Source organism: Leisingera sp. SA215 (genome assembly GCF_055902035.1).
Genome location: NZ_JBVVXU010000006.1, coordinates 113,505 through 170,534 on the forward strand (window position 1 = coordinate 113,505; position 57,030 = coordinate 170,534).

45 protein-coding genes, 7 pseudogenes and 1 other annotated feature (2 of these 53 running past the window's edge) are annotated in these 57,030 nt (G+C 62.3%); of the genes and pseudogenes, 29 read left to right on the plus strand and 23 right to left on the minus strand.

The genetic code is table 11. The annotated features are described in order from the left end of the window. A pseudogene (locus AC0KW6_RS08810) lies at nt 1–303 on the minus strand (integrase core domain-containing protein); its annotated part reaches 380 nt to the left of the window's first position; the annotation flags it as partial. A gap of 209 nt (nt 304–512) precedes the next feature. Beyond that, a pseudogene (locus tag AC0KW6_RS08815) lies at nt 513–1,121 on the minus strand (IS1634 family transposase); the annotation flags it as partial. Between the two features lie 56 nt (nt 1,122–1,177). Between AC0KW6_RS08815 and AC0KW6_RS08820 the strand changes: the two are divergent. Beyond that, a pseudogene (locus AC0KW6_RS08820) lies at nt 1,178–1,267 on the plus strand (ATPase); the annotation flags it as partial. A 240-nt stretch (nt 1,268–1,507) separates the two neighbouring features. On the opposite strand, the gene AC0KW6_RS08825 reads toward AC0KW6_RS08820, so the two are convergent. The 4 genes from AC0KW6_RS08825 to AC0KW6_RS08840 all read right to left on the minus strand — a co-directional run bounded on the left by AC0KW6_RS08825 (nt 1,508) and on the right by AC0KW6_RS08840 (nt 7,464). Further along, nucleotides 1,508–3,013, minus strand: coding sequence for an ABC transporter permease (locus tag AC0KW6_RS08825; RefSeq protein WP_474034705.1), 1,506 nt, complete (start codon nt 3,011–3,013; stop codon nt 1,508–1,510). Nucleotides 3,014–3,021: 8 nt separating this feature from the next. Beyond that, nucleotides 3,022–4,071, minus strand: a complete 1,050-nt coding sequence (locus AC0KW6_RS08830; RefSeq protein WP_323776090.1) for a quaternary amine ABC transporter ATP-binding protein — start codon at nt 4,069–4,071, stop codon at nt 3,022–3,024. A gap of 68 nt (nt 4,072–4,139) precedes the next feature. Further along, a complete protein-coding gene (locus tag AC0KW6_RS08835; protein ID WP_323776091.1) occupies nt 4,140–5,105 on the minus strand; it encodes an ABC transporter substrate-binding protein in 966 nt (321 codons plus the stop codon). Between the two features lie 34 nt (nt 5,106–5,139). Continuing rightward, nucleotides 5,140–7,464 (minus strand): DUF1989 domain-containing protein, encoded by a 2,325-nt coding sequence (locus AC0KW6_RS08840; protein WP_474034706.1) that lies wholly within the window; start codon nt 7,462–7,464, stop codon nt 5,140–5,142. A gap of 143 nt (nt 7,465–7,607) precedes the next feature. Between AC0KW6_RS08840 and AC0KW6_RS08845 the strand changes: the two genes are divergently transcribed. Together AC0KW6_RS08845 and AC0KW6_RS08850 are read left to right on the plus strand one after the other, a co-directional pair. After that, complete coding sequence (locus AC0KW6_RS08845; protein ID WP_474034707.1) at nt 7,608–8,597, plus strand: LacI family DNA-binding transcriptional regulator; 990 nt, start codon at nt 7,608–7,610, stop codon at nt 8,595–8,597. A 217-nt stretch (nt 8,598–8,814) separates the two neighbouring features. After that, nucleotides 8,815–9,339: a hypothetical protein gene (locus AC0KW6_RS08850; protein ID WP_323784332.1), complete on the plus strand. Its 525-nt coding sequence runs from the start codon at nt 8,815–8,817 to the stop codon at nt 9,337–9,339. A 339-nt stretch (nt 9,340–9,678) separates the two neighbouring features. On the opposite strand, the pseudogene AC0KW6_RS08855 reads toward AC0KW6_RS08850, so the two are convergent. After that, nucleotides 9,679–10,562, minus strand: a pseudogene (locus tag AC0KW6_RS08855) (IS110 family RNA-guided transposase); the annotation flags it as partial. A gap of 293 nt (nt 10,563–10,855) precedes the next feature. Here AC0KW6_RS08855 and AC0KW6_RS08860 point away from each other — a divergent pair. Next, nucleotides 10,856–11,059, plus strand: a complete 204-nt coding sequence (locus AC0KW6_RS08860) for a hypothetical protein (protein ID WP_474034708.1) — start codon at nt 10,856–10,858, stop codon at nt 11,057–11,059. 274 nt (nt 11,060–11,333) lie between these two features. Here the strand turns inward: AC0KW6_RS08860 and AC0KW6_RS08865 are convergent. Next, a pseudogene (locus AC0KW6_RS08865) lies at nt 11,334–12,504 on the minus strand (IS5 family transposase). Nucleotides 12,505–12,961: 457 nt separating this feature from the next. On the opposite strand from AC0KW6_RS08865, the gene AC0KW6_RS08870 reads away from it, so the two are divergent. Next, nucleotides 12,962–13,777: an IclR family transcriptional regulator gene (locus AC0KW6_RS08870; protein WP_323778893.1), complete on the plus strand. Its 816-nt coding sequence runs from the start codon at nt 12,962–12,964 to the stop codon at nt 13,775–13,777. A gap of 70 nt (nt 13,778–13,847) precedes the next feature. Here the strand turns inward: AC0KW6_RS08870 and AC0KW6_RS08875 are convergent, their stop codons facing one another. After that, nucleotides 13,848–14,789: a cupin domain-containing protein gene (locus AC0KW6_RS08875; protein ID WP_474034709.1), complete on the minus strand. Its 942-nt coding sequence runs from the start codon at nt 14,787–14,789 to the stop codon at nt 13,848–13,850. A 105-nt stretch (nt 14,790–14,894) separates the two neighbouring features. On the opposite strand from AC0KW6_RS08875, the gene AC0KW6_RS08880 reads away from it, so the two are divergent. Further along, on the plus strand, nt 14,895–15,683 hold the full coding sequence (locus AC0KW6_RS08880; protein ID WP_323778894.1) for an IclR family transcriptional regulator: 789 nt from the start codon (nt 14,895–14,897) through the stop codon (nt 15,681–15,683). Nucleotides 15,684–15,728: 45 nt separating this feature from the next. Here the strand turns inward: AC0KW6_RS08880 and AC0KW6_RS08885 are convergent, their stop codons facing one another. Then, nucleotides 15,729–16,865 carry an FAD-dependent monooxygenase gene (locus AC0KW6_RS08885; protein WP_474034710.1) on the minus strand — a complete coding sequence of 379 codons (1,137 nt, stop codon included), beginning with the start codon at nt 16,863–16,865 and terminating at the stop codon, nt 15,729–15,731. A gap of 276 nt (nt 16,866–17,141) precedes the next feature. On the opposite strand from AC0KW6_RS08885, the gene AC0KW6_RS08890 reads away from it, so the two are divergent. The 16 genes and pseudogenes from AC0KW6_RS08890 to AC0KW6_RS08965 form a co-directional block, all read left to right on the plus strand. After that, nucleotides 17,142–17,909, plus strand: a complete 768-nt coding sequence (locus tag AC0KW6_RS08890; protein ID WP_323778898.1) for an ABC transporter ATP-binding protein — start codon at nt 17,142–17,144, stop codon at nt 17,907–17,909. A 25-nt stretch (nt 17,910–17,934) separates the two neighbouring features. After that, on the plus strand, nt 17,935–18,909 hold the full coding sequence (locus AC0KW6_RS08895) for an ABC transporter substrate-binding protein (RefSeq protein WP_323778899.1): 975 nt from the start codon (nt 17,935–17,937) through the stop codon (nt 18,907–18,909). A gap of 68 nt (nt 18,910–18,977) precedes the next feature. Then, complete coding sequence (locus AC0KW6_RS08900) at nt 18,978–19,745, plus strand: ABC transporter permease (protein WP_323778901.1); 768 nt, start codon at nt 18,978–18,980, stop codon at nt 19,743–19,745. Beyond that, nucleotides 19,745–20,482 carry an SDR family oxidoreductase gene (locus tag AC0KW6_RS08905; protein WP_323778903.1) on the plus strand — a complete coding sequence of 246 codons (738 nt, stop codon included), beginning with the start codon at nt 19,745–19,747 and terminating at the stop codon, nt 20,480–20,482. The genes AC0KW6_RS08900 and AC0KW6_RS08905 overlap by 1 nt, the downstream gene beginning before the upstream one ends. Next, nucleotides 20,482–21,321: an alpha/beta fold hydrolase gene (locus AC0KW6_RS08910; protein WP_474034711.1), complete on the plus strand. Its 840-nt coding sequence runs from the start codon at nt 20,482–20,484 to the stop codon at nt 21,319–21,321. Before AC0KW6_RS08905 ends, AC0KW6_RS08910 begins: the two co-directional genes overlap by 1 nt. Further along, entirely contained in the window at nt 21,318–22,244 is a 927-nt protein-coding gene (locus AC0KW6_RS08915) for a VOC family protein (protein ID WP_323778907.1), read from the plus strand. The genes AC0KW6_RS08910 and AC0KW6_RS08915 overlap by 4 nt, the downstream gene beginning before the upstream one ends. Next, nucleotides 22,244–23,032: an SDR family oxidoreductase gene (locus AC0KW6_RS08920; RefSeq protein WP_474034712.1), complete on the plus strand. Its 789-nt coding sequence runs from the start codon at nt 22,244–22,246 to the stop codon at nt 23,030–23,032. Before AC0KW6_RS08915 ends, AC0KW6_RS08920 begins: the two co-directional genes overlap by 1 nt. A 10-nt stretch (nt 23,033–23,042) precedes the next feature. Beyond that, entirely contained in the window at nt 23,043–24,716 is a 1,674-nt protein-coding gene (locus tag AC0KW6_RS08925) for a thiamine pyrophosphate-binding protein (RefSeq protein ID WP_474034713.1), read from the plus strand. Nucleotides 24,717–24,720: 4 nt separating this feature from the next. After that, nucleotides 24,721–25,545: an aspartate dehydrogenase gene (locus tag AC0KW6_RS08930; RefSeq protein WP_474034714.1), complete on the plus strand. Its 825-nt coding sequence runs from the start codon at nt 24,721–24,723 to the stop codon at nt 25,543–25,545. Nucleotides 25,546–25,556: 11 nt separating this feature from the next. Then, nucleotides 25,557–27,065 (plus strand): aldehyde dehydrogenase, encoded by a 1,509-nt coding sequence (locus tag AC0KW6_RS08935; protein ID WP_474034715.1) that lies wholly within the window; start codon nt 25,557–25,559, stop codon nt 27,063–27,065. After that, nucleotides 27,062–28,300, plus strand: a complete 1,239-nt coding sequence (locus AC0KW6_RS08940) for an FAD-dependent oxidoreductase (RefSeq protein ID WP_474034716.1) — start codon at nt 27,062–27,064, stop codon at nt 28,298–28,300. Before AC0KW6_RS08935 ends, AC0KW6_RS08940 begins: the two co-directional genes overlap by 4 nt. After that, on the plus strand, nt 28,300–28,767 hold the full coding sequence (locus tag AC0KW6_RS08945; protein WP_323778918.1) for a flavodoxin domain-containing protein: 468 nt from the start codon (nt 28,300–28,302) through the stop codon (nt 28,765–28,767). The genes AC0KW6_RS08940 and AC0KW6_RS08945 overlap by 1 nt, the downstream gene beginning before the upstream one ends. Before the next feature lie 41 nt (nt 28,768–28,808). Continuing rightward, nucleotides 28,809–29,072 (plus strand): recombinase-like helix-turn-helix domain-containing protein, encoded by a 264-nt coding sequence (locus AC0KW6_RS08950; RefSeq protein ID WP_024091324.1) that lies wholly within the window; start codon nt 28,809–28,811, stop codon nt 29,070–29,072. A 13-nt stretch (nt 29,073–29,085) separates the two neighbouring features. Then, nucleotides 29,086–30,138: a Rieske 2Fe-2S domain-containing protein gene (locus tag AC0KW6_RS08955; RefSeq protein WP_474034717.1), complete on the plus strand. Its 1,053-nt coding sequence runs from the start codon at nt 29,086–29,088 to the stop codon at nt 30,136–30,138. Then, nucleotides 30,135–30,758 carry a pentapeptide repeat-containing protein gene (locus tag AC0KW6_RS08960; protein WP_474034718.1) on the plus strand — a complete coding sequence of 208 codons (624 nt, stop codon included), beginning with the start codon at nt 30,135–30,137 and terminating at the stop codon, nt 30,756–30,758. The genes AC0KW6_RS08955 and AC0KW6_RS08960 overlap by 4 nt, the downstream gene beginning before the upstream one ends. Before the next feature lie 82 nt (nt 30,759–30,840). Beyond that, nucleotides 30,841–31,850: pseudogene (locus AC0KW6_RS08965) on the plus strand (IS3 family transposase); the annotation flags it as partial. Then, nucleotides 31,131–31,247: a sequence feature (AL1L pseudoknot), on the plus strand. It overlaps the preceding pseudogene by 117 nt. 33 nt (nt 31,851–31,883) lie before the next feature. Here the strand turns inward: AC0KW6_RS08965 and AC0KW6_RS08970 are convergent. The 3 genes and pseudogenes from AC0KW6_RS08970 to AC0KW6_RS08980 form a co-directional block, all read right to left on the minus strand. Further along, nucleotides 31,884–32,592, minus strand: a pseudogene (locus tag AC0KW6_RS08970) (transposase); the annotation flags it as partial. Between the two features lie 669 nt (nt 32,593–33,261). Continuing rightward, nucleotides 33,262–33,429, minus strand: coding sequence for a hypothetical protein (locus AC0KW6_RS08975; protein WP_474034719.1), 168 nt, complete (start codon nt 33,427–33,429; stop codon nt 33,262–33,264). A gap of 60 nt (nt 33,430–33,489) precedes the next feature. Next, on the minus strand, nt 33,490–34,998 hold the full coding sequence (locus AC0KW6_RS08980; protein ID WP_474034720.1) for a Fic family protein: 1,509 nt from the start codon (nt 34,996–34,998) through the stop codon (nt 33,490–33,492). Between the two features lie 266 nt (nt 34,999–35,264). Here AC0KW6_RS08980 and AC0KW6_RS08985 point away from each other — a divergent pair, with 266 nt between their 5' ends. The 5 genes from AC0KW6_RS08985 (at nt 35,265) to AC0KW6_RS09005 (ending at nt 40,814) form a co-directional block, all read left to right on the plus strand. Next, nucleotides 35,265–35,774, plus strand: coding sequence for a hypothetical protein (locus AC0KW6_RS08985; RefSeq protein ID WP_474034721.1), 510 nt, complete (start codon nt 35,265–35,267; stop codon nt 35,772–35,774). 827 nt (nt 35,775–36,601) lie between these two features. Beyond that, nucleotides 36,602–37,561 (plus strand): dihydrodipicolinate synthase family protein, encoded by a 960-nt coding sequence (locus AC0KW6_RS08990; RefSeq protein ID WP_474034722.1) that lies wholly within the window; start codon nt 36,602–36,604, stop codon nt 37,559–37,561. After that, entirely contained in the window at nt 37,552–38,478 is a 927-nt protein-coding gene (locus AC0KW6_RS08995) for a 4-hydroxyproline epimerase (protein WP_474034723.1), read from the plus strand. The genes AC0KW6_RS08990 and AC0KW6_RS08995 overlap by 10 nt, the downstream gene beginning before the upstream one ends. Before the next feature lie 58 nt (nt 38,479–38,536). Continuing rightward, complete coding sequence (locus AC0KW6_RS09000; RefSeq protein ID WP_323778876.1) at nt 38,537–39,775, plus strand: NAD(P)/FAD-dependent oxidoreductase; 1,239 nt, start codon at nt 38,537–38,539, stop codon at nt 39,773–39,775. 13 nt (nt 39,776–39,788) lie between these two features. Then, a complete protein-coding gene (locus tag AC0KW6_RS09005) occupies nt 39,789–40,814 on the plus strand; it encodes a trans-3-hydroxy-L-proline dehydratase (RefSeq protein WP_474034724.1) in 1,026 nt (341 codons plus the stop codon). A 45-nt stretch (nt 40,815–40,859) separates the two neighbouring features. On the opposite strand, the gene AC0KW6_RS09010 is transcribed toward AC0KW6_RS09005, so the two are convergent. Then, the gene (locus AC0KW6_RS09010; RefSeq protein WP_474034725.1) at nt 40,860–41,900 is read right to left on the minus strand and encodes an Ldh family oxidoreductase; all 1,041 of its coding nucleotides are present in this window, start codon (nt 41,898–41,900) and stop codon (nt 40,860–40,862) included. A 127-nt stretch (nt 41,901–42,027) separates the two neighbouring features. Here AC0KW6_RS09010 and AC0KW6_RS09015 point away from each other — a divergent pair, with 127 nt between their 5' ends. Together AC0KW6_RS09015 and AC0KW6_RS09020 are read left to right on the plus strand one after the other, a co-directional pair. Beyond that, a complete protein-coding gene (locus AC0KW6_RS09015; protein ID WP_323778882.1) occupies nt 42,028–42,708 on the plus strand; it encodes a GntR family transcriptional regulator in 681 nt (226 codons plus the stop codon). A 102-nt stretch (nt 42,709–42,810) separates the two neighbouring features. Next, nucleotides 42,811–44,322: an aldehyde dehydrogenase (NADP(+)) gene (locus AC0KW6_RS09020; RefSeq protein WP_474034726.1), complete on the plus strand. Its 1,512-nt coding sequence runs from the start codon at nt 42,811–42,813 to the stop codon at nt 44,320–44,322. 788 nt (nt 44,323–45,110) lie between these two features. Here AC0KW6_RS09020 and AC0KW6_RS09025 read toward each other — a convergent pair. From AC0KW6_RS09025 to eutH, 9 genes are all read right to left on the minus strand, one after another. Continuing rightward, a complete protein-coding gene (locus tag AC0KW6_RS09025) occupies nt 45,111–47,756 on the minus strand; it encodes a molybdopterin-dependent oxidoreductase (RefSeq protein WP_474034727.1) in 2,646 nt (881 codons plus the stop codon). After that, the gene (gene nirD, locus AC0KW6_RS09030; protein ID WP_323778890.1) at nt 47,756–48,088 is read right to left on the minus strand and encodes a nitrite reductase small subunit NirD; all 333 of its coding nucleotides are present in this window, start codon (nt 48,086–48,088) and stop codon (nt 47,756–47,758) included. Before nirD ends, AC0KW6_RS09025 begins: the two co-directional genes overlap by 1 nt. Further along, nucleotides 48,085–50,526 (minus strand): nitrite reductase large subunit NirB, encoded by a 2,442-nt coding sequence (nirB, locus tag AC0KW6_RS09035; protein ID WP_474034728.1) that lies wholly within the window; start codon nt 50,524–50,526, stop codon nt 48,085–48,087. The genes nirD and nirB overlap by 4 nt, the downstream gene beginning before the upstream one ends. Nucleotides 50,527–50,530: 4 nt before the next feature. After that, nucleotides 50,531–52,213, minus strand: coding sequence for an ABC transporter ATP-binding protein (locus AC0KW6_RS09040; protein ID WP_474034729.1), 1,683 nt, complete (start codon nt 52,211–52,213; stop codon nt 50,531–50,533). Nucleotides 52,214–52,219: 6 nt separating this feature from the next. Next, nucleotides 52,220–53,293 carry an ABC transporter permease gene (locus AC0KW6_RS09045; RefSeq protein ID WP_474034730.1) on the minus strand — a complete coding sequence of 358 codons (1,074 nt, stop codon included), beginning with the start codon at nt 53,291–53,293 and terminating at the stop codon, nt 52,220–52,222. 81 nt (nt 53,294–53,374) lie between these two features. Beyond that, nucleotides 53,375–54,742: a CmpA/NrtA family ABC transporter substrate-binding protein gene (locus tag AC0KW6_RS09050; protein ID WP_474034731.1), complete on the minus strand. Its 1,368-nt coding sequence runs from the start codon at nt 54,740–54,742 to the stop codon at nt 53,375–53,377. 265 nt (nt 54,743–55,007) lie between these two features. Then, nucleotides 55,008–56,186 carry a CmpA/NrtA family ABC transporter substrate-binding protein gene (locus AC0KW6_RS09055; protein ID WP_474034732.1) on the minus strand — a complete coding sequence of 393 codons (1,179 nt, stop codon included), beginning with the start codon at nt 56,184–56,186 and terminating at the stop codon, nt 55,008–55,010. Further along, nucleotides 56,183–56,767 carry an ANTAR domain-containing response regulator gene (locus AC0KW6_RS09060; RefSeq protein ID WP_323783963.1) on the minus strand — a complete coding sequence of 195 codons (585 nt, stop codon included), beginning with the start codon at nt 56,765–56,767 and terminating at the stop codon, nt 56,183–56,185. The genes AC0KW6_RS09055 and AC0KW6_RS09060 overlap by 4 nt, the downstream gene beginning before the upstream one ends. 59 nt (nt 56,768–56,826) lie before the next feature. Next, on the minus strand, nt 56,827–57,030 hold the 3' portion of the coding sequence (gene eutH / locus AC0KW6_RS09065; protein WP_474034753.1) for an ethanolamine utilization protein EutH. 6 nt of this gene lie beyond the right edge of the window; only the last 204 of its 210 coding nucleotides appear in the window; the start codon falls outside the window, past its right edge — the gene reads right to left on this strand; its stop codon occupies nt 56,827–56,829.

Below are 57,030 nucleotides of genomic sequence, written 5' to 3' on the forward strand. Positions count from 1 at the left end.
CGCCTCAATGGCTCGATCGCTGACTATACATCCGGGTTTACCGTAGATCCGCACCAGCGCATCCAGCTCACGCGCAACACGTGCGCCGGAGATGCTGGTGTCAGCAATCAGGCACAGGTTTTCGCGGCTGCAATCGTCTGTCACCGCCAGAATGCGGAATTTCCGGGATGCCCCGAAGCTGTCAGCCAGGAAGTCCAGAGACCAGCGCGCATTGGGATACGCCGCCTCCGGCATCGGGGAGCGCGTTCCACGGGCCCGCTTGCGGCCGCGCCGCCGCTTCACTGACAGCCCTTCTTCCCGGTATGGCGCATTGCGGCGCCGGGGGGGGCAGGAGCTATCCACCCCATCGGGAACGGCGGGCCGCGCCGCAGCATATCGGGGCCGGGGAACCGGATTATCAACAGCCCAGCTGATACTTAGCAAATGTCGCTTCCTCCCAAGTTCATCAGTTAAACGCGCAAGCAATTGATATTGTTACGACCGAATGGACAAAAATGTGACAACAGCGCCCATCAGGCGGGCTTGGGAAGGTCCATGGCTTCGAAGAGGCCGAGTTGCTCCGGTGTTGTTCTGCTGATGCCCTGCAGGGTGCGGTTTCCGGCATGGGCGGTGTGCTTCTGGATGCGCGCGAGCAAGTCAAGCGCGGTGCGCGGGCTTGCGGAATGGCCCTTCGCCTTCAGCCGCATCCGCAGGACGCGGTAGAGGACCAGTGCCAGGAAGCAGATCAGCGCATGGGCGCGGATGCGGTCCGGCAGGCGGTGATGGACCGGGGCGATCTCGATGTCGGATTTCAGCACTCTGAACCCGCGCTCGATATCGGCAAGCGACTTTTAGCGGGCGACGGCCTCGGCAGGGCCAAGGTCGGCAGCGTTGGTCAGCAGCGCCAGCTTGCCGTCGAAGAACTCGGCGCGGGCGATGGCCTCCTCATCGAGCGTCCAGCTGAACAGGCCGGCCTGCAGGTCGGGCTTGATGAAGCGGGTCAGCTCGGCCTCGGCGACGGCACGGGTGAATCGGCTGTAGGCCCCGCGATCGGAAGCGCGGCGCCCGCGGGCCGTCTGTCCGGAATTCTGCCCGTCGAGCTTGCCGACCAGCCGTTCGGTCATCTCCTCGAGTTCGCGGATGACCTGCGAGCCAGCCGCCGACTGCACCCGCTATGACACCTTGAGGAGACCGCAGAATGGAAAGATCGCAGGTGCTGGACGCGATGGGCCAGCTCAAACTGTACGGGATGAAAGCCGCCTATGACGAGATCATCGCAGCAGCGGTGATCCAAGAAAACCTGCTGGCCCGAACCGCCTGCGCTATTTGAGCGCTACGGCGCCTCGGGCCAGCAGCCCGCGCGTCAGGCGGGTCCCTTTTGAATGCCTATGCCCGGTCCCGATATCATGCCGAGTGACATGGATGCGATCACAATAGGCCGCAGAGGTGGGGGTTACAGACAAATTGAGCCGGGACGACAGGTCGCGCGACATCGAGGCCCAAGGCTGCCGCCGGGCCTAAGTTGACGCTATTGTCGCTTGCCAGCGACAATTCGGTCGAGGATCAGGGCGCAGAAAAGAATTGCGAGCCCTGCGAGGATACCCTGCCCTGCGGCAGCGTATTGCAGAGCTTCCAGAACGTCTTCGCCAAGGCCCTTTGCCCCGATCAGAGACGCGACCACCACCATCGCCAGCGACATCAGGATGGTCTGATTGACACCCGCCATGATCGTGCGCGCCGCCAGCGGCAGGTCCACGCGCCACAGCAGGTATCGCGGCGTTGCCCCGAAGGCGAGCGCGGCTTCCCGGACCGTCTCGGGGACCTGCTGCAAGCCCAGCACCGTGAAGCGGATGACCGGCGGGCTGCCAAAGATCATCGTGGCGACCACACCGGCGGGTTTGCCCGCGCCGATGAAGGCAACCACAGGGATCAGGTAGACAAAGCTTGGCATGGATTGCATGAAGTCCAGGATCGGACGCACCACGGCAAAGGCCCGGGGCCTGCGGGCGCAATAGATGCCGAGCGGAATGCCGAGCGTGATCGAGATCAGCGCCGCGGCCCCCAGCAAGGCGATGGTGGTCATAGCCTTTTCCCAGAAATCCAGTAGCCCGAGATAGGCTAGCGCCGCACCGGTAAAGATCGCGACCCGCGCACCGGCGCTGAGATAGGCGAGCAGGACAATCACCAGGCCGACGACCGGCCAGGGCGTCTGCACGAGAACAATCTCGATCCCGTCGAGCAAGGTGCGCATCCCCAGCGTCAGCCCCTCGAAGAAGCCCCGCCCGTTCACCTTGGTCCAGTCAAACGCCGCCTGCACCCCGTCGCCGACGTTCAGGCGCCAGTTGCGGTTGGTCGGAAACGCCTTGAGCACTGCAAACGCGTCGGGTTGCGCGAACTTGACCATGGTCATCACCGCGACACCGCCGAACAGGACGGATGCGACAACAGTCCGCGCGGCGGACCAGCCGTGCGCCACACTCGAGTCCGACCGCCAGCGGGTGAACTGCCCCTCGAGCGTCCAGTTGGCCATGGCTGCCTGGGTGAATTTCAAAAGGACGAGCACGACAAGGCCGAACAGAACATACCAGAACCCCGCGGCATCTGCCTGCGACGCGGCGGCCTGGGCATTTGCCAAGGCCCCTTCGAGCGACTCCGCCGCCCGTTTCAGAGCCTTCAGAGAAGACGCCCCGGATTGTTCGGCCGCCTCGATCTGCTGACGTCGCAGGTCCAGCGTTTCGCCGATTTGCTCCGCACGCTGACGCTGTTCGCGCCCGAGATCGCCCAGCAGCCCCTTGCCGATCTGAACATAGGCAAAGGTCTCGAGGATCAGGAACCCCAGGAACCAGGACCATAGGCCCCTTGCGCCAAACCAGATCGGGCCGAGGAGCGCCGCGGCAAGGTTCAGCGTAAAGCGATAGCCGGGCGCCTCCATCATGTAGGCGAAGGTCTTGCGGTAATAATCCTTGCTGCTGCCGACGAAGTCTTCGACCAGAGTACCGAGGCGCTCGGCCGTTTCAGGTTTAATTGCGGACATGTTCTTTCCTACGCCTGATTTTCCTGGATGGCCCGGATCAAACCGGTGCGGTCGATCACGCCGACTGTGGTCCCGTCATCCACCACGGCCACGACCCCGTGCCCTTCCGCGCAAAGGCCCAGCAAGGCGTCCAGATCCATCTCGGGGTGGGCTTGCAGAGCATCGACCGGCACGGGACCGTGCCGGGCTTCGTGTTCTTCCACCGGCGTCATGACCGAATGGGCGAAGATCATGTGCAGCTTGGAAATGCCGGCCACGAAATTCGAGACATACTCGTCCGCCGGGTTCAGGATGATGTCTTCCGGAGTGCCTATTTGCACGATACGCCCGTCCTTCATGATCGCGATGCGGTGGCCAAGACGGATGGCCTCGTCCAGGTCATGGGTGATGAACATCGTGGTCTTCTTCAGATCGCGGCTGAGTGCCATGAACTGGTCCTGCAACTGCTTGCGGATCAGCGGGTCCAGCGCCGAGAACGGCTCGTCCATCAGCAGGATTTCCGGGTCCGAGGCAATCGCCCGGGCCAGTCCCACCCGTTGCTGCATGCCGCCCGACAGCTCATGTGCGTACTTGTCCTCCCAGCCGGTCAGTTCAACCAGTTCGAGCACGCGGTCGGCCTCTTCCCAGCGGCGGGCCTTGCCCGTGCCGCGGATCTCCAGCGGCATGGCGACATTGTCGCGCACCGTCCGGTGCGGCATCAGTCCGAAATTCTGGAACACCATCGCGACCCGGCGGTTGCGCAGGTCGCGCAGGCCGTCTGCGTCGAGGTCCATCACGTTGTCGCCGCCGATCAGAATTTCTCCGGCGGTCGGCTCCAGAAGCCGGTTCACATGGCGTACGAGTGTCGATTTGCCCGAGCCGGACAGCCCCATGACGCAGAACAACTCGCCCCGTTCGATCTGGAAATTGGCATCCGCAACGCCGACGACGCAATTGAAGCGTTCCAGCACCTGCGTCTTGCTGAGCCCTTCCCTATGGACCGCGGCCAAGGCTTCCTCAGGACGTGTTCCGAAGACCTTCCAGACGCCGCGGGCGTCGATTGCAATTTCCTTGGCCATCCCGTCCCCACGACTTTTTGGTTGCCCGGCGCCGGAAGGGCGCCAGACCTGATCCCGATCAACGTGCTTCACTTGAGCCCCAACCAGCCATCGACCATCTCGCCGTTTTCGGCGACCCATTTTTCGGCGACCGCAGAGATTTCGCCGCCTTCAACCACGACCGCATATGTCAGCTTTGAAAGTTCCTCTGCATCCATGTCGATGTTAGCCAGGAAGGAGGCCACCGCGGGGCTGCGCTCGTTGAGGCTGTTGGAATAGGCTACGGTGACAGACTTGACGATCTCGCCACTGTCGACATTGGATTTCGCGTACCAGTCGGCGTCCTCGTTCGGTTGCACCATGACATAGGTGTCGGGGTTGTGCTCGGGCTCTTCGAGCATCGTCGTGTCATAAAGCGCATGCACGTAGTGCGGGGTGTAGCAATAGAATGCGGCGCCCTTCCTCTCGGCGATGAGGTCCTTCAGGCGGGCGAAGAAAATCGTCTCATCCTCGATGGTCGGCGTGAGGAAGGGCTCGATGCCGTAATCGCGAACACGCACCATGAAGGTGTTCTTCGACGCGGCGCCCGGCGACCCGACCCAGATCTCGCCCATGCCGTCGCCATCGGTGTCGAAGAGTTTCTGCGCATCGGGCGTGGCGAGGTCATAGATCGATTTTATGTTGTGCTCTTCTGCCATGTAGGTGGGGACACAGACGCCGGCGCGGCCCTCGTAGCTGCCCGACGACAGGCTCACCGTACCCTTTTCGTCGACGTATTCCTCGGTGAAAGACGACTGGTTCGGCAACCAGACATCGGGATGCACATCGATGTCACCACGGCCGCCGTCCATGGAGGCAAAGATCACCGCATTCGTCCCCGGCGCATAGCCGGCCTCCACCCCCAGGCGGGTTTCGATCACGGTACCGATGATGCTTGCCATGATTTTCGCGCCGGGCCAGCCCGGCTCGCCCACCATGACCTTTTCTTGTGCAGCCGCGCCGCTGCCCGCGAGGGCAAGCGTCAACGTAACTGATAGACTTTTTAGCGTTTTCATGAGGCTTGATCTCCTGGTTGGATGAAAGGTCGTGTTATGCACGTGCCCGCTTGCGTTGCGGGTCTATGAAGGGAATGTCGGTGACAGTCGCACCGAGTCGCTTCATGCGTCCATCGAGCTGACCGATTTCAAGTTGCGTCTCGTTATCCGCGTGTTCGATGGAGATGCGGCCGATCGCGATGGCATGCTCCAGCGTCGGAGATCGCGTCGCCGAGGTGACTACCCCGACCTGCCGCTCACCGGCCCAGATCGGCGCGCCATGCGCAGGAACATCGTTGCAGCCCAGCAGCAGGCCTTTGAGAAGGTGGCGCGGGCTTTTCATGTTGCGTTCGAGCGCCGCCTTGCCGGTGAATTCCGCCTTTGTCATGTCGACTGCAAAGCCCAAGCCGGCCTCGAAGGCATCGACGCCCGGTGCGAACTCGGCCCCGGCAGCCGCAAGCCCCGCTTCGATGCGGATTGTCTCGAGCGCCTCGGTCCCCATGGGGGTGACGCCGAACTCCTCGCCGGCCTCCATGACGGCATCCCAAATCGCCACCGCGTCAGCCTTGGCGCAGAAAATCTCGTAGCCCAGTTCGCCGGTATAGCCGGACCGTGACAACATGAAGGGCGCGCCTTCCCGATCGTTCAGCCGGGCGACCGTGACACCGAACCACTTGAGCTGCTCCAGAGCCGGGACATGAGGCTGCGTGAACACGATCTTCTTCAAAAGATCCCGCGACTTCGGTCCCTGGATCGCCAGGTTGGGCATGGCGTTCTGCAGCGCGTGAACACGCACCTGCAAGCCGTGCTCGGCAGCCAGGGACGTCAGGACACGCGCACTTTCCTCCGAACCGCAGCACCAGCGGAACAGATCCGTGCCGAGGCGGAACAGGGTCCCGTCGTCGATCACCGCGCCGGTGTCGTCGCACATCAGCGTGTAGGACCCGCGCCACTGCGCCAGCTTTGCCACGTTGCGGGTGGTTGCAAGCTGCAAGAGTTTTTCCGCGTCGGGCCCGACCACGTCATACTTGCGCAGCCCGCTCATATCCTGGACCGTCACCGCATTCCGGCACGCCCAGTATTCCCCCAGCATGCCAGTCGACGGGAAGCTGACGGGTGTCCAGAGATCCCGGACCGGGGCGAAATGCTGGGTCAAGGGCGCCAAACGTTCATGGAACGCGGATTCCTGGCTGATGGCCATGGGCAGGTCTTCTTTCTCTCGGTAAGCGACAGCGTGGCGGATCGGCGCGTCCGGCCGGTAAATGCGCACGTGAATGTCGGTCGGATTCCATCCGTTGACGGGATCTATGTCATCGGGGCAAGCGGTCGAAACACAAACCAGGTCTGTCATCGCGCGCATCGCAACATAGTCACCGGGCCGCGAGTGGCTTTCCTCGGTCATGAAGTTGTGTGAATGGTGGTCGATCCACGTATTCCAGAAGAAATTGATGGCAGGCCAGGCGGAGCGTTTCTTCACGCCATAGGGATCAAGCGCATTCGAGATGTTGTCGGAACAGTTCACATGCCCGGGAAACCCACGTTCCTCGTAGACACGTGCCGTGCAGGCGAGACCGAAGGTGTCATGGCGCCCGCAGGTATCCTGCACCACGTTCATCAGCGGGCGCACCTCCTGGTCAAAGAACTTGTCGAACAAGCCGGGCCCCGGGAAGGCCCGTCGCGCCATCGACCGCGAGGCGGTACCGTCGATCATCAACTCCTCGCCGCGATCCAGTGCGTCTGTGCGGAAGGCCATGAAATCGGAACATTGCTGGCCTTCGACGTCGATGATCTGGAAATACTCGCCCTTCTTGACCTCATAGGCGACGCCCGTCCCGCGCGAGACCGTGAATTCATCCCGCACCTCGCCGAGCTCGGGCGGCAGGACACGGTTTCGCAGACTGGCCGGCTGGTGGGTGACCGTGACGACGCCGCAATCGCTGCCGGCAACAAAGGTCGCGCGGCCGATCGGGCGTGCGATCCAAAGCGTCAGATCCATCCGCGCCTGAAGAACGATCTGCTCAGCGAGATCACCCAGGACAGCGGCGGGAATTTCTGCGGCCGGGTCACCGCCCTGCGCGGATATCCAGCCGGAAAGCGCCTGCGCATCAACCTGCGCGGGGTCGAGCGTATCCGTGCCCCGCAGGCCCAGCTCCGCAAGCGCGTCTTCGCCATGGGGACCAAACGCGGCAACCTGCAAGGAGCCGCCCCGGCCCGCCTCCAGAACGCTGACCAGATCGCCATGTCTCATGTCGATCCGCCGCACTTCGCGCGGCGCGATGGTGAGGACGTCGACCGAGGTCTTTGTGAAGCCGGGAAAAGAACGCTGCGGCGAACTGAGGCCGATGCTGTCGCAAGACTGGATGAGTTGGTAGCCGTACATGGTATCGAAGTTGCCTTCTGTCTGTGGTACCGGTTACATGGCCGATTATGGCTATGATACCAGTTACAAGGTTGCAGAAACTGGTTACATGCGTCAATAACTTTCTACCAAACCGCTGGGCAACTCAGGGAAACGCACAAAAAATGACCGACACAGGCAGCAAGAAGAAAGCCAACCTGCGCGATGTCGCCAGGGAATCGGGCTTTTCGGTAGCGACGGTCTCCCGTGTTCTCAACACGCCGGACATCGTCAATGCCACGACCCGTAAAGCAGTGCAGGCGGCCATTGATGCCTTGCATTTCGTTCCCAGTGCCGCGGCCCGGTCCATCAACTCCGGCCGTTCCCATGTGGTCGGCGCCTTGGTGCCCACTCTGGACAACGCGATCTTTTCCAAGTTCCTGGGCGCGCTCGAAGCCAAGCTGTCTGCCCATGGATTGTCGCTTGTGGTGGCAACAACCGGTGGCGATCCCGATGTCGAGGCACAGAAAGCGCAGGGACTGGTGGACATCGGTGCCGAAGCTCTGTGTGTTTCGGGGGTCACCCATAGTCCCGAGTTTGATCACCTCGTAGCACGCACACGAATGCCGACGATCGCGACGTCTTTCTATCAAGAGGATTATCGATACCCGACAATCGGGTACGACAATGCCGGAGCCTCCCGAAAAGCGCTCGAATTCCTTCGGACCAAAGGCCATATTCATATAGCAGTACTCCATGGGCCGACGGAACAGAACGACCGGATGCACGCACGTTTGTCGGCACTGCAAGAGCATGAAAATATTATCAAATTCAAAACAGAGATGACCTTCGCCGGGGGCGGTGAAGCCGTCAGCGCGCTACTTCGATCCGCGCCGCATATCACGGCGATCCTGTGTCTCTCAGATGTCCTCGCGCTTGGCGCCTCATTTGAGCTTCACCGGCGCAAGGTGCAGATTCCCGATCAAATGTCACTGATAGGGATCGACGATCTGCCTTCGTCGGCATGCGCCTTTCCGGCCATTACGACCGTTCGATTGCCAGCGCATGAAATGGGAATTCAGACAGCGGACGCAATTGCTCAGTGGGTGGAGCAAGATGCAGTGCCGGAGCCCCGCTTGATAGATACAACCTTAATCATACGAGAGTCTGCATAGGTTGGCGCCCGCCTCGGCGGCGGCTGCGCTGAGAACGCATGTCAATTTTATGATGCAGCCGACTTTGCGCGACATCGAAACACCGAATTTTGAATGACCGTCAGACCAAGTGTTTTGAACAATCTCTCAGCTCAAAATAAGTGACGGCCCATGGCATCAGTTCCATGCATGAAGCCGCTGCTGACGTTCAGTATTCCTTTGATGCACAAGCACAAAGGTGCGCGCAGACTATCGCCAAGTATTGCCCCGCAATCTCCGCAAAAAGCTGAAAGAACACAACGACATGTTGACACCAAACACACTCAGAAACCTGGTGATCGCCGGGTTGGTCGGCGAAATTTCATTTGAGGTATACGCATGGCTGATCTCGCCACTGCTGTTCGGCGTCGCCCTTGGTCCGGCGAACTTGGTTGTTGCCCTCATCAAAATCGGATTTGGTGTCACTGTGCCGTATTGGGCCGGTTTTCTCGTTCACTTCACGATCGGTGTCATCGGGTTTGCAGGGTTCGTGTGGCTGACGCATCTGGTGTCCCGGATCAACCTGATCCTTTCCGGTGTCATTGCTGGATTTATTCTTTGGTTCGTGGCTCAGGGCCTTCTGGCCCCGGCCGTCGGGCGCACGTTCATGATGGGATTTGGCGCTTACACGCAGTCTTCCTTTGTCGGGCATGTCGGGATGGCCACGCTTATGGGATATGTCATGGTCGCGCGGCAAATTCGGCAGGCCCAGGCTGCAGCCTGAGTGCCGCTATAAGACCGGACAAAGCGGAGGCCCGTTTCTGCTTTGTCCGAAATGTTTGAGTTTACTGGGGGTGAAGCCTTGCAGTCGCCGCGAACGGCCGGAACGGCGAGCCGCACAGCTCAATCGGCAATATGACACCGGCAGAGTTCATGAAATCCAATGGGTCCACCTGCCACCCAATGGCTTAGAAAACGTAAAAACGCTCAGGTCCGTGGCCCAAGGTTGGAGCTCAGAGCACTATGAACCGCCCCGGTTGTGCCGGAGGCTGATTTCAGTTAGTTACGCAGCTCGTTCCTCAGTTTCCATAACCGATTTCATCGACAATCAGCAGAGACGCCCGGGCGCACCCTTGTGAACCGCCACCTTCACGACGGACATGGCACCGGTGACCAAAAGCCTGCGGATATCTCTCTGCCCCATCTTCGACGTTCGGCCCAATTTCTGCTTTCCCGCGGTCGAGTGTTGCTTCGGTACCAGCCCTACCCACGCAGAAAAAACCCGACCCCGGCGAAAGATTTCCATCGGCGGGGCGAAGGCGGAGACAGCCATTGCAGTTTTCGGACCGATGCCTGGCATGGTCTGAAGACGGCGTGCGTTATCGTCTCTTGTCGCTTCGATGCGCACCTGCTTTTCAAGCCTGCCTATCTGTTCTGTTAGCGTGCGATCTGGCCAAGGTAGATTGATCCAACATCTGTCACCACTTTTGGCAGACCGTTCTCGGGATCTTCCAAGATTTCCCTCAGACTTTTGATATTTACCGTCATTTTTGGTGCCACCCGGCCAAACTCGGCGAGATGAGCCCGCAGGGCGTTGATCGGCTGCGTGCGTGGCCTCAAAAGCAGGTCACGTGTCCGGAACAAAACCGCCCGGCTTTGTTGCTCATGTGTTTTTACGGCGACTGTCCGCATCGTCGGACGTGATGCCGCCTCGGCAATCGCTTCTGCATCAGCAGCATCGTTTTTATGCCGTTTGACGAAAGGTTTCACATAGATGGGCGGTATCAATTTCACTTCATGGCCGAGTGCTCCAATCTGACGCCCCCAGTCATGCGCGGTCGCGCAGGCCTCCATAGCAACGGTGCAGTTTGGTTGTTGTGCAAAAAATGGTACAACTTGCGCCCGGGACAGTTTCTTGCGGAACAAGACATCCCCACCAGCTGTCGCCCCATGCGCCTGAAAACTGCGCTTTGCCAAGTCTACTCCGATGATTGCAACCATTTCCATTGCCGCCTCCTCTGTTTCTGGTCTGTTAAGACAGTACCAGCATGGCACATCGCGATGCCGTCGGGAGGGGCATCCACTCCATCAGGTTGCAGGACGGAGCCGCCGTTCGCCGCTCCGGTCTTTGCCGAAAAGCATACAGCATCTGGAGTTTTCACACAGCCTCGGCTCTCTCCGCCCGCCCAGGCTCGCCGCAGCGGACGGCAAGATCGAGCGGGCATATTTCGCGCGGCTCCACTGCATGTTATTTAGATCATATAGCTGCCGATCTAGTGGCTTCCAGACGAGGTTCGAAGATGGAAGAACACCAATTGTATGCGAAAGTTGAGGAAGGAAGAGAGGCCTTCTCGCCGCCAATTAGTGATTTGGAGGAGCTACTTAGAAGCATACCTGACGAAGCTTTGCGCAGAACCATGCTGCGATCTTTGGGTGAAGTTATGGGTAACCTAGAAACCATTGCCTATGAGTACCGCAAGCACCTTGGAACGACAAATCTGTAAGCTGTGTGTTTCGAAAGAACAGCAACTTTGTCCCGCACCGCTATCGTTCGTAGACGTGTATTGAATGGCCGCAAAGCGCCGTTCGTGCTCCGCTGCGCATGCGAGGGGCCGCCAGGCGTCAGATGGCGGCTGTGGGCTCGAAGCGAGTTATACCCTAACAGGTCGCTGAAATAGCCCCTGAGCCGGAACGCTGTCCTGCCATCAGGGCTAGTTCGTGTGATCACCATGTCCTTTCGGCTCGCTCGACGTTCGCGCCAGGTGCCGTTCTCCCGCGTCACGCGGCCAGCAACCGGGGCAGTCTTGCAAGGTTGTTCGCCGCCATAGTCAGGATGAACCGCGAACGGACACGCTCGACACCGCGATACAGGGTTTGGGCCATGCCTCCGACTGTCTTGGCCCAGCCAAACGGTTCCTCGATCCTCTTGCGGTGCTTCTGTGACAGGGCGTAGCCTTCATGCCGGGTGGTTCGGCCATCGATCGCGGAGTATCTCGATTTCTGCGACATGGGGCGTGACGCAAGCTTGGCGCAGGTCGGAAACGAACCCGGAGGCGTCATAGCCCTTGTCGGCGCCCAGCGTCAGTTGCCGGGTTGATCCAGGGGAATGGCGATGGATCATGTCCAGCGCGGCCTTGGGTTCGGCAGGACCGTCGGCCTGGGTCAGGTCGCCCTGTACGACCAGGCCCGAGCGGTTCTCCATCAGCGCATGCCCGATGAAGCACAACATGGCCCCGGTGCCGGGGGATTTCTTGTAGAGCCGTGCGTCCGGATCGGTGGTCGATACGTGGGTGGCGTTGGAGCGCTTCTCGCCCTTGAAGTCGACCTCGGCATTGCGGCGGCGGTGGGAATTGCGGGGCATCGGATCGGTCTCGGCGGGGCTATCGGAAGGCTCGGTTTCGGGCGTGGTGTCCGGGGCGGGCGGATCACCCGGCCCATCATCGTCAGGCGGACTGGCCTCTGCCTTCGGCTGGAAACTCTTCATCGACGCCCAGGCCTTCACCAAGGTGCCATCCACCGAGAAATGCTCGTCCGACAGCAGCGGCGCGACCTCGCGGTGGGCGAGGATCGCCGCCATCACCTTGCGCGACATCTCGGTCGTCAGCAGCCGGTCGCGGTTCTTCGTGAACACGGTCGGAACCCATACCTGATAATCGATCCCGAGGCCGACAAACCAGCGGAACATCAGGTTCTAGTTCATCTGCTCCATGAGCTGCCGCTCGGATCGGATCGAAAACAGGATCTGGAGCAAGCTCGCACGGATCAGCCGCTCCGGCGGGATCGAAGGGCGGCCGAAATCGGTGTAGAGCGCCTCGAATTCAGCATCGAGACTGGCGAGCGCGTCATTGACCACTTGTCTGATTTTGCGCAGCGGGTGTCTCGGCGGGATGCGCTCTTCCAGATCCACGTAGCTGAACAGCGACCCGCTCGTCTCGTCCCTCCCACGCATCATTACCCCCGCCGGTACCCTGCCGAAGGTGAATCATGTTCTCAAACCGCTGTCGAGGCGGAACTATTTCAGCAGCCTGCTAAAGACTTCAATGTAAAGTTAGTCCGCTTAAGCCTTTGTAATAAATATTTTTATTCGTCCACTTCTGTCTTTGTGTGTCCATGTTTTTCATACGTAATACGGACTTCGTCTCCGCCACCCACACTTTACATTAGATTTTTCATTGCCGCTGGATGTGGCTTTGAGTGGCTCTTGCTGCACAAATTTCATAAGGGCCCAACTGCGCGTGCACACCAGCTATCCCGCTGGATGCACACAGTGAATCCTTCTCGAAATTTGTGCAACGAAGCAGAAACCTACAGTTCACAGGATTGCCGCTCCCTAATTGTCCTTTGCCCCGGGTCAAACTAAGGGTATTTGTTCAAATACGATAGAAGTGTTCAAATTTGGAGGGCGCATGGCAGAAGAGGTGAGCGTGGAGAAGAGACCGGATTATTCGGTGCCGCCGGTCATTCGGGCCTTTGCTCTGCTGCGTCATATCGCTGCCGGAAACCGCTGCCGCAACATCAGCAAGACGTCCAAGGCGCTGGGGATAAACCGTACAACTTTGATCCGGCTGCTGGCAACGCTTGAAGCAGAGGGCATGATCGAGTCGGCGGGGGAGGGCAATGGCTACAGGCTGGGCACCGGCCTGATCGCGCTGGCCTCCGAAGCGCTGAATGAACGGTCGATCGTGCAGGTGGCGCGCCCCTATCTGCGAAAGCTGGTGGCGGAGCTGAACCTCTCCTCGCATCTTGGCGTGCTGGATGGCCGCGAGATTGTTTATCTGCTTCGTGAAACGCCGAACTCTCACCTCGCCAGCAACGTGCGTGAAGGGACCCGGCTGCCGGCCCATGCCACGACCATCGGCCGGATGCTGCTGTCACAGCTGCCTCAGGTGATGCTGCGGCAGCTCTACAAAGGGGCAACCCTCGACTCCTTTACCGAAAAGACCCGGACCAGCCTTCAGGAGCTGGAGCAACAGCTGGATCAGGACCGGATGCAGGGCATTGCCTGGAGCCAGGCGAATTTCGAGCCGGGGATCGGCTCGGCCGCAGTGATCGTCTATGATCACCTCGGCTCGCCGGCCGGGGCGGTGAACGTTACGGGTCACGCCAGCGACTTTGCCCTGGACAGCGGCAATCTGCTGCGCATTGAAACCGCGCTCAAGGCTGTTGCGCAGGAGATTTCCGAGGCGCTTGGCTATCGCGGCTGGGCCTCAGACCAGATGTGAGCGCAGCGCCTGGCGCAAAAAAAAGGCCCCCCGTGCGGGAGGGCCAGTTTCAGGGAGGTATCTTGAAGGATCAGGCCTTTTCGTAGCTGACGCCATCATCTGCTGCAGTGCCAATCACGTGCCAGACGGCAGCGGGCGCGGCGGAGTTGTTGCGGAACCAGTGGACGCGGCCAGCCGGGGTTTTAACCAGATCCCGCGGCCCCAGTTCGACTTCGACCTGTTCGCCGTCCTGTTCCCAGCCCACGGTCAGCGACCCTTCAAGGACAAGGAAAGCATCTTCGACGGCGCGGGTGTAGGGTTTCACTGCAACACCGGCAGGAACGCCCCACATTTCCTTACGGCAGGTGTCGTAATCAATGCCGCCTTCGCCGACATAGACCTTGCGGGTGAAGCCTGCGTCTTCCCAGATTGTGGGCAGATCGGCATGACGCACCACGTATTGCGACATGAGTTGCTGAAGCGGGTGATCGCCTTCCGGGTCAAAGGGCAGAGTCTTGCCCGGTTCCGCACCAAAGCTGCGAGCGAGTTCCGGGGCGTGTTCCTTCGGGTGGTAGTGGTAGACTGGCGGCAGCGGCTTGCCGACGTCGACGGAAATCGACATCAGCACCGGCTCCACACCGTCGACGCGGAAACCATGGCCGATTTCGCGGGCGTTCAGGATCATGTCCTTAGGGCCGAGGTTCACTTCGACGACTTCACCGTCCTTTTCCCAGCCGACAACCAGCGCCCCATTGATGATGAGGAAGCTTTCCTCAATCTCGTGGCTGTGGCAGGCGGCGTATTTTCCCGGCTCCTTATAGATAAGGGAGACGGTGAAATTGTCCGGCTTCAGGGTTGTTGTGTCTCCCTCCTTGGGCGAGCCGCCAGATCCGATGTAGCGCATCTGGGCGCGTTCCAGTTCGGGAAAACCGCGATTGGACGGAAAGGCATCCCAGTCGAATTTCTTGTCGGTAAAGCGCCCGGTATGCGCTTTCAGCTCTTTTGCCAGGGCAGAGGCGGGAGTGGATTGCATGTTCATATTGTCCTCACAGGTCCGGGAAAGATGGCAGCAGTCTAGCCAAATCGCGTTTTGCATGGCACACATGGTTTTACATATAAAACGCATGAGAGGTTCACCATGTCCGAGGACCGCTATCTGGTGTCCGGCTTGATTCGAGGTTTGGATGTCCTGCAGGCCTTCACACCGGAACGGCCGGAACTGTCGCTGTCGGAAATTGCCGGGATTCTGGGGATCAGCCGGTCGGCGGCCTTTCGCCCGGTCTATACGCTTGCCAGCCTGGGATTCCTGCTGCAGGACCGGAACAGCCAGCGCTACTCCCTCGGACCGGCGGTGCTGCGATTGGGGTATGGCTATCTGGCGACGCGCGAATTGGTCGAGATCGCATTACCCGTTCTTGAGACCCTGCGCGACCAGAGCGGCTGGTCGGCGCATCTCGGGGTGCGGGACGGGCGCGCGGTCCTGTACATGCTGCGGGTGCCGGCGCTCAGCGGCCTCGACAGTATCGTCCATGTGGGAAGCCGCCTGCCTGCATCGGCCACCACCATGGGGCGGGTGCTGCTCGCGGGGCTACGGGAGAGCGAGGTCATCTCGCTTTACCGGGACGAGGATTTCAGCCGGGCGCCGGGGCGCAGCCCGCGCAGCCAGGCCGCCCTGCTTGCCCAGTGGAACGGGGATCTGGGGGCCAAGGCAATTGTGCAGGTCGGAGAGTTTGAAGCCGGGATGGCCTCGATCGCGGCACCGGTGCGTGACATGACCGGAGATGTTGCCGCTGCGGTCAACCTGACCCGGACGTTTTCGGAACGGCCCGGCCCGGATCAGCTTTCCGGGATTGAAGCGCAGGTCACAGAAGCCGCAGCACGGCTGTCGGGTTTGCTGGGCTGGCAGGAGGCGAAGAGGCAGATGTAAAAAGCTCCGGCCGGAACCGGAGCTTCTTTGCCGCCACTGCGGATCTCAGGCGGCCTGCGCCTCCAGCCCGCGCCAGGCGTCATAGCCATAGACCCAATCCGCATTGCCGCCTTTCTTGAGCCAGTCGTTGGCAAGCGACCCTTCCTGAACGCGGGTGGTGCGGGGAATGCGGGCTTGCGCATAGCGCTCGAGCGCTTCGGGCAGTGCGTCAAAGCCGACCCCTTCGACGGCACGGGCCAGAACGATCGCATCTTCCGATGCCATGCAGGCCCCCTGCGCCATAAAGGGGACCATCGGGTGTGCGGCATCGCCCAGCAGCACCACGCGGCCTTCGGACCAGCGCGCCATCGGCTCGCGCACATGCAGGGCAGAGCGGGTCACCCCGGTGCAGGCGCTGAGCAGGGCACGGGCCTCCGGATGGAAATCCTTGTAGATTGCGCGCAATTCTTCAATATCTCCCGGCAAGGTCCAGCCTTCTTCTGTCCAGTCTTTCTGGCCGGTGGTGGCAAAGACAAAGATCTCCCTGCCCTGATTGAGCGGGAAGGTGACGATCTGAAGCTCCGGCACCGGGCCCCACCATTTGGTAAAGCTGTCGAGGTTCGGCAGATCCGGAGCGGCGTCACGCGCAAAGGTGCCGCGATAGGAGACAAGGCCGGTGAACTTTGGCGCATCGGCACCGTAAAGCGCATGGCGCACCGCTGAGTGTATCCCATCCGCACCGATCACCAGATCGGCACTAAAGTCGCTGCCGTCTTCGAACTGCAGCGTTGCCCTGGTTTCATCCTGTCGCACTCCGCTCACGCGGGCGCCAAAGCGAAGCGTGTCCGGTTTCAGCGCCGCCTGCAGGGCATCGAGCAGATCAGCACGGTGAATGGTCAGCTGCGGGGCGCCGTATTTCTTTTCAGCGGCGGCGCTCATCGGCAGTTTTGAGGTCACGTCACCGCTGTCCCACATACGGGAGATGCGGAATTCCGGCCGCGCCGCGGTGCGCCGCAATGCGCCGCCCAGCCCCAGATGGTCCAGCGCATGGACCGCATTGGGGGTGAGATTCACGTCGGCGCCGATTCTTCCGTAGGCCCGCGCTTGCTCAAAAATGGTGACCGCGTGCCCCTGATTCTGCAGGGCGATCGCCACGGCCATGCCGCCAACTCCGCCCCCGGCTACTGCAACTTTCAATGCCATTATCTGCACTCCCGATTGTTCACAATATAACATAGTGTTCAAATAGTGACTTTGGCGAGGGGGTTGCGGCCTGTCAAGTGGGCTGTCTTTTAACGAGCTCCCCGGGAGCTCCGCTAAGCCAGATTCAAAAAATGTTGACAGATCGGAGGAGTTTCGGCAGGCTGAATTATGAACAGTTTGTTCTATATTGAACAATATGCTAGCGATGGGAGACGGAAATGAACATCATTGAACACGGGCATCGCCACACGGCCGGCTGCGGCCTGGAGGTCTGACATGACGCTTGAATTCCGATCCGTCACTAAGCAGTTCGCCACACCGACAGGCACCCTGACTGCAATCCGCGACCTGAATTTCCGGGTTGAAGAAGGTGAATTCGTCTCGGTTGTCGGCCCCTCGGGCTGCGGCAAGTCAACATTGCTCAGCATGACCGCGGGCCTGTATCAGCCGACCAGCGGTGAAGTTCTGGTCAGCAACCGCCCAGTGACCGGCCCCAACGCCGAAGTGGGCTTCATGCTGCAGAAGGACCTGCTGCTGCCCTGGCGGACGATCCTGTCCAACATCGAATTCGGGTTGGAGGCCCGCGGCGTTGCCAAGGCCGCGCGGCGTGAACGGGCGCTGCAGGAGCTGAAACACTGTCAGCTCGAAGGCTTTGGCGAACAGTACCCTTACCAGCTCTCCGGCGGCATGCGGCAGCGGGCGGCGCTTGCGCGCACATTGGCCATTGATCCGGAAATCATCCTGCTGGACGAACCGTTCTCGGCGCTGGACGCGCAGACCAAGCTGATCATCCAGGACAATTTTGCCGCCACCATCAAGGAAACCGCCAAGACCACGCTGCTGATAACCCACGACTTGGCGGAGGCGGTGCTGATGTCGGACCGCATTCTGGTGCTCTCAGAGCGCCCGGGGACCATCGTTGCCGAACTCAAAGTCGACCTGCCGCACCGCGAGTCGCCTCTCAAACGCCGGGTGTTGCCCGAGGTCGCGGATTATGCCGCGCAGATCTTCAAGCATCTGAAACTCGAAAACCAGGCCGCTTGAAGCGGCAGAACCACAGGGGAAAGACATGAAACGCAAACTTGCAAACGTTCTTGCCGCAGCCGTGATTGCCGTGACCGGGGGAGTTGCCCATGCCGGTGAACAGGTGACCTACCTGTTTCCGGCACCAGATTTCCTGCCCGCCTTTGCGCCGTTCCAGCTGGCCAAGGCCAAGGGCTATTTCGAGGACGCCGGTCTTGACGTTACCTTCCGCGTCGGCAAGGGCGGTGCTGATGTGGCGACCCAGGTTGCGGTCGGCAACGCTGACCTCGGCGGCGGCATTGGCGACACTCCGATTGTGGTGCGCGCCAACGGGCTTGACGTGCGCGGCGTCGCGCTGCTGGGCGGCCGCGGGCTGACCCAGATCGCCTGGCGCAGCGAAAGCGGCATTGCCGGCGCTGCGGACTTGAAGGGCAAGTCGATCGGCGTGCTCTCCTTTCAGGACACCACCTATTACAACCTCCTTGGCGTGCTGGCGTCAGCCGGCCTGACCAAGGCGGATGCCGACATCCAGGCGGTCGGCCCGGGCGGCATTATCCAGCTGTCGATCGCAGGCAAGCTTGATGCCATGTCCGGCGTGCCGGAATGGATCGCAGCCATCGAAGGCGCCGGCGTCGAGATGGGCCAGATGCCGGTGGACTCTGTGTTCCCGGCGATGGCGCAGGCCATTATCGCCTCGGATACAGTGATCGCAGAGCGGCCCGAGATGGTGCAGGGCTTTATCAATGCGGTGCTGCGGGCGGTAAAGGATATCCAAACCGACCCGAAAGCCGCTGCCGCCGAATTCACCGCCGCAGTGCCGCAGCATACGGGCAAGGAAGCGATGATCGAAGGCATCCTGCGCTCTTATGCCGAGCTGGTCTACCCGGAAGCACCGGATCAGCCGCTTGGCACCTTTGACCCTGTTCGGATCGAAAAGGTCCAATCCTTCTATGTCGATAACGGCCTCGTGCGCTCTTCGGTGCCGGTCGAAGACCTCTACACCAATGACTTTGTGAAATGACCGATACAACGCAAACCCGCGAGGGGGGCACCCCCCCCGCATGCCCCGCCGAACCGAGGATCTCGCCGATGCGCGCCCTGAACCCAGTCACAATCACCAGCTTGGGCATCCTGACCCTGGTGCTGCTGGCATGGGAGTTCCTGCCGCCGGCGCTGGATGTTCCGAAATTCATTATTCCGACCCTGTCCGACTGCCTGGTTGAAGCCAAGCGCATGTGGGCACAGGAAGGGCTGCTGAACCATACGCTGTCGACCGCACTCTACACCGTTCTTGGTTTTGCCGTGGGCAGCGCGCTGGGTGCGGTGATGGGCTATCTTCTTGGCATGTCGGCCTTCTGGGAAAAAGTGCTGTCGCCCTACATCCTGGCGCTGCAGATCGCGCCCAAGGTCGCCTTCGCGCCGCTGTTCATCATGTGGTTCGGCTACAACTCCATCCCCAAGCTGCTGGTGACGGTGCTGATCGTGTTCTTCCCGGTGCTGGTCAACGTGCTGCAGGCGATGCGCACCGTCGACCGCGATCTGGTGAACCTGGCCCGCGCCTATAGCCTTTCGCGCTTTGGAATCTTCCTGAAAGTCGAGATGCCTTCAACCCTGCCGAACCTGATGGCCGGGCTGCGTATTGCTTCGACCCTTGCGGTGATCGGCGTCACCGTCGGCGAATTGGTCGGCGGCAATACCGGGCTCGGCTTTCTGATCTCCTATGGCGGCGGCCAGGCCAATGCCGCGATGGTTTTCATCGCCATCGTGCTGCTGACGGTGATCGGCTTCCTGCTCTACACCGTACTGGTACGGATTGAAGACCGCGTGCTGCATTATCTTCCGAAGGCGGAAAGCTGATGCTGGACGGACGCAACATCATCGTGACCGGCGCCGCACGCGGTCTTGGCGCCGAGATTGCCAAAACTTTGGCGGAACAGGGTGCCCGGCTGATCCTCGCCGATATCCTCGAAGAGGAAGGCCGGGCGACCGCAGAGACCCTCGGTGCGGAGTTCCTGCCGGTCGATCTCGCAGAGCCGGCATCAATCGAAGCCATGGGCAAAGCTGCGGCGGAGCTGACCGGCGGCGTCCTGCACGGGCTGGTCAACAACGGCGCGATTGCCACCGGCATCGGCGGCATCCCCTTTGACGAGATCGCCATTGATAGCTGGGATCTGGTGCAGCGCGTCAATGTGCGCGGGACCTGGCTGATGATCAGAGCGATGACGCCACTGCTCAAAACCTCCGGCTCCGGACGGATCGTGAACCTCGCCTCCGACACGGCGATTTGGGGCGCGCCGAATCTGATGTCCTACGTCGCCTCCAAGGGCGCGGTGATCTCGATGACCCGCTCGCTGGCACGGGAACTGGGACCCTGCCACATCGGCGTGACCGCCGTGGCGCCCGGTATCCTGACCACCGAGTCGACGGAATATGTCCCGGTGGAGCGGCATGACCTTTATGCCGGCCGCAGCGCCGTACCCGGCCGGCAAGCGCCGGAGCAGGTGACAAGTGTGGTGGCGTTCCTGCTGAGCAGCGGGGCGCTGACCCTCACCGGGCAGGTGCTGCCGGTGAACAACGGTTTTGTGTTCGCGTGATGGACCGGATCGCAACATATCAGTCCGGCGGCATCGAATATGCCGAACGTGCGGGCACCGGGCCCTGCCTGCTGCTGCTGCACGGGATCGGGTCGAACGCCCATTCTTTTGCACCGCTGATCCCGCATCTGCCGCAGGACTGGCGGGTGATTGCCTGGAATGCGCCGGGCTACGGACAGTCAGCGCCGCTTCAGGGCGACTGGCCGGTGGCCTTCGACTACGCCCAGGCGCTGCTGGATTTCATGGACCGCCTCGGTCTTGATCAGGTGATGCTGGCGGGCCATTCGCTGGGCGCGCTCACCGCGGGTGCCTTTGCGGCGAGCTTCCGGGACCGGGTGTCCCGGCTGCTGCTGGCCTCGCCCGCGCTGGGGCATGGCATGGCCCGCGGCGGCCCGCCCAGCCCGGCGGCCCGGACCCGGATCAGCGATCTGGAGGCTCTGGGGCCGGAAGCCTTTGCCGCTGCCCGGGCGGCCCGGCTGGTGCATCAGCCCGAAGCCAGCCCGGAACTGGTTGCGGCGGTGCAGCGCAATATGGCGCAAGTCCGCATGCCCGGCTACGGCCAGGCGGCGCGGATGCTCGCCTCCGGCCGGTTGCTGGATGATGCCCGGCGGATCGCCGTTCCAGTGGATGTCATCGTTGGCGCCTGTGACGCCGTGACACCGCCCGAAGGGGCAAGACGCGTCCATGCCGCGCTGCGGCCGGATTGGCGTGGAACCTACACCGTGCTGCCCGATGCGGGGCATGCGCTTTACCAGCAGGACCCCGCGGGCTTTGCCGCTGCTTTGGTGGCCCTTGCTGAACCCGGCCGCGCGAGCGGGAACAAGGAGGTTGTGAAATGACGGAAATAGTACGAGTCGGCAGTTTGCGCGGCATCGTTATGCGCGGCCCGGGCCTGACGGCCACGCTGCCCTTCTATGAAGACATGTGGGGCCTGAACCTTGCGCATAAGGAAGATGGCGCCGCCTATCTGCGCGGCACCGGCAATGAGGCCTTTCTTTATGGTCTGAAAGAGGGGCCGGTCTTTGGCATCGAATATGTGCATTTTTCCATGCCGGACCGCGCCTCGATGCAGGCGCTGCACGATCAGGTTACCGCCAAGGGCGCCGATGTCGTGCGCCCCTTGGGTGAATTCAGCGACTATGCTGGCGGCTACGGCTTCGAGGTTCTCGACCCCGACAACCGCCGCCTGCGGTTCCGCTGCGATGCGCTGGAACTTGACGAGGCGCCGGAATGGGCCAAGCCCCGCAAGGTCAGCCATGTGGTGCTGAACACCCCCGACCTCGAATCCCGCGAGGCCTGGTATCAGGAGGTTCTGGGCTTCCGGGTATCGGATTACTCCGCCGACCAGATGGTGTTCCTGCGCTGCAATTCGGACCATCATTCGATTGCGCTGGTGCGCGGCAACTACGCTTCGGTAAACCACGTCGCCTTCGAGATGCCTTCGATCGACGAATTCATGCGCGGCATTGGCCGGATGAAGCAGAAGGGCCATCTGCCAACCTGGGGCCCGGGCCGCCACGGGCCGGGCAACAACCCCTTTGCCTATTTCGTCTCGCCCTCGGGCTTTGTGATCGAATTCACTTCAGAGCTGCAGCAGATCGACGAGTCCACCCACGAAGCCCAGGTCTGGCCGCGCGACGATCCGGAGAAGATGGACCAGTGGATGACCGCCGGCCCGCCGACGCCGGCGCAGCGCGCGGTGATGCAGGGCCGCCCGGATCCGGGCTTCCCGGAGTTCCGCAAACACGGGGGAACGAACTGATGGATCTGAAATACGCAAACCGCACTGCGGTGGTGACCGGCGGTTCTTCCGGGATTGGCCTGGCCACCGTGCGCAAGCTCCTGGAGGAAGGCGCAAATGTTGCCCTCTGCGCCCGCACCGAAGGCCGGTTGATGGATGTCGCGTCGGTGCTGAAGCGGGATTATGGCGACGGCCGGGTGCTGGCGCGTGCGCTGTCGGTGCTCGATCCAGAAGCGATGAATGCCTTTGCCGCCGAGGTGAAGCAGACCTTCGGCCGCTGCGATCTGCTGGTCAACAATGCGGGCCAGGGGCGGGTCTCGACCTTTGCCGATACAACGGACGACGACTGGCGTGCGGAATATGAGCTGAAGCTGTTCAGCCAGATCCACCCCCTCAGGGCCTTCCTGCCGATGCTGAAAGAAGCCGAAGGCGCCGTGGTGGCGGTCAATTCGCTGCTCGCCTTGCAGCCCGAGCCGCATATGGTCTGCACCTCCTCGGCCCGGGCCGGTGTGCAGAACCTGCTGAAATCGCTCTCGGTGGAATTGGCGCCGGAGGTGCGGGTCAACTCGATCCTGCTGGGCATGGTCGGCTCCGGCCAATGGACCCGCCGTTTTGCCGAACGCGAGGATCAAAACCAGAGCCGCGAGGAATGGTACGGCAACCTGGCCCGTAAGAAGGGCATACCGCTGGGCCGCCTGGGCGACCCGGAAGAGGCCGCCGCGGCGATCACCTTCCTGGGCTCGCATGCGGCCAGCTACATCACGGGTGCGCAGCTGGAAGTCTCCGGCGGCCTGTCACGATCAATCTGAGGAAAAAGAGATGAAAATGGAACCTATTGCAGACGCGGGAACCGTCGGGGACTTTATCGCCCGCTACCTGGCCGACATCGGGGTGACCACCATCTTTGGCGTGATCTCGATCCACAACATGCCGATCCTCGACGCCGTGGCGCGCCAGGACCGGATCCGCTTTGTGCCTGCCCGCGGCGAGGCCGGCGCCATGAACATGGCCGATGCCTATGCCCGGGTGACCGGGCACCTGGGGGTCTGCATGACCTCCACCGGAACTGCCGCAGGCAACGCTGCCGGGGCGCAGGCAGAGGCGCTGACCGCAGGCTCGCCGGTACTGCATATCACCACCCAGGTGGACCGTGAATTCGCCGACCGCGACCGTGCCGCCATCCACGACGTGCCGCGCCAGCCAGAGATGCTGCGCGGGGTTTCCAAGGCGGTCTACCGCATGTGGGATGCCGGCGGCGCCATTGGCACGCTGACCGCGGCGGTGTCGTCGGCGATGTCCGCCCCCTCCGGCCCGGTGAGCCTTGAGATCCCTGTTGACGTTCAGCGCTCGCCCGCGCATCCGGCCACCCGTGTGCATGCGCCGGAAGTGCAGAAGCCGCGCGCCCCTGACAGCGTCATTGAGGAGATCGCCGAGCGCGTCAAAGCCGCCAAACGGCCGATGATCTGGCTGGGCGGCGGCGCCCGCGGCGCCGGGAAAGAGGCGACCGAACTGATGCGCCGGGGCTTTGGTATTGTGACCTCCACCAATGGCCGCGCTGTGGTTTCGGAAGAGGAGAGCGGCTCGCTCGGGGCCTTCAACATGACGCCCGAGGCGGCGGCGCTTTATGATAGCTGCGATCTGATGATCGTTGCCGGCTCCCGCCTGCGCGGTAATGAGACCCGCAACAACAAGCTGCCGCTGCCGCGTCCGCTGATCCAGATCGACGCCGAAGCCAGCCAGGGCGGGCGCAACTACCCGGTTGAGGTCTTCGCCCATGGCGATGCCGCCGATACCCTGGCGCGGCTTCTGCAGCTGCTGCCGGAAAAACTGGACACGGATCCGGAGCTGCCCTTCGATATCGCCCGCACCCGCGCCCAATCCGAAGGCCGGATGCGCGACATCCTCGGCCCCTACAGCGTGGTGGCCGATGTGCTGGCGGAAAAGGTCAGCACCGGTGGCCACGCCTGGGTGCGCGATGTCACCATCTCGAACTCCACCTTCGGCAACCGTTATGTGCGGATTTCCGACCCCAAACTCGGTGTGCATGCGCTGGGGGGAGGCATCGGGCAGGGCGTGTCGATGGGGATCGGCGCGGCGCTTGCCTCTGACGGACCGAAAGCAATCACCATTCTGGGCGATGGCGGCACTATGCTGGGGCTGGCCGAAATGATCACCGCCGTCGATGAGCGCGCGCCGCTGGTCTACGTGCTGATGAATGATCAGGCTTACGGGGTGATCCAGAACATTCAGGACGCTCAATACGACAGCCGCCGTCACTACTCCCAGGTCGCGGTGCCGGATTTCGAAGCCTTTTGCGCCTCGATCGCCATGCCGCACCAGAAGGTCACCGACGTCGAAGATTTCGGGACCGCTCTTGAAGCTGCTCTGGCCGCTCGCGGTCCGCAGGTGATTGAGGTCGACATGTGCGCCATCGGCCCCTTCGCCGAAGCCTTTTCCGGTCCCCCTGCAGGTGCCGCAGGGAACAAGGAGTAACTTGATGGATCTCGCACTGATCGGATTCGGCAATATCGCCACCACGCTGCTGTCGCTGCTGAACGACACGCTGGATGCGCCGCTGGACAGCCTCACCGTCATGGTTCTGCCGGAGTTTGCCGAAGATACCGAAGCGCGGCTTGAGCACGACTTCGCCGGGCTGGCCGCGGACCGGCAGGTGGTCACATCCGTTCCCGCGCTACTGGAGGCGCGGCCGGACCTGCTGATCGAATGTGCCGGCCATGCGGTGGTCAAAGCCCATCTGCCCGAGGTGCTGCGGTCCGGGGTGGACACCATCCTGGTGTCTATCGGCGCGCTGGCGGATGACCGGCTGCACGCGGATCTTCGCGCCGCCGCGCGGGAAGGCGATGCCCGGCTGATCCTGCCGGCCGGGGCCGTCGGCGGCATCGACCTGCTGTCGGCGCTTGGCGCGGCTGGGGGGCTGGAAGTGACTTATCGCGGCATCAAGCCGCCAAAGGCCTGGACCGGCACCCCGGCGGAAGAAGCGCTTGATCTTGATCACCTTGGTGAACGGGCGATCTTCTTCACCGGCAACGCCCGTGAAGCGGCGACAGCCTACCCCAAGAATGCCAATGTCGCGGCAACGCTGGCCCTCGCGGGGGCCGGGTTCGAAGCCACCCGGGTCGAACTGGTCGCTGACCCTGCCGCGTCCGGCAATATGCATGAATACGAGGTCAGCTCGCCGCTCGCGCGCTATTCCATGCGGATCGAGAACCTGCCGTCGGCGGGCAACGCCAAGACCTCTGTCTCCACCGTCTATTCCGTGTTGCGGGAAATCCGCAACCGGATCGGCCCGTCTGCAATCTGAGGAGCTCTGCGATGAAAGATGCAAGTGATATCCCCCTGCCGGACGGCAAGCTGTTTGTCGGCGGCGAATGGGAAACCGGCACCGGTGCAGAGATCACCTCGATCTTCCCGGCCGACGGCTCGGTCAACCGGGTGCTGAAAGGTGCGTCGCGCGAAGACGGGCTGCGGGCGATTGCCCGTGCCAAGGCAGCGCAGGCCGACCCTGCTTGGCGCAGCCTGAAACCCCATGAACGGGCGCGCTATCTCTATGCCATCGCGGATGGCATCGAAGCCAACGCAGATCGCATTGCTTTCATCCAGAGCCGGGACACCGGCAAGACCCTGCGTGAAACCGGCGCGCTCGCGGCTTCGGCGGCTGCCACCTTCCGCTATTTCGGTGCGGTGCTGGAAACCACCGATGACAGCCTGACCGCTCAGCGCGGCACCGCGCTTACGATGTCGGTCTACGAACCTTTGGGTCTGGTGGCGGCCATCACGCCGTGGAATTCGCCCATCGCCTCTGATGCGCAGAAAGTGGCACCGGCGCTGGCGGCGGGCAATGCGGTGCTTCTGAAGCCTGCATCCTGGTCGCCGCTGGTGAGCCTCGAACTGGCCCGCATCGTCGAGGCGGCGGGGCTGCCCAAGGGGCTGTTCTCGGTGCTGCCCGGCGCCGGGTGCGAGATCGGCAACCTGCTGGTCGAACATCCCGATATCGCCAAGGTGAGCTTCACCGGCGGCACCTCGACGGGGCGGATGCTGGCAAAACAGGCGGCGGAAAAGCTGATGCCGGTCTCGCTGGAGCTGGGCGGCAAATCCCCGACCATCGTCTTTGCCGATGCGGATATCGATCAGGCCGTTGCCGGGGTAATGTTCGGCGTCTTCTCCTCCACCGGGCAAAGCTGCATCGCCGGCGCCCGGCTGTTTGTCGAAAAGCCGGTCTACGATGACTTTGTGGCCCGGCTGACCGAGGCGACGAAGCGGCTGAAGGTCGGTCATCCGTTTGAGGAGACCACGCAGGTGGCGCCGATGGTGCATCCGGATCACCGCGACAGCGTCGCCCGTTACGTCGAAATGGCGCGCAGCGAAGGGGCCGAGGTCCTGTGCGGCGGCAGTGCCCCAACAGGAGAGGGCTACGGCAAGGGCGCCTATTACCTGCCGACGATCCTTGCCGGGGTGCCCAATACCGCGCGGATCTGCCGCGAGGAGGTCTTTGGCCCGGTACTGGTCGTGCTGCCCTTCGAGGATGAGGCGGATGTGATCGCCCAGTCGAACGACAATGACTATGGTCTCGCGCTGGGTCTCTGGACCCGGGATTTCCCCAAGGCCTGGCGGGTCGGTCAGGCGATTTCCACCGGCACCGTCTGGGTCAATACCTACAAGCAGTTCTCGATCTCAACGCCCTTTGGCGGCGAGAAGGACAGCGGCATGGGCCGGGAAAAGGGCCGCGAGGGCATTCGCGCCTACATGGCTCAGAAATCGATCTATGTTGATCTGAGCGGTGCCCCCCATCCCTGGGCCGGTGCCGCGCTGGAGGCGTCATGACTGCACAGATTGCCATCGTGGGCGCAGGCCCGTCGGGCTGTTACCTGGCCCAGGCGCTGCTGAAGGCGCAGCCGGATCTGCAGGTCGATGTGATCGACAAGCTGCCGGTGCCCTACGGGCTGGTGCGCTACGGCGTGGCCCCCGACCATCAGGGCACCAAGGGGGTGATCCGCCAGTTTGCCCGGCTGTTCGAACGCCAGGGTGCGCGGTTCATCGGAAATCTGGCTGTGAACGAACAGATCTCGCTGGACGATCTGCGCGCCGCCTATGATGCGGTGGTGCTGGCGGCCGGTCTGCCGGGCGACCGCAGCCTGGGCATCCCCGGCGAGGATCTGGCCGGTGTCCATGCCTCGGGCCAGCTGACCCAGGCGATCAACGAGCATCCCGAGGCAGCGGATCTGCCGCGGCTGGGCAAGCATCCGGTGATCATGGGCAATGGCAATGTTGCCATTGACCTGCTGCGGCTGCTGGCCAAGACGCCGGAAGAGCTGGAAGGCTCCGACGCCGGGCCGGGTGTCAGCGCATGGCTCGCCGACAGCGGTATTGAGAGCCTGCAGATCATCGGCCGCTCGCAGGCGGGGCAGGCCAAGTTCGATCCCGTCATGGTCAAGGAATTGGGCAAGCTGGCCGGTGTCACCATCCGCGTGGAAGGTGCCGAAGACAGCGATGATCCCGAAGCCGCCAAGAAACTCGCCGCCTTGGCCGTGATCGACGGCCACGGCACCGGCCGCCGCCAGGTCACCTTCCGTTTTGGCCTGACGCCGGTGGCGCTGGAAGGTCGTGACCGTGTCGAAACCGCCGTGTTCCGCACCGCGGATGGCGGCGAAGAGCGCATTTTCTGCACCGCATTCCTGACCGCCATCGGGTTCCGGGCCGAAGGCGCGCTGGAGCGGGACGCGCTGGTTGCGGGGGCCGCGGACGCCGAAGGCGGCAAGCTGGGTGATGGTCTCTATGCCACCGGCTGGTTCCGCCGCGGCCCGCGCGGCACGATCCCGGAAAACCGCGCCGATGCCCAGGCGCTGGCAAAACGTATTCTGGCCGAAATCCCGGCAGAGGGCAGCGGCAAATCCGGCCGCGCCATCCTGGAGGGGCTGCCGGATCTGGTCAGCTACGAAGGCTGGCAGCGGATCGACACCGCCGAAACCGCCGCCGCGCCCGAGGGGCGCTGCCGCGTCAAGATCTCAACCCGTGCCCGCATGCTGGCACTTTCCAAGGCAAGCGAGGAGTTGCGCTGATGAATATTACCCTGCTGTACGGAACCGAAACCGGCAACGCCGAAATGCTGGCCGAAGACATCCAGTCGGAACTGGAGGGCGGTCACGAGGTGGATTGCCAGAATCTCGAAGATTTTGCCCCCGGCGATTTCGACCGGGATGCCTTCTATCTGCTGGTCTGCTCGACCTATGGCGACGGAGAGCTGCCGGCTTCGGCACAGCCCTTTGCCGAGGCGATGGCGGCGGCGGCGCCTGATCTAAGCGGTGTGCATTTCGCCATCTTCGGGCTGGGCGACAGCGAATATGACGAAACCTTCAATCAGGGAAGCGGCAAGCTCGCGGAACTCTTGGCCTCATATGGGGCCACGCAATTGGGCGAACGCATCGTGCATGACGCTTCCGGCGACGATCTTGCCGAGGATCTGGCCTTTCCCTGGGCCGAGGCTGCCGTGGCGATTGCCGCAGAAAAACTGAGCGAGGCGGCCTGACCGGCCCGCCTTTCCGAAACCCACCCTCAAAGGAGACCGCCATGCTGCAAGATCCCGCCCTGCGCACCCAGTCCAAAGGCCGCCCGCTGACCGATGCGGAAACCCGGTTCGCTCAAGATCTGGAGCGCATCTATGAAACCGGCTGTCACGATTTTGAAAAAGTCGTCGACGAGCTGAACAGCCGCAAGATCACCCGCCCGTCGGGCGAGGCCGGCGCCTGGACCCTGGAGGTCTTTGAAGCCGAACTGAAACAGATCAACGCATCGCATGATGCAGCGCATGCCGAACACGGCATCGGCGCCTGAGGGGGGAAAAGCCATGCAGAACAGTCAAAGCAATCGCAATCGTGTCGAGGAATACGTCTCTCAGGGGCTGCGCGGCTTCTGGATGCCGGTGGCCGCCTCGGTGCAGTTGAAAGCGGGCAAGCCGCTGGCGCGCCGGGTCGCGGGTGAGAACCTCGTGATGTGGCGCGATGGCGCAGGCCATGTCCATTGCATCGAGGATTTCTGTCCTCACCGCGGGGCAAAACTGTCGCTGGGACGTGTTCATGGCGACCACATCGCCTGCTGGTACCACGGTGTAACCGTGGATGGCACCGGCACCGTGGTGCGGGTGCCCGCGATGCCGGAATGCGCCCTGGAAGGCCGCAAGGCGCTGACCTCGTACGAGACCGCCGAGGCGGGTGGCGCAGTGTTCATCTACCTGCCCTCCGCCGACCGGCCCGAAGCGCCAGAGTTCACCCCGCCGGAAGAATTCGTCTCGGATGAATGGCAGGTCTTCCCCTGCATGACCCACTGGGACTGCAACTACCGCTTCAGCCTCGACAACGCAGCCGACCCGATGCACGCCTCCTATCTGCATGCGGACAGTTTCACCCTGGCCTATGGGTCGAAACAGGACACCATGAAGCTTGAAAAGCGCGAGAAGGGCTTCCAGATCGAGCGTGTCTCGCAACAGGGCGTGAACTTCGACTATACCGAGGTGGTGATAGATGAGGGCGTGATGTTCTTCCGCCTCGATATTCCTTACCCCGATGGCGCCGGTCCGGGCGGGCCGTTCCGGATCATCGGTTTCGCCACCCCCATCGACGAGCACACGCACCATAGCTTCTTCTGGCGCTGCCGCAAGGTGCAGGGTATGGCAGCGGAGAGCTGGCGCTTCCTCTACCGGGCCAGCCTCGAAGACCGTCACTGGCATGTTCTGGAACAGGACCGCACCATGCTGGAATCGATCCCCGAAGACGCCCGCCGCCGCGAGATGCTCTACCAGCATGATATCGGTGTCTCCCGCCTGCGGCAGATGATGGTCAAACGCGCCAAAGAGCATTTCAAGGCGCTGGATGCCCAGGAGGCGGAGAAGGAAAGCGCATGACGCCGATGTCTCCGCAGGAACTGCGCGCGGCTCTGACCGCGCCCTTCGTTCCCGGCGAGGCCCTGGATCTCAGGGCCCGCCGCATCACTGGCGCGCTGGACCTGTCGGGGCAGTCCCTTTGCGGCTTTGACCTGACGGGATCGGTCTTTGAAGGGCGGGTGACTCTCGCCGGGGCAACCTGTCTTGGCCTGACATGGTTCCGCAATTGCGTCTTTGAACAGGGGCTGGACGGCGGCGGCGCCGTCTTCGGCCATGATCTGAGGTGCGACGGCGCAGAGTTTCGTGGCGATGCCTGCCTGAGAGGTGCGGAAATGCGCGGCACCTGCGTTCTGGACGCCGCGGTGCTGCGGCAGAAGACGGACCTTGCGGGCGCAGAGATCCTGTCAAGCTTCTCCTGTGCGGCGACCCGGTTTCATGGCCCGGTCGATCTGGCCGGTGCGACGCTGCTCGGCGGGCTTTGGGCTGAAGGAGCCATCTTCCAAAGCGGTGTCAATGCGTCTGACGCTGAGGTTTATGGCCGTACATGGCTGCGCCGCATCACCGGGGCAGATGACAGAGGAGGGAGTTGCCACGCGTCGCTCATGGAGCAGATCACGCCCTACGGCTACATGTGGACTTAGGTCATGTTGATGGCGTGGATGCCTCCCACCATGAACCGCCCCGGCTTGCCCGGAGAGCAAAACTCTCAAAGGATAGCTCTCCATGGACAGGAAGAAGAATACGACAAGCCCGTACCCGGCCGAGTTCCGCGAGCGGGCGGTTCAGATGGTGATCGAGCATCTTGATGGCTACCGCAGCTTGACGGCCGCGGTGCGCGATATCGCCGGCAAGCTGGGCTGCTCACCGGACAGCCTGCGCGTCTGGTACAAGCAAGCGCAGCGCGACGCCTGCAAGGAAGCAGGGCCGACGAGCGCAGAAAAGACCCGCATCAAGGAACTCGAACGCGAGAACCGGGAGCTGCGGCAGGCGAACGAGATCCTGAAGAAGGCCAGCGCTTGTTTTGCCCAGGCGGAGCTCGACCGCCCGTTCCGCAAATGACTGCCTTCATTGACGAATTCCGGGAGGAGTTCGGGGTCGGGCCGATCTGCCGCGTGCTGCCGATCGCCCCTTCCACCTATCACGCACAGAAGGCAATCGCCCGGGAACCCTCCCTCGCATCCAGGCGGGCGCGGCGGGACCTGGAGTTGAAGGATGAGATCCACAAGATCTGGTCTGAGAACCGCAAACTCTACGGCGCGCGGAAGATCTGGCATGTCCTGAAGCGCGGCAACTTGGCCGTCGCGCGCTGCACCGTGGAAAGATTGATGCGGGAGATGGGGCTGCAGGGTGTCGTGCGCGGCAAGAAGACCGTCACGACAAATCCCGGCACCGCGAGGCCCGGCCCGGACGGCAAGGTCAACCGCGCGTTCCATGCCGATCGGCCAAACCAGCTCTGGGTGTCAGATTTCACATATGTGCCGACCTGGCCGGGCACCGTCTACGTCGCTTTCGTGATCGACGTTTTCGCGCGGCGGATTGTGGGTTGGCGTGTCTCCAGCCCGATGACAACCCAGTTCGTACTCGATGCGCTCGAGCAAGCGCTTTGGCAGAGAGAGCCACTTGAAAACAAGAGCTTGACCCATCACTCGGACCGCGGATCGCAATACCTGTCCATCAGGTATACCGAGCGGCTGGCCGATGCCGAGGTGGACCCATCAGTCGGAACGGTCGGGGGCCGCAGCATGACGCGCGCCGCACATCAAAACCACATCCAGGTCGCAGTTATATGCAAAGTCGGCTTTGTCAAATTGGCCTCTTGCGGCGGCGTTTGATGTCATGGGCTTGGGGACAACGACCGAGATGCCGGCGTCTTAGCTGGCGACGATTTCCTCACCTTTGTAATAGCCCTTATCGGCGATTGCTGTGAGCTGATCTGTCGTCATTTCTTCCTGCGCCGCCACGGCCATCATCGACAAAGCATCACGGTCAAATCCAAGCATCGTGACTTCATGAGCAAAGATCAGATGGTTATCAGCTTCGACAGCGGTTTGAACATTATAGCCAACGATCCGTGGCATCCGCGCCGTCGTCGCCATGGATCGGGCATCAGGATCGCTAAGCGAGACCTGCGTCTCGCCCGTCTCGTCCATGCGCTGTTCAATTGACCGGTAGCGCACCGCCTCTCTTTGCAGATGTTCCAAGTGTGCGTTCCATCCGTGCTTCTGGCAGCACCGTGCCCGTCTGCTCAAACACGGCGTCAGTGCGATCCAACTCACCAAGATAACGATCGATTGCTTTGTCGATCTCACCCAACTTCTGGCGCAGCTTACCACGCGTGTAATTCTTGGCTTTGGCATTCAGAGCTTTGAACCGGCTGCCATCGATGGCGACCACGTCCGCTTCCAGCAAATCCATGTTGCGACACAGGGCGACAAATTGTTGGCACACTTTGCGGATCGCAGGCCCGTTATCCTTGAGCTATTGTTAAATCTGGTTCTCTGAGTGCGGCATGTGTCAAGTCTTTTGCTTGTGTCCATTAGGGGTCATGGTTCTCTCCGAAGTCGCGATTTTAACGCTTCATAATGGTTTTCGGGAGCAGATCGTCATCAAATGTGTTTAGCGAGGTCCAGGCCTCGACCAGATTTGCGAGATCGATCAACTGCCGTCCCTTCAGGACGTGGTTTCTGCCACAAGTTCGCAGCTGAACTGGCCCCTATTTCGACCGGACATCTTGGCTTGACCAAGGAGGCTTAAGGATAGCCTTACTCTCCGGGTTTCGGACCGCAGACGCGGATTTCATCCTGGCGGCCTGCCGCTGCGGCCTCTTGCCCGAAGGCTGGAAGGTCACAACGCGGGGCGACGAGCGGCACCACGAACAGACACTCCGGGTACTTCAAGTTACAACATCAACTGGAACGTCCCGGTCCGGCGATCTCTACCGCCTCGTGCGCAATCTGTGCGAAGCGCTGCAGCAACCCTGCCCGCTGCTTGCCCTGCTGCCGCACGGCGAAAGCATCCCGGACCGTTTCAATACAGTCTTGCCCGAGTCTGGGAAAACCATCGCCGACCCTGCCTGCGGCACCGGCGGCTTCCCTTCCAAACCAAGCGCAGAATCGGACATATGGCGGACACGAGAAAAAGGGCTCAGCTGCGTTTTGCATCTAAGCCCTTGAAATCTTTGGTTGCGGGAGCAGGATTTGGACACTGTTTTATGCGGGCCGAATAATCCACAAGCACCAGCGGTCGTTTAAGTTTACGGTGATAAGACCGCCCGCCACGCACGGCAGAGTAGCGGTTCAGAAGAAGATACATAGAACGAGTTCATTGTCCGGCCGTGCAGATTTAAATCGTCTGCGCATCGGCTGGAGGAATTCACCCGGAAGACCAGGCTGCCTCGTAGGCCTCCTCGATCAGGACGACTTCCTCTTCGGTCAGCGCCGAGAATTCCTTGCGCAAAGCGCGCCTGGATAGCATGCCATTGCCCTGTTCCAGAAATCCTCGCAGCAGATCCACCTTGCGCGCCGGCAATTCCAGTATCTCGTCGATACTGGATTTGAACCGGTCAAAACGCTCAATGTAGTCGATTTCTTTGGGGAGGTCCCGCTCGACCGTTTCCCTGACGCAATCGGCGACGAACTCGGCATGCATGGTGCTGTCGAAGAAGCGGTAAAACACCGCTGTGTCCGACAGCACCTCTACATTCCCTTGGGCTGTGGGCTTCCAGTCGATGAACTCCATCATCGGCCCCGACACGGACTTTAGAACTTCGCTGTATTCCTCGATGCGCCGGTAGACCACGACGCTGATCGGGAAGACCAGGCCCGCTGGATTGAACCCGCCACGGGCCAAGACATGGTGCAGCAGATACCGATGAAGGCGACCGTTCCCATCCTCGAAGGGGTGGATATAGACAAAGCCGAACGACACCGCGGCCGCGACCACCATCGGATCAACGCCGCCCTCGAGAGCCCGCGCTTCATAGAGCGCAATTCCGTCCAGAAGGTCTTCCAGATCCTCGTGGCGGGCGCTGATATGCAACGGCTCCGGGATATTTCCGTCGCGGGTGTGGCCACCGATAAAACCGCCCTCCTTACGAACACCCATCTTCACGAAGCGCGCATCTCGCAAGACAATCTGTTGCAGGCGCTCAAGCTCGTCTTTCGATAGCTGGTGGCTTCCCGCCTCTCCGATCGCACGCGCCCAGCGGGCGGCACGCTGGGGGCCAGGCTTCTCCTGCTCGATCGCAAATGAGGCCTTGGAATCGTCCAGCAGCAGGAAGGCCGCGGCGCGCGACACGATATGCTGCGGCGCCTTTTCGGTGACCTCCCTTGCCCGACCCGGCAATTGAAGCGCGATCAGCTGGTCAAGCCTCGAAGACCTCCGCACGAGCGGACAAAAGGCCGGAGTGCCGGGCAGGTTGTCGATGATTTTGTGGCGCGCCGATCGAACTCCGGAGACCATGGCGAAATAGATGTCCGGATCAAGCGCTGGCTCATACTTCACCTTCCCCAGATCGGGCAGGTCCAGCTGCTCGTCTGTCAGCCATTCCCAGAAAAACCAAAGCCGTCGCGCAAAGAGGCCGGTCGCTCCCGTCAAGGCCCGGGAGATTTCGGAAGAGTCCGCAACCCTGGTGGTCTCATGCATGATCCGCAGATCGATGCCTTCGTTCTTGATGGCAAACATCAGGTGATCGAACACGGCCTCACCCGGCCATTGCTGCGTTCGGAAAATCTCCCACTCCGGCTCGGACCGGCGTTCATGTCGATCGGAGACAAGAGACAGGCGGCGCGGCATGGGCACGCGCAGGCCGAGCTCGCTGACCAGCCAGCCATATCCTGCAATCCGGCCCGGCCCGGGAAGCTTTTGTCCATAGAAATTCATCACCGCGCCTCGAAATCTCTCACCCATCCAGAGGATACTTAGATTTTCCTCACCCAAGTGACAAGATCACCCGCTACGAAAATCTTCACCGTGCGTCGATTTTCTTCACCATTAGCTCCATACCGCCGAATTTCCTCACCCCCCTCACCCGCCGCCGTGCATTCACAGGCGTCCCAGATACGGTCGCCCGGACAAAAACCACCAAAGAGTGTAGAGTCCCTACGGCCAGCACTCCTCCAGCTTGGTCTCGAACCGAAGGTTAGTGGATGACCACTCCGAAGGAAAACGTCGCCATCGCAACCGGTGAAATATCAGACGTTTTCGCAATCGACGTTGATGTCTCTGACGGAATGGTCGGTGAGAGCAACGACTTCTGCCGCAAGATTCCCAATGGCACGAAGAACCCCAAATCCTCGCTGACCTTGTTCCGCAACGGGTATTATCCCCGCATCGCTGTCACCGTGGACATGATCGCCACCGGCACCGACGTGAAACCGCTCGAATGCCTGCTGCTCATGCGGGACGTGAAGTCCAAGAACTACTTTGAGCAGATGAAAGGCCGCGATATCCGGGTGGTCAAACCCGATGACCTTAACAAGGCCTCCCCGTCGGCTTGGGCAAAAACCCACTATGTCATCATTGACGCGTTGGGCGTGACCAAATCCCTCAAAACCTCCAGCCAGCCGCTGGTCAGCAAGCCCTCAATCCCCTTCTGGAATCTGGCCATGCGGATAAAAACGCCAAAACCATCGCGCAGGAGTTCGAGGACTACCTGAAAGAACACCGCGACGCGACCGAAGCACTCCCGATCTACTTCAATACCTCTGCACAGCGGGCCAAGTTCACCCTGCCGATGATCAAGGCCGCGCTGAAGAAGCTGACCGAGGACCGCCCCCGCCATGCCTGGCTCAATGTCCGGCGGGCCTATGGGGCGGTCCGGGTCCGGCACGGTCGGGGACGCCGGGAAAAGCAGAAGCTCGAGACTGCCGTCGCCCCGGCCCTTGGGCGGCGGCCCGCTCAGCCCCGCTTCCCGGGCGCGTCTCAAACATGTCCCGGCGCTTCCCTTCCCAAACCCCGGCGGGGCGGCAATCGCCCGCTCACTCAACCCTTGGGCAAACTTCAATCGCAATACGTCTCCTATACGGCGCAGGGTCAGACGTCCTGTCGGCATCCGGCCCCTCCTTGTGATTCAGAGGGGAGTATCCTCGGTTCGTCGACCGGTTCCACCCATGATCCCGTGAAATCACTGACCGCGATCACGCGAAACGCGCCGGTCTGTCTTCCGTATAATGAAGGTCAGGGGCGGCAAACCTCGCAAAGACAGCCGGCGTTCAGGGCGGCTGTCTTGTTACGGATCCGTCTCCGAGGCCGGGGATCGGCGCGGCCGCTCGCGCCGCTTTGGCCCGGCTTCTAAAGTTTTTTGGCACCGGTGCTAAAAATTATTGGATTTTGGATCCAAAAATAATAAGACTGCATTGCAGAGTCGTGAGTTCCAAGCGCGGGTCTGGCAAAGCGAGTTATCGTGGCATCGGGCCGCGGCCCAGGCTGGGATCTCAGTTCGGCAGACTGGCCCGAAAGGCGGCTTATTCAAAAAGGAGCACTCATGTCCCAGAATATCTTCACGGGTACCATGCCCGCACTCATGACCCCTTGTAAGGCGGATCGCACCCCGGATTTCGACGCCCTGGTGAAAAAGGGCAAGGAAATGATCGCGGCCGGCATGTCTGCCGTGGTCTATTGCGGCTCCATGGGGGACTGGCCGCTGCTGAGCGACGAAGAGCGCATGACCGGTGTCGAGCGCCTGGTCGAAGCCGGTGTACCGACCGTTGTGGGCACCGGTGCGATCAACTCCAAATCCGCAGTGGCCCTGGCGGCCCATGCGCAGAAGGTCGGCGCTGCAGGCCTGATGGTGATCCCGCGTGTTCTGTCGCGCGGCACATCCGCCACCGCGCAGAAGAACCACTTCAAGGCGATCCTGACCGCGGCACCCGATGTGCCCGCGATCATCTACAACAGCCCGGTCTATGGTTTCGCCACCCGCGCCGATCTCTTCTTTGCGCTGCGCGCTGAACATCCGAACCTGGTTGGCTTCAAGGAATTCGGCGGCAAGGACGATCTGCGCTACGCGGCCGAGCATATCACCAGCAAGGACGATCAGGTCACCCTGATGGTCGGTGTGGACACCGAGGTTTACCACGGCTTCGTCAACTGTGGTGCCACCGGCTCGATCACCGGCATCGGTACCGCACTGCCCAAGGAAGCCCTGCTGCTGGCCGCTCTGTCGCAAAAAGCGGCTAAGGGAAACGCCGAAGCCCGCCTGCGCGCACGTGAGCTGGAAGAGGCCTTTGGCGTGCTCGCCAGCTTTGACGAGGGCACCGACCTGGTTCTCTACTACAAGTACCTGCTGGTTCTGAACGGCGAGGAAGAGTACCGCCTGCACTTCATTGAAAGCGATGAGTTGACCGATGCGCAGCGCAACTATTGCGAACAGCAATACAAACTGTTCCGCACCTGGTTCGCCGATTGGTCTGCGCAGGGCGGGATTATCGCTGAATGCATGTAATCGACAGCCATACCGGCGGGATGCCCACTCGGGTGATCCTTGAGGGCAGCCCCGACCTTGGGTCGGGGCCGCTTTCCGCGCGGGCGGCGGTGCTGGCCAAGGAACACCTGGATTTCTGCAATTCGGTGCTGCTGGAGCCGCGCGGCCAGGCCGGCATGGTGGCGGCGCTGCTGGTGGAGCCGGTGGACCCGGACTGCGTAGCGGGCGTCATCTATTTCGATGCGGATGCGGTGCTGGGCATGTGCGGCCATGGCACGATCGGCCTCGCCGTCACTCTGGCGCATATGGGGCGCATTTCCCAAGGCACCCACAGGATCGAAACCCCGGCAGGGGTTGTCACGGTGGAGCTGCATGACGCCAACACCGTCTCTGTCACCAACATCGAAAGCCGCCGCATCCATCACGATGTGACGGTTGAGGTTGCGGGCCATGGCGCGATCACCGGGGACATGGCTTATGGGGGCAATTGGTTCTTCATCGCGGAGTCGCCGCTGGAGGTATCGGCTGCGAACATTCCGGCGCTGACGGATCTATCGGTCGCCATCCGCGAGGCCTGCATTCGCAGTGGCATCAGCGGACCGGAAGGGCAGCCGGTCGATCATGTGATCCTCAGCGGCGCCAGCCCGAACGCGGCCGCGTTGCACCGCAATTTCGTGCTGTGTCCGGACAATGAATATGACCGCTCCCCCTGCGGCACCGGAAGCTCGGCTTTCGTGTCTTGCCTTGCCGCAGCCGGCAAGCTGGCAGTGGGCAAGGAGATCGTGCTGGAAAGCGTGATCGGCAGCTCCTACAGGCTGTCTTACCAGCCCGGTCCGACGGATGGGGTCATCCCGCGTATCACTGGTGAGGCCTATGTCATGGCAGAAGCGACGCTGGTGTTCGGCCAAGATGACCCGTTCAAGGGCGGGATCGTCTGAATATCTGGCGGGGCGCCTCTGCCGCCCCGCTTCTTCTTTGAAACAGAGGGCAGATCCCATGCCGCAGGATATCGTTGTCATCGGCGCAGGTGTCGTTGGTATCAGCATCGCAGCCGGGCTGGCCCGGCAGGGGCACAAGGTCCGGGTACTGGATCGCAAAGGCGTTGCCGCCGAAACATCGCAGGGCAACGCGGGGGCCTTTGCCTTTACCGACGTGATGCCGCTGGCGGCGCCGGGCATCATGCGCAAGGCGCCGAAATGGCTGCTGGATCCGCTGGGCCCGCTGTCGATCCCGCCACGCTATGCGTTGCAGATCGCGCCCTGGATGCTGCGGTTCTGGCGCGCCAGCTGGCAGGACCGCCACGACGCCTCCATTGCAGCGCAAAGCGCGCTGATGGATCTGTCCAGGGCGGCGCTGGAACGCCAGATTGCCGCCACCGATGGCGAGGCGCTGATTCAACGCGACGGCCAGTTGCAGTTGTATGAAGGCCAGACGCAGTTCCGTGACAGTCTGCCGGGATGGGAGCTGCGCGGCCGCTACGGGATCAAGTATGAACTGCTGCGCAGCCCCGAAGAAATCGCGGAGATCCAGCCAGGGCTCGACCGCCGGTTCACCCACGCGGGTTTCACGCCGGATTGGATCAACACAACCGACCCGAAAGCATGGACCGAACATCTGGCGCAGGTGTTTCTGGCAGCTGGCGGAGAAATCCTCAGCTGCAATGTCCGCTCGATCATCCAGGACGGGGCGAGGGTTGAGCTGATCTGCGAGGACGGCAGCATCACGGCGGACAAGGCGGTGGTGGCGGCGGGTGCCTGGTCGCACCTGCTGGCCCGCACCCTAGGCGACCGCATCCCGCTGGAGACAGAGCGCGGCTATAACACCACCCTGCCTGCCGGGGCATTTGACGTGCGTACCCACCTGACATTCGGCGCGCATGGTTTTGTGGTCAGCCGGATCAACGGCGGCGTGCGCGTTGGCGGCGCGGTGGAGCTTGGCGGGCTGAAGCTGCCGCCCAATTATAAGCGCGCCGATGTGCTGCTGGAAAAGGCGGCGCGTTTCCTGCCGGGGCTGGACATCTCGGGCGGCACCCAGTGGATGGGTTTTCGCCCTTCGATCCCGGACACGCTGCCGGTCATTGGCACCTCGCCGCGTGCCGCAAGTGTGATTTATGCCTTTGGCCACGGCCACCTGGGCCTGACGCAATCCGCCGCTACCGCGGAGCTGGTCGGGGAGTTGGTTGCCGGCCGCGACAGCGTCATTTCACTGCGGCCCTACCGGGCTGACCGTTTTTAATTGAGGGAACACTATGCGTAGTAGCAAGACGATCCACGTGATCTCTGCCCATGCTGAGGGCGAAGTCGGTGATGTGATTGTGGGTGGGGTGCTGCCGCCGCCGGGCGCGACCCTGTGGGAGCAGCGCAACTTTATCGCTCAGGATGAAACCCTGCGAAACTTCGTGCTGAACGAACCGCGCGGCGGCGTGTTCCGTCATATCAACCTGCTGGTGCCGCCCAAGCATCCCGATGCCATCGCAGCCTGGATCATCATGGAGCCGGAAGACACGCCGCCGATGTCCGGCTCCAACTCGATTTGCGTCTCGACGGTGCTGCTGGACGGCGGGCTGGTGCCGATGCAGGAGCCGGAAACCCATATGGTGCTGGAGGCACCGGGCGGGCTGGTGAAGGTGCGCGCAGAGTGCCGCAACGGCAAGGCTGAGCGCATTTTCGTGCAGAACCTGCCGAGTTTTGCCGACAAGATTCAGGTTCCGCTTAAGGTCGAGGGGCTGGGCACGATCACCGTCGACACCGCCTATGGTGGCGACAGTTTCGTCGTCGTGGATGCGGAGGCACTGGGCTTTGAGATCGTCGAATCCGAGGCCAAGGAAATTGCCCGCCTTGGCGTGCGCATCACCGATGCGGCCAATGAGCAATTGGGGTTCAGCCACCCGGAAAACCCTGAGTGGGATCACATTTCCTTTTGCGCCTTCTGCGGACCGCTCAGCAAAACGGAAACCGGCCTGAGCGGAAAATCGGCTGTGGCCATTCAACCGGGCAAGGTCGATCGCTCGCCGACCGGCACCGCGGTTTCGGCGCGCATGGCGCTGATGGCGGCGCGCGGCCAAATGCAGGTCGGGCAGACTTTCGATGCAGTGTCGATCATCGGCTCGCGCTTTTCCGGCCGCATCCTCGAGACCGCAAAGGTCGGCGGCCGTGACGCCATCGTGCCGGAAATCAGCGGCCGCGGCTGGGTGACGGGAATTCACCAGCATATGCTGGACCCGGATGACCCCTGGCCGGGCGGCTATCGCCTGTCGGACACCTGGGGCGCTTGAGTAAACGAAGAAGGGGGCTGATCAGATCAGCCCCCCTTTTTTGGTTCACGCGCCGGACAGAGCGGTCAGATCTTCATACAGCGCCTGCGGGATTTCCACATAACCGCGCTCCAGATTGCGGGCACGGGCGGCAAAGCGGCGCTGCGAGGGCAGCCGCGCGCCCTGATCGATGATGTCGGCAAACAGCCGTTCGGCGCGGGCGTCGTTTTCGGCGGTGCGGCCCGCGCTGAAATGCTGCGGATCAAAGGCGAGGATGATCTCGCCATGATACGGCGCGCCGCCAGCGCCCTCGGCGAACTCCATGCTTTCCAGACTGGTGAGGTCGTCGATCAGCGGTCCGGCCATCAGTTCGATCATGATCGACAGGGCGGAACCTTTGTAGCCGCCAAAGGTCAGCATCGCCCCATCCAGCGCCGCCTGCGGGTCGGTGGTGGGCTTGCCGTCCTTGTCGATTGCCACACCTTCCGGCAGGGGTTTGCCTGCGCGCATGTACAGTTCGATCTCGCCGCGGGCAAAGCCGCTTGTGGCAAAGTCAAAGGTGAAGGGATCCTTGCCTGCGCGCGGCCAGGAAAAGGCGATGGGGTTGGTGCCGAGACTGCCGCGTGTTCCACCGGCAGGCGCAACCCAGGAATGGCTGGGCACCATTGCCAGGCCTGCAAGACCGGCAGAGGACAACCGTTCAACCTCTGGCCAGAGCGCCGAGAAATGAAAGCAGTTGTTGATTGCCATCGCGGCAATTCCATACCTCCGCGTCTTTTCGATGAGCGTCGGCAGTGCCTGTTCCAGTGCCAGAAGAGACATGCCGCCCCGTGCGTCCGCACGCACTATGGCGGCATCTCCGTTTACTATGTGAGGCTGAACATGCCCATCAATCTTGCCCGCCCTCATCGTCTGCTCACACATGAGCAGGCGGAACAAGCCATGCGACTGACAGTCATCAATTTGGCATGTATACAGCATGTCCGAGATTGCCTGCGCATGGGCTTGGCCATAGCCTGCGCGGCCGAGAACCGACAGGCTAAGCTTCTTGATCTCCTGAAGTGGAAGTTGTCTTACGGTCGTCATAGCGCGGCTCCAATCTTTCATTTTGGATATTGGATGCAATAGTTGAGAGACGTTTGGCAAACCTTTTTTGACTTCTGAAACAGGAAATGCTGCTGTATGGTCAGCCTGTTAGTAAACATGCATCCAAAATACAAAAGGGAGAGGCAAGATGGCAGGCGGGCGAGCTGTCAAGAAGCAAAGCTTACCTGAAATGATCGTAAGCGATCTCAGGCAGCGCATTCTAAGCGGTGAGCTGGCAGAAGGAGAGGCCATCCGGCAGGAGCTTCTGGCGAAAGAATATGATGTCTCAAGGATGCCTGTGCGGGAGGCCTTGAAGCGGCTGAGTGCAGAAGGCCTTGTGCAATGGGAGAACAACCGTGGCGGGACGGTCATCAAGCATTCGCTGCATGAGATTGGGGAAATTTTCGATCTGAGGGTTCTGATCGAAGTTGACCTGTTCCGCCGAGCAATTCCAAACATGTCAGAGGCCCACTTTGAGGCTTGCGAGCGGCTTCTGACTGAGATGGAACGCTCTTATGAAGCTGACGATGTCAGCCAATGGGGCAAGTTCAACCACGAATATCACATGGGGCTTTACGCGGCGGCTGACCGGCGCATGTCGATGGAATTTCTGGAACGCATCAGCCTTCATTCGGATCGCTATGTGCGTATCCACCTCAGCGTCATGAAACAGCGCAAACCTGCACAAGAAGAGCACAGGAAGCTTCTGGCGCATGCCCGCAATGGTGACGTTGACGGCGGGGCAGCCTTGTTGCGGCAGCATATTGAACGCACCAAGAGTGAATTGCTGGAAATGATTGAAAATCAGAGGCGTCACGGAAGCGATTAATTGGTTGCTTGAGAAGGCAGGGACTTGCGCGCACCGTCTAATTGGATACAATATCCTAAATATCGAACCTCGACCTATGCACCCGCACGAAAGTGAGCCGACATGACCCTTATCCCGCATGGAAAACACCTCATCGCAGGCGTTTGGACCGCAGGCAGCGAATCGTTTCAATCGAGCCCCGCGCATGGGCCGAGCCACAGTTTTTCCGTTGGCCGCGTGTCGGATGTGGAAGCAGCCGCCCAGGCCGCGGAAGAGGCGTTCTGGAGCTATGGTTATTCTACCCGCCAGTCCCGCGCCGATTTTCTGAATGCAATTGCCGATGAAATCGAAGCACGGGCCGACGCGATCACCGAAATCGGAACCCAGGAAACAGGCCTGCCCGAAGCGCGTCTCCAAGGGGAGCGTGGCCGTACAACTGGCCAGTTGCGCCTGTTTGCCGCCCATATTCTGAAAGGCGACTACCTGGACCGCCGTCATGACGAGGCGCTGCCGGAGCGCCAGCCGATGCCGCGCCCGGACATGAAGATGGTGCAGCGCCCTATCGGTCCGGTTGCGGTGTTTGGCGCCTCCAACTTCCCGCTGGCTTTTTCCACTGCCGGGGGCGATACCGCCGCGGCACTGGCTGCCGGCTGCCCCGTGGTTGTCAAAGGCCATTCCGCACATCCGGGAACCGGAGAGATCGTCGCCGAGGCAGTTCATGCGGCGGCAACGAAATGCGGCGTGCATCCCGGCGTGTTCAGTTTGATTCAGGGCGGCAACCGCCACGTGGGTGCGGCGCTGGTCCAGCATCCGCTGATCAAGGCGGTCGGGTTCACCGGTTCGCTGGCCGGTGGCCGCGCGCTGTTCGATCTGTGCGCTGCGCGTCCCGAACCAATTCCGTTCTTCGGCGAACTCGGCTCTGTCAACCCGATGTTCATTTTGGACGGGGCGCTGGTCGCCCGTGGCGAAGAGATCGGCAAGGGCTGGGCGGCTTCGCTCAGCATGGGGGCGGGCCAGTTCTGCACCAATCCCGGTGTTGCCGTTGTCAATTCGGGAGAGCAGGCAGAAAAATTCGCCGCTGCGACCCGGCAGGCTCTTGGCGAGACCGGGGCACAGACAATGCTGACCGATGGCATAGCCGAAGCTTACCGCAACGGTCAGCGGCGGATCGCCGAAACGGAAGGTGTCCAAGAACTGCTGACTTCGATGTGCGGCCAGCGTGAAGCGACTCCATACCTGTATCAGACGACCGCTAAGAACTGGATGCAAAACGAAGTGCTGGCCGAAGAAGTGTTCGGGCCTATGGGCATCATTGTTGTGGCAGAAGGCGTCGAAGACATGCGCGCCATCGCGCAGAGCCTGAAAGGCCAGCTGACCTGCACGGTGCATATGGAAGATGCCGATACCCCGGACGCCCGGACGCTGATGCCGATCCTGGAGCGCAAGGCGGGCCGGGTTTTGGCGAATGGCTTCCCCACTGGCGTCGAAGTGAGCGATACCATGGTCCACGGCGGGCCGTATCCCGCATCGACAAATTTCGGAGCCACATCAGTGGGGACCTTGTCGATCCGCCGCTTCCTGCGTCCGGTTTGCTATCAGAATTTGCCTGAGGGGCTGCTGCCCGCAGACCTCTGAACGGATCCAAGGCCCGTGCGAGGAGGCACGGGCTGTTCCATCCATAGGAAGGCCCCCAAATGAAAGCCGTTACCGAATCCCTGACCGCTGCGGCGGCCGGCATGGCTGCGCTATTGACCATTCAGCACCCTGCACCGGCGCCCCCCTTCGCGCGCGCATGATCGCGGATATGCCGGCACGCGATCTCGGACCGGCGTCGCAGACTGGCCACTTGCGCGGATGCAAGCGGTTTGCCTCCTGACTGGGGCGCTCACCGGAGACAGGGGCACCGGGGGAATTGAAGCACTTCCAGCTGCATCTGATCCGAAAGCGGGTCGAACAATGCTTCTGCAAACTCAAGAACATCCGCAGAACCGCAACCCGCTGGACTATGACAGCCGAGAGTATTCTGACTGTCGTCGGCATCACTTCAATCCAGGTCTGGCTGCGGCCTTTGCCGACATGACCTTGTTGCCAGGCGCAGCAACCCGCCGCGGACCCGGGGTGCCTGTCCCACCGATAGGTAAAAGACAATTGTGGTTCCCGGCTTTGCATACCGGGCGCAGTCGGGCAGAGGGTCTCCGGCGCCGCTTCTGGCGGTGATGACGCCGGGTACGGTTTCCGTTTCAATTCCGGCCGCGCAGTCGGAGCCAATTGCAGAACCTCCTCATCAACCAGCCGGTCGTAGAAAACCGTGCCGGCCTGCTGCAGCCGTTGCATCGCGCATAACGTCAGCAGGTCGCGTGCGCCGGGGCCTGGGCAGGCCTGGGCAAACGAAACCGGTGCGGTTTGATTTGCCGGAGAATCTGTCATTCCGAACCGTCCCAATCTGCGGCCTCCCGGACCGGACGCCGTGCCAGCAAGTCAGCAATGTCAGGGCGGCAGGAGCCGCAGTTCGTGCCCGCCTGCAAGGCGGCGCCGACCTCTGCAACGCTCATCAGCCCGCCGTTTCCAATGGCGTGCAGAATGGTGTTGGCCCCGACGCTGAAGCAGGCGCAGACCACCGGGCCGGGGTCGGGCTGGTCCGCTGCGGGACGGCCCGTCAGCACGCCTGCCGCACCGGTTCCCGGCAGGCCGGCCAGGTAGTCCCGGCTGACCGCCACCGGTTCCGGCCCGGTGAACAGTGCGGCCATGACCTTGCCATCCTGAATCAGGGCCAGCCGGGCAATGCCCTTGCACCTGTCTGTCACTATTTGCACCTCGGCCTCCGGAAGGGCGAACAGGTCCCGCGCGGCGGCCTCCGGTTCCGCAAGGGGGACCAGCCCGGCGAGTTCTGCTCGGTATCCGGCTTTGGTGCGTGCCATGGCCCAGTAGTCCGCCAGCGGCGTCATCGGAAGGCTCGAGACTGCAAACCCGTACCACGCCGGCTGCCAGCGGTCCGCCGCAACAACTGCGGCCTTGCTTTCAGGCTGTCCCGAAACCGGATCAACGGCGGCGGCGACAAGTCTGTCAATGCGCGCGGAGGGGGCGGTTTCGCCGGTCCAGTGGATCGGCACGAACAGGTCGCCGGGCTGTACATCTGTCGTGATCCGGGCGCGCAGGATGGCCTGCCCGTGCGGGCTGCTGAGGCGCAGCAGATCCGCAGGTTTCACCCCAAGCACCCGAGCGTCCTGAGGATGGATGTCGGCAAAGGGTTCTGCCAAGTGCCCCGACAGGCGCGGTGCCAGCGCGGTGCGGGTCATCGTGTGCCACTGGTCCCGGATGCGGCCGGTGTTCAGACGGAACGGGTATCGGCGGCCTTGCGCGGCCGCCGGAGGGCAGCAGCGGACCGGCAGCATGCGGGCCTTGCCGTCCGGGTGAAAGAACTGCCCGTCTGCAAAGAAACGGCCGCCCTGGCGGCTGCGGGTGACCGGCCAGCGCTGCGGGGGCAGATTGTCGTAGTCCTGGCCGGAAATCGAAGCGAGGCCGGAGATGTCGAAGTCAAGCCCGAAGCTGCCGGAAAGGCCGGACAGCGCTGCGTGCTCGCGGAAGATTTCTGCAGGTGTCTGATAGCCGAACGCCTCGCCCCAGCCCATGCTCCTGCCTGCATCTGCCAGAATATCCCAGTCGGCGCGGGCCTGGCCGGGCGGCGGCAGAACGGCACGTTGCCGGCTGATTGTACGGTCGGAGTTGGTAACGGTGCCGTCTTTTTCAGCCCATCCAGCAGCGGGCAGCAGCACATCCGCCAACCGGGCGGTGTCGGTTGCGGCGGTGATGTCGCTGACCACGGTGAAATCGCAGGCTTTGATGGCGGCGGAGACGGCATCAGCCTCCGGCATGGTGACGGCCGGGTTGGTGTGGATGATCCAGAGCGCCTTCAGCCGCCCGTCACCCGCGGCGCGGAACAGGTCGACTGCCTTCAGGCCCGGCCGCTCCGGCATCGCGGGAGCGCCCCAGAACTCCTGCACCGCCGCGCGGTGGTTTTTATTTTCCAGATCCATGTGGCAGGCCAGCATATTGGCCAGCCCGCCCACTTCGCGCCCGCCCATCGCGTTGGGCTGGCCGGTCACCGAGAACGGTCCGCAGCCGGGCTTGCCGATCCGGCCGGTGGCCAGATGGCAGTTCAGTATCGCATTCACCTTGTCTGTCCCGGACGTGGACTGGTTCACGCCCTGGCTGAAGATGGTCACCACTTTTTCGGTGCGCATCCAGAGGCTGCAGAATGCTTCGATTTCGCTGTCAGACAGCCCTGTCACCGCGGCATCGGAGGCAAAGGCGGTTTCCAGCGCCTCACCGAGCCCATGCACGTTGCTCAGGTAGTCCGTGTCCAGCGCGCCGCCATCATGAAGCGCGGCCAGCAGGCGGTTGAACAACGCCACATCGCTGCCCGCGCGCAGCTTCAGATGCATATCGGCCTGATCACAGCTCGCCGTGCGGCGCGGGTCTATCACCACCAGCTTGGTGCCGCGGCTTTCGCGGGCGGCCAGAATGCGCTGGTGCAGCACCGGGTGGCACCAGGCGAGGTTGGAACCGACCAGCACGATCAGATCCGCCTCCTCCAGATCCTCATAGCTGCCTGGCACGGTGTCGGTTCCGAAGGCGCGTTTGTGCCCCGCAACGGCGGAGGCCATGCACAGCCGCGAGTTGGTGTCGATATTGGCGGAGCCAAGAAAGCCCTTCATCAGCTTGTTGGCGACGTAATAATCCTCGGTCAGCATCTGACCAGAGAGGTAGAATCCAACACTGTCCGGCCCGTGCTTCGCCAACGCCTGACGGAACTTCGTGGCAACCAGGTCCAGCGCGCTGTCCCAATCAGTGTCCCGCCCGTTAACTTGCGGCGTCAGCAGCCGGCCCTCCAGCCCCAGGGTCTCCCCCAGTGCCAGCCCCTTGGAGCAGAGACGCCCGCGATTGGCCGGGTGCTCCGGATCGCCGCGCACCGTCAGCCCGCCCGCACCGTCCGGACGCAGAAGCACGCCGCAGCCGGTGCCGCAATAGGGGCAGGTGGACCGCACCTCCGCCGAATTGCCGCCCGCCATCAGGCTGCGCTCCGCCTGCCGACGGCTGCGCCGTCGATCAGTAGCCGGCCCGCCTCGATGCGCAGCGGAAAGGTCTCGATCCGGCCTGCGTCGGTGCCCTGCGCCTCGCCGGTGTTCAGATCGAACACCCAGTTGTGCAATGGGCAAGTCACACTTCGCCCATGCACGATGCCTTCGGACAGCGGCCCCCCTTTGTGCGGGCAGCGATCGGAGGCGGCAAAGACCTCCGCAGGTCCAGTACGGAACAGGCCGACGCAGCCAACGGGCGTTTTTACGACCCGCGCGCCATGCAGCGGGATGTCTTCGATGCGGCCAATGTCGATCCAGCTCATTCGGCGGCCTCCAGTGTGAGATTGGCAAGCGGCGCGTATTGCACCCGTGTGGCTCTGTCCCGCGCGTGTTCGGCCCAGGGGTCCTTGCGGTAGATCGATTGCGAAAGTTCGAACCGGGCAGCCAGCGCCCTGCGGTTTTCCAGATCGTCCACGATCTGCGCCTTGACCCAGTCGAGCCCCACTTTGGCCAGCCATTTGTATATCCGGTCCAGATACTTGGCGTTTTCGCGATAGATCTGGGTCATGGCCGAAATCACCTCCATCGCCTCGTCCTCCGTCGCCACCTTGCACAACAGCTCGGTGCCCTTGATCTCCATGCCCGCTGCTCCGCCGACGTGGATCTCGTAGCCGCTGTCGACACAGACCACGCCGATATCCTTGCAGGTCGCCTCGGCGCAGTTGCGCGGGCAGCCGGAGACCGCAAGCTTCAGCTTGTGCGGCGTCCAGGAGCCCCAGAGGTGTTTCTCCAGCTTGATGCCCAGCCCGGTGCTGTCCTGCGTCCCGAACCGGCAATGGTCGGTGCCGACACAGGTTTTCACCGTGCGCAGCCCTTTGGAATAGGCATGGCCGGAAACCAGCCCGGCCCCATTCAGATCAGCCCAGATGCCGGGCAGATCCTCGCCTTTGACGCCCAGCAGGTCGATGCGCTGGCCGCCGGTGACCTTGACCGTGGGCACGCCGAATTTGTCGGCGGCATCGGCGATGGCGCGCAGTTCATCCGGGGTGGTGATGCCGCCCCACATGCGCGGCACCACCGAAAAGCTGCCGTCCTTCTGGATGTTGGCGTGCTTGCGCTCATTCACGAAGCGGCTTTGCGGATCGTCGCGGTATTCCAGCGGCCAGTCGGCCAGCAGGTAGTAGTTCACCGCCGGGCGGCAGATGTGGCAGCCGTTGGAGGTGTTCCAGCCCAGTTCCTGCCAGACCGCCGCCTGGCTTTTCAGCTCGCGGCTTTTGATCAGGCGGCGGACGTCCTCGTGGCTGAGGTCGGTGCAGCCGCAGACCGGCTGCGCCTGCGGCAGCTGGAAGTCATCGCCGAGGGTTACCTGCAACAGCTGTTCCACCAGCCCGCTGCAGGTGCCGCAGGAGGCGCTGGCCTTGGTTGCAGCCCGGACCGAACCGAGGTCGGTGGCACCGCCTTCGATGGCACTAGTGATCTGTCCCTTGCACACGCCGTTGCAGCCGCAGATCTCCGCCTCAGGCGGCAAGGCTGCAACGGCTGACAGAGGGTCCGCGGAGGCGCCCCCCTGAAAGGCCGGGCCGAAAATCAGCGTCTCACGCATCTCCGCGATGCCGCTGCCGTCCTTGATCAGCCCGAAGAACCAGCTGCCATCGGCCGTGTCGCCATACATCACGGCACCGATCAGCCGGTCGTCTTCGATGACCAGCCGCTTGTAGATGCCGCGCGAGGGGTCGCGAAAGACAATGTCCTCTCGCCCCTCGCCCTCTGCAAAATCCCCGGCGCTGAACAGATCGCAGCCGGTCACCTTGAGCTTGGTGGCCAGCTCCTTGACCACAAAGCCACTCGGCTCGCCCAAGAGGCTGTCAGCCAGCACCTTGGCCTGATCGTAAAGCGGTGCCACCAACCCGAACAGGTGGCCGTCAAACTCCACACATTCGCCCACAGCATAGACATCCGGATCCGAGGTCTGCATCTGCGCGTTCACCTCGATCCCGCGCGCCACCTCCAGATGCGCGTCCGTCGCAAGCCGGGTTTCGGGACGGATGCCCACCGCCATCACCACCAGATCGGCACCCAGCGTCTCGCCGCTGTCCAGCAGCACGGCTTGCGCGCATTCTTCGCCCAGGATCGCCTTGGTCGAGGCCTGGGTTTTCACGGTGATGCCGCGTCCCTCCAGATCCTTGCGCAGCAGGTATCCTGCGGCTTCGTCCAGCTGGCGCTCCATCAGGTGGCCCATCAGGTGCAGCACGGTCACATCCATGCCGCGCTCTTTCAGGCCTGCCGCAGCTTCCAGCCCCAAGAGGCCGCCGCCGATCACCACCGCCTTGCCGCCTTTGCCTGCGGCCTCGATCATCGCGTTGGTGTCGTTCAGATCGCGGTAAGAGATCACCCCCGGCAGGTCATGGCCCGGCACCGGGATGATGAAGGGAGCCGACCCGGTGGCGATTACCAGCTTGTCGTAAGACACAGTGCCATTCTCACCGGTCACGGTCTTGGCCTCCCGGTCGATGGCGGTGACATGCTCGCCAAAACGGCAGGTGACGCCATGTTCCGCATACCAATCATCGGAATGGGTGACGATCTCTTCATAAGCCTTGTCGCCCGACAGCACCGGCGAGAGCATGATGCGGTTATAGTTGCCGCGCGGCTCGGCGTTGAACAGGGTGATGTCGTAGGCGCTGGGGTCAGTCTCGAGCAAGTGCTCGATCACCCGGCCAGAGGCCATGCCGGCCCCGATGATGACGAGTTTCTGGGTCATGGTCTCACTCCGCTGCAATCTGGTTGGCGGCTGGTTTGGGCTTGGGTGTCGCGCCGTGTTCGTATTCCTCGAGGAAATCGAGCACCTCCTGCCGGTAGGTATAATAATCCGGATGCTCCAAGAGTGCCTTGCGGGTGCGCGGGCGCGGCAGGCCGACCTCGGTGATCTTGCCGATTGTGGCTTGCGGGCCGTTGGTCATCATCACCACCCGGTCGGCCAGAAGGATCGCCTCATCCACATCGTGGGTGACGCAAATCGCGGTGACCTTGGTGCGGCTCCAGACCTCCATCAGCACCTCCTGCAGCTCCCAGCGGGTCAGACTGTCGAGCATGCCGAAGGGTTCATCGAGCAGCAGCAGCTTGGGCGATAGCGCAAACGCACGGGCAATGCCGACGCGCTGCTGCATACCGTTCGACATGGCCTGCGCGGGCTTGTCCATCGCATCTGCCAGACCGACGCGCTCCAGGTAGTATTCCACCACGTCCTGCCGTTCGGCCTGGCTGGCCCTGGGGTAAACTTTGTCGACGCCAATCGCGCAGTTTTCCCGTGCCGTAAGCCAGGGGAACAGATTGGGCGACTGGAACACCACCGCGCGCTCCGGGTCGGCGCCTTCGACATGGCGGCGGTCGAGTTTAATCGCACCCTTGGAGATCGGGTTCAGCCCGGCGGCCATGGTCAGCACCGTGGATTTGCCGCAGCCGGAATGGCCGATCAAAGAGATGAATTCACCCTTGTTAATCTTGAGATTGAAATCCTCGACCACCGTCAGCGGCCCCTTGGGGGTCGGGTAGATCTTGTGCAGCTGCGAAAAGTCCAGGAAACGCTCCTCGGTCATCGACTTCGAGGCCTGGGCCACGGCCGCAGGCAGCCCGTGGACCGGGATCACATCCGGCAGGGTTCTGGTGCTTTCGATTTTGGCCTCAATCCCTGCATCCATCAGGCAGGAGGTCACCTCCTTCCGCAGGCGCTTGAAGGTCTCGTCGCAGTTCATGGCAGACCGCTCGCGCGGGCGCGGGATGCTTACCTCAAACTCTTCGCCCAGCGTGCCGTCTGGGTTCAGCGCGATGATGCGGTCGGCCAGCAGGATCGCCTCGTCCACGTCATTGGTGATCAGCACGCAGGTCTTCCTGTCCGCCTGCCAGATCATCTCGATCTCATCCGCCAGATTGGCGCGGGTCAGCGCATCCAGCGCCGACAGCGGCTCATCCAGCAAGAGCACTTCCGGGTCCATTGCCAAGGCGCGCGCGACATTGACCCGCTGACGCATGCCGCCCGACAGCTCCGCCGGGCGGCGGTGTGCGGCGTGGCCGAGGCCCACCATTTTCACGTAATGGTCCGCCTTGGCCTCTTTTCCGGCCTTGGGCAGGCCCGGAAAGACCGTGTCCACCGCGAGGGAAACATTGCCGCTCACCGTCAGCCAGGGCATCAGCGAATAACTTTGGAAGATCACACCGCGCTCGCGACCGGGGCCCGTGACCTCCCTGCCCCTGAAGCTGACAGTGCCCTGCGACGGCCTCTCCAGCCCGGCCATCAGATTGATCAGGGTTGTTTTGCCGGTGCCGGAGAAGCCCAGCAGCACCAGAAACTCGCCCTCTTCCACCTGCAGGTTGATGTTGTTCAAAACATCGGTGCGGGCGGTGCCTTCCCCAAAGCTCTTGGAGACATTTTTGAACTCAAGAACACTCATGACGGATCACCTGTTGTTCGAAAAGGTAAACAGCGATTGCAGCGCGTACATCACCCGGTCCAGCAGGAAACCGATGATGCCGATGGTCAGCACCGCGACGATGATCTTGGCCAGCGACTGCGAAGAGCCGTTCTGGAACTCGTCCCAGACGAACTTGCCCAGACCGGGGTTCTGGGCCAGCATTTCGGCTGCAATCAGCACCATCCAGCCGACCCCCAGCGACAGCCGCAGCCCGGTGAAGATCAGCGGCAGGGCCGAGGGCAGCACCAGCTTGGTGATCGTGGTCCAGGTGTTCATTTTCAGAACCTTGGAGACATTGACCAGGTCCTTGTCGATGGAGGCCACTCCCAGCGCGGTATTGATCAGCGTCGGCCACAGCGAACACAGCGTCACGGTGATGGCGGAGACCAGGAACGACTTGGCAAACAGCCCGTCATTGCTGGCATACATCGCCGAGACGATCATCGTCACGATCGGCAGCCAGGCCAGCGGAGACACCGGCTTGAAGATCTGCACCAAGGGGTTGATGGCGGAATTGGCCACCGGCGACAGACCGGCCAGGATGCCCAGCGGGATCGCCACCGCAGAGGCGATCAGGAAGCCGAAGAACACGGTCTGGATCGAGGTCCAGATCTGCTGATAGTAGGACGGCGCGCCGGTATAGGGGATATCTTTCACCCGTTCCGGCTGGCCGCTGTCGATAAAGCGCTGGTTGCGGGCCTCGACCTTTTCGGCATGGGCGCGCTGCTTGACGGCCTTGGCTTGGGCGTCCTGGTGCAGGTTCACCGCCTCGGCCCAGACCGCGGCGGGGCCGGGAATGGCGCCCAGCGAGGTCTGCACCTTGGGCGCCAATGTGCCCCACAGCAGCAGAAAGGCGGCAATGGCGATCACCGGCACCGCCAGCAGGCGCCAGAATTCCTTCATCTGCGCCTTGGGATTGTCGCCCGCGGCGGCTTTCAGAACGGGAGTGATCCAGGCCAGGCCAAAGACCTGAAGCCAGGCATCCAGCTTGTTGATCCGGGTAAACAGCCGCGCGCGGCGGGCTTCGGAGCTGAGCGTGTCGGGGTCGACAGTGGTCATGATGGGATCCTTTTCGGGGAATGCTGTGACAGGGCGGCGGCGCGCTGGCCTTCGCAGGCCGCGCCGCCTGCCCGTCCGGTGTCAGCCCTGAACGGCGCTGCCGACGACGGTCTGCCCGGCTTTCAGGCCGATCGGCAGGCTGTCGATATAGGCGTTGGGGGTTTTGCCATCGAAGGGGATGCCGTCGATGATGTCCTCCGCCGGGGTCGGCGCCTTGTAGCCGTCACTGTCCCAGGGAAAGTCTCCGGCATCGGCAAGCCCTTCATCGACCAGCATTTTTGCGGCTTCCAGATAGATCTCCGGCTTATAGACCGAGCGCGCAACCTCGTCATACCAGCTGTCGGGCTTGGCCTCGTCTATCTGTCCCCAGCGGCGCATCTGGGTCAGGTACCAAACAGCGTCCGAATAGAACGGATAGGTGGCGTTGTAGCGGAAGAACACGTTGAAATCCGGAACGTCGCGCTTGTCGCCCTTCTCGTATTCAAAAGTGCCGGTCATCGAATTGGCGATCACCTCATAGTCCGCCCCGACGTAGTCCGGGCGCGACAGGATCTCCACCGCTTCCGGACGGTTGGCGTTATCGTTTTCATCCAGCCACTGGGCCGCGCGGATCAGCGCCTTGACCACCGCCAGCGTGGTGTTCGGGTTTTCCTCGGCAAACCCGGCGGTGATGCCAAAGACCTTTTCCGGGTTGTTCTTCCACAGCTCGTAATCGGTAACCACCGGAACACCGATACCCTTGAACACCGCCTGCTGGTTCCAGGGCTCGCCCACGCAGTAGCCGGAGATCGTACCCGCCTCCAATGTCGCAGGCATCTGCGGCGGCGGCGTCACCGACAGGAACGCCTCGGCGCCGATCTGGCCGGTCACATTATCGGGGGAGTAATAGCCGGGGTTGATACCGCCCGCTGCCAGCCAGTAACGCAACTCATAGTTGTGAGTGGAGACCGGGAACACCATGCCCATGTTGAAGGGCTTGCCCTTGGCGTTGAAGTCTTTGATCACCGGCTTCAGATATGAGGCGGAGATCGGATGTGCGATCTTGCCATCCGCGTCAGTCGGCAGGTTCGGCTTCATCATCTCCCAGACCTCATTGGACAGGGTGATACCGTTGCCGTTCAGGTCCATCGAAAACGGTGTGACGATATGGGCCTCGGTGCCGTAGCCGATAGTAGCGGCCAGCGGCTGGCCTGCCAGCATATGGGCACCATCCAGGGTGCCGCCGATCACGCCATCCAGCAGAACCTTCCAGTTCGCTTGCGCTTCGAGGGTAACAAACAGCCCCTCATCATCGAAAAAGCCTTGCTCATAAGCCACCGCCAGCGGCGCCATATCCGTCAGCTTGATGAAGCCAAAGGTCAGCACGTCCTTTTCTAGCTCCAGGGTTGCGGCCAGCGCCGGTCCGGTCAGGGCGGTCGAGGCTGCAAGCGCCAGTATCAATCTTTTCATCGGGTTGGTTCCTTTTCCTAGCTGCGTCCGGCCCATGGGGGCGGAACAGAAAAAGCCGCTGACACGCACCGCCGGGAGGAGTGGCGGTGGGTCGAGCGGCTTTGCTCAGTGAAACCCGTTCTTCGGGAAAATTCTCAGTCAGGCTCCGTTGCCTGGCTGAGTTCAGACTGTCGGAAGCGCCGGAAAGCGCCAATGGTTTCTTTGCTGCTGCAGCAATTAATTCTGCATTGCAGCGTCGCGCGCCGGATTGCTGCCTGATTTTTCATCAGGCCTCGGCCTGGGGATCAAAAACCCGGCCATCAAAGAACCGGTTCTGCAACAGGCTGACCGCTTCCGATTCCCCCGCTGCCAGCAGCAGGCCGCTGATCGCGCCTTCCAGTTTCGAAGAGGCGCCGGGCAAGTCGGCGCCGGTCCCGCGCAGGGCGTTGCGGTACAGATCGCTGCGGAATACCTGTCCGGCCTTTGCAAGTGCCGTCTCGCGGTCCAGGCCGTTCCGTTGTGCGAGCTGCAAGGCAATCCATTGCGCCTGGCTGCGCCAGGGGAAGCCTGCGGCGCCGTCATGAAAGCCGATGAATCCGGGCGTTTCGCGCTGCAGGCCCTGAGGTGTGACCGTGAATTTTCCCGACAGCGCGCGCTCGATGATTTCGGCGGGCAGATCAAGATACCGCCGCGCGGACAGGATTTCAGCCGCCAGCCCGCGGGAGGCGGGATCGGCCAGCCAGCGGCCAGCGCGCCAGAGCGCCCGGATGAGGCGGCTGGACAGGTCCGGTTCGGCTTCTGCCCAGGCGCCGCGGACGGCCAGCACCTTTTCCGGCGCAAAGGACCAGATCGCCCGGCCGGGCAACAGCAGCGCGCCTGCGCCCTGTTCAACTGCCATGGATCCCCAGGGTTCACCAACGCAGAAGGCGTCGATTTCGCCGTTGCGGACGGCCTCGGCCATCAGCGGCGGCGGGACCGTGCGGATGCCGATGTCCCGGGGTGTGTCCGGCCCCAGCCCATTCAGCCAGTATGTCAGCAGTTCGGCATGCATGGAAAAGGGAAACGGGACGCCAATTCGCAGGTCCGGGCCGGCCGCCGCAATCAGGGCCTCCCCGGCGGACACGGCGTCATGAAAGCAGAACCTGTACCCCGCATCGGCCATCCTGCGGGCCAAGCTGCTGCTGACACCAACGACGGTGCCATTGACAGACAGCACCGACAGCACCGACAAGGGCGCGCTGACACCCCCAAGGCCAAGCGCCGCAGCAATCGGCACCGGGGCGAGCATCTGGGCGGCGTCCACTTGGCCAAAAGCCAGCATGTCCCGCAGCGACGACCAGGAGGGCGCGGGGTGCAGTTCCAGAATCAGCCGTTCTTCAGCAGCAAAGCCCATTTCCTGCGCGGCAATCAGCGGCGCCGCATCGGTCAGCGGCACATAGCCGGCAGGGATCCGTGTCGTGCTCATGCCAGCAGCCCTGCCGCGGTGACCAGCGCCTGCGCCACGTCCGCGACGCGCTTGTTCTGGTCCATCGCGGCCTTGCGCAGCAGCGCATAGGCTTCATCTTCGCCGATGCCGCGGGCCTTCATGACCATGCCTTTGGCGCGGTCGATGACCTTGCGCTCTTCCAGGGCGCGCTTGGCCTCGGCGAGCTCTGTGCGCATCCGCTGAAACAGCCGGAACCGGGCGATCGCGGCGTCCAGAACCGGCTTCAGCCGGGCGGGCTGCAGCCCGTCGACGACATAAGCCGAGACACCAGCCTCCACCGCGGCAGCAGACAGCCCGTCCTCGCTGCGATCGACAAACATGGCCACCGGCCGTTGCTTGGGGCCGGATGCCAGCGTCAGTTCCTCCAGCACGTCGCGCGAGGGATTTGCGATATCGATGAGGACAACATCCGGGTCACGAACCTGTATCTGGCGCGCCAGGCCTGAAGGTTCCGAGATGACCTGAATGTCGAAATCCCCGGCTTGCCGCAGCCCGTCCACAATCATGAAGGCGCGTTCGCGGTCTGTTTCGACAACAACAATGGACAGGGCATCGGGCATGCGGCGGAGCATGAGAAAGGAGGAAGAAGTCTGTAAAGGCCACTGATGCGGTGTGATTTTCAGATAACGTGCTTGCGCCGGAAATTTAAGCGAACAGCCCGATCTTTTGGCTTGGAAAAGAAAGAAACTGGCGGCGGCCTACTAGAGACTGCCTGAAGTTTGCAAAGGGTGCCTGCCGAAGACAGCCCGAACCATGAGCCGGCCTTCTGCATCGGTTTCTGCAGAAAACGGTTCAGCATCCACACCATGGGGAAAGCACCGCA

Coding starts and splice junctions, on each gene's coding strand:
- AC0KW6_RS08935 (WP_474034715.1), top strand. CDS start 25,557: ATGAAAGATGCAAGTGATATCCCCCTGCCGGACGGCAAGCTGTTTGTC.
- AC0KW6_RS08980 (WP_474034720.1), bottom strand. CDS start 34,998: ATGAATTTCTATGGACAAAAGCTTCCCGGGCCGGGCCGGATTGCAGGA.
- AC0KW6_RS08870 (WP_323778893.1), top strand. CDS start 12,962: ATGGCAGAAGAGGTGAGCGTGGAGAAGAGACCGGATTATTCGGTGCCG.
- AC0KW6_RS09045 (WP_474034730.1), bottom strand. CDS start 53,293: ATGACCACTGTCGACCCCGACACGCTCAGCTCCGAAGCCCGCCGCGCG.
- AC0KW6_RS08975 (WP_474034719.1), bottom strand. CDS start 33,429: ATGTATCTTCTTCTGAACCGCTACTCTGCCGTGCGTGGCGGGCGGTCT.
- AC0KW6_RS08990 (WP_474034722.1), top strand. CDS start 36,602: ATGTCCCAGAATATCTTCACGGGTACCATGCCCGCACTCATGACCCCT.
- AC0KW6_RS08960 (WP_474034718.1), top strand. CDS start 30,135: ATGACGCCGATGTCTCCGCAGGAACTGCGCGCGGCTCTGACCGCGCCC.
- AC0KW6_RS08835 (WP_323776091.1), bottom strand. CDS start 5,105: ATGAAAACGCTAAAAAGTCTATCAGTTACGTTGACGCTTGCCCTCGCG.
- nirB (WP_474034728.1), bottom strand. CDS start 50,526: ATGACCCAGAAACTCGTCATCATCGGGGCCGGCATGGCCTCTGGCCGG.
- AC0KW6_RS08830 (WP_323776090.1), bottom strand. CDS start 4,071: ATGGCCAAGGAAATTGCAATCGACGCCCGCGGCGTCTGGAAGGTCTTC.
- nirD (WP_323778890.1), bottom strand. CDS start 48,088: ATGAGCTGGATCGACATTGGCCGCATCGAAGACATCCCGCTGCATGGC.
- AC0KW6_RS08875 (WP_474034709.1), bottom strand. CDS start 14,789: ATGCAATCCACTCCCGCCTCTGCCCTGGCAAAAGAGCTGAAAGCGCAT.
- AC0KW6_RS08950 (WP_024091324.1), top strand. CDS start 28,809: ATGCTGCAAGATCCCGCCCTGCGCACCCAGTCCAAAGGCCGCCCGCTG.
- AC0KW6_RS08995 (WP_474034723.1), top strand. CDS start 37,552: ATGCATGTAATCGACAGCCATACCGGCGGGATGCCCACTCGGGTGATC.
- AC0KW6_RS09050 (WP_474034731.1), bottom strand. CDS start 54,742: ATGAAAAGATTGATACTGGCGCTTGCAGCCTCGACCGCCCTGACCGGA.
- AC0KW6_RS09005 (WP_474034724.1), top strand. CDS start 39,789: ATGCGTAGTAGCAAGACGATCCACGTGATCTCTGCCCATGCTGAGGGC.
- AC0KW6_RS09015 (WP_323778882.1), top strand. CDS start 42,028: ATGGCAGGCGGGCGAGCTGTCAAGAAGCAAAGCTTACCTGAAATGATC.
- AC0KW6_RS08985 (WP_474034721.1), top strand. CDS start 35,265: ATGACCACTCCGAAGGAAAACGTCGCCATCGCAACCGGTGAAATATCA.
- AC0KW6_RS08890 (WP_323778898.1), top strand. CDS start 17,142: ATGACGCTTGAATTCCGATCCGTCACTAAGCAGTTCGCCACACCGACA.
- AC0KW6_RS08840 (WP_474034706.1), bottom strand. CDS start 7,464: ATGTACGGCTACCAACTCATCCAGTCTTGCGACAGCATCGGCCTCAGT.
- AC0KW6_RS09010 (WP_474034725.1), bottom strand. CDS start 41,900: ATGAAAGATTGGAGCCGCGCTATGACGACCGTAAGACAACTTCCACTT.
- AC0KW6_RS08955 (WP_474034717.1), top strand. CDS start 29,086: ATGCAGAACAGTCAAAGCAATCGCAATCGTGTCGAGGAATACGTCTCT.
- AC0KW6_RS08910 (WP_474034711.1), top strand. CDS start 20,482: ATGGACCGGATCGCAACATATCAGTCCGGCGGCATCGAATATGCCGAA.
- AC0KW6_RS08900 (WP_323778901.1), top strand. CDS start 18,978: ATGCGCGCCCTGAACCCAGTCACAATCACCAGCTTGGGCATCCTGACC.
- AC0KW6_RS08945 (WP_323778918.1), top strand. CDS start 28,300: ATGAATATTACCCTGCTGTACGGAACCGAAACCGGCAACGCCGAAATG.
- AC0KW6_RS08845 (WP_474034707.1), top strand. CDS start 7,608: ATGACCGACACAGGCAGCAAGAAGAAAGCCAACCTGCGCGATGTCGCC.
- AC0KW6_RS08880 (WP_323778894.1), top strand. CDS start 14,895: ATGTCCGAGGACCGCTATCTGGTGTCCGGCTTGATTCGAGGTTTGGAT.
- AC0KW6_RS08885 (WP_474034710.1), bottom strand. CDS start 16,865: ATGGCATTGAAAGTTGCAGTAGCCGGGGGCGGAGTTGGCGGCATGGCC.
- AC0KW6_RS08930 (WP_474034714.1), top strand. CDS start 24,721: ATGGATCTCGCACTGATCGGATTCGGCAATATCGCCACCACGCTGCTG.
- AC0KW6_RS09040 (WP_474034729.1), bottom strand. CDS start 52,213: ATGAGTGTTCTTGAGTTCAAAAATGTCTCCAAGAGCTTTGGGGAAGGC.
- AC0KW6_RS08920 (WP_474034712.1), top strand. CDS start 22,244: ATGGATCTGAAATACGCAAACCGCACTGCGGTGGTGACCGGCGGTTCT.
- AC0KW6_RS09060 (WP_323783963.1), bottom strand. CDS start 56,767: ATGCCCGATGCCCTGTCCATTGTTGTTGTCGAAACAGACCGCGAACGC.
- AC0KW6_RS08895 (WP_323778899.1), top strand. CDS start 17,935: ATGAAACGCAAACTTGCAAACGTTCTTGCCGCAGCCGTGATTGCCGTG.
- AC0KW6_RS09020 (WP_474034726.1), top strand. CDS start 42,811: ATGACCCTTATCCCGCATGGAAAACACCTCATCGCAGGCGTTTGGACC.
- AC0KW6_RS09055 (WP_474034732.1), bottom strand. CDS start 56,186: ATGAGCACGACACGGATCCCTGCCGGCTATGTGCCGCTGACCGATGCG.
- AC0KW6_RS08925 (WP_474034713.1), top strand. CDS start 23,043: ATGAAAATGGAACCTATTGCAGACGCGGGAACCGTCGGGGACTTTATC.
- AC0KW6_RS08825 (WP_474034705.1), bottom strand. CDS start 3,013: ATGTCCGCAATTAAACCTGAAACGGCCGAGCGCCTCGGTACTCTGGTC.
- AC0KW6_RS08860 (WP_474034708.1), top strand. CDS start 10,856: ATGGAAGAACACCAATTGTATGCGAAAGTTGAGGAAGGAAGAGAGGCC.
- AC0KW6_RS09025 (WP_474034727.1), bottom strand. CDS start 47,756: ATGGCGGGCGGCAATTCGGCGGAGGTGCGGTCCACCTGCCCCTATTGC.
- AC0KW6_RS08915 (WP_323778907.1), top strand. CDS start 21,318: ATGACGGAAATAGTACGAGTCGGCAGTTTGCGCGGCATCGTTATGCGC.
- AC0KW6_RS09000 (WP_323778876.1), top strand. CDS start 38,537: ATGCCGCAGGATATCGTTGTCATCGGCGCAGGTGTCGTTGGTATCAGC.
- AC0KW6_RS08940 (WP_474034716.1), top strand. CDS start 27,062: ATGACTGCACAGATTGCCATCGTGGGCGCAGGCCCGTCGGGCTGTTAC.
- AC0KW6_RS08905 (WP_323778903.1), top strand. CDS start 19,745: ATGCTGGACGGACGCAACATCATCGTGACCGGCGCCGCACGCGGTCTT.